A 57,048-nucleotide genomic window follows, 5' to 3' on the forward strand; every position below is an offset into this window, starting at 1 on the left:
CTCCCCCTCCTTGCAGACAGGAAAAAAGACGTCAGGCTGACCGCCGCCGATGCGCTCGGCAAACTGCGTGATCCCCGGGCGATCTCCGCCCTCTCCGCCGCTATCGAGGGCGAGGAGGAGCCCGAAGTCCGGACGGCGATCCGCCGTGCACTCCGCGAGATAACCGGCGAGGCGATGGTTCTTTGACCGGAGGAAACGGGCGGGAGAGGCTCTTTCGCTACTACCCGGAAGATTTCGGTGCGCTCCCCGTGAAGGTCGTCCACATGGACCTCACCTTCGACGTCTACGACGGCCACACCCGGGTCGTCTCCGCCCTCACCGCCGAGACCCTTGCGTCGCCGCTTGCATCCCTCCCCCTGAACGCCCGGGACCTGGATATCCTCAACGTATCCGCCGACGGCTACACCGTCGCCCATACCTACGACCGCGGCGCCGCGATCCTCACCGTCACCTTTGATCCCCCCGTCCCGCCCCGGACCCGGTTCACCCTCAACACCGGGACGGTCTGCCGTCCGAGCAGTCACGTCCTCGAAGGGCTCTACTACGACGGGTCGTGCCCCGGAGGAGCGCCCACTCAGATCACCCAGTGCCAGCAGTGGGGGTTCCAGCGCCTGGTCCCCTGCCTCGACGACATGACCGCGAAATGCACCTACACGACGACGATCATCGCCGATGACGAGTATACGAATACCATCTCAAACGGCGACCCGGCGGGGCCGCGGCTTCCCGGCGCTCCCGGCCGCTCCGTCCAGCGGTACGAGAACGTCAAAACCCCGATGGCCCCCTACCTCTTCTTCCTCGGGGTGGGGTGCTACGACACCTGCCGGCGGGAGTTCGAGTATCCCGACGGGCGGACGTTCACCCTCGAACTCCTCGCAAAACCCGGTTCCGACCCGGGTGCGGCCGGGCGTGCGCTTGATATCCTTGCAGACGCGGTGATGTGGGTGCACCTCTTCACCGGCCCCGCACAGTACCGCGACAGAGAAACCCGGAACGAGATCTGGCGCCGGGTGCGGGTCCGGGACGAAGCGAAACGCTCCGGGGACCGGGCAGCCCTCGAAAGATCCCGGGAGGCTCTCTCCCGGCTAATCGCGACCGTAACGCCGGGATATGCCTACACGGGCGCGGTCTACCGGGAGATCGCCATGCAGAACTCGGACTTCGGCGGGATGGAGAACGTCGGGAACACGACCATCGCTGCAAACCGGATCATGCCCGGTTCGGACGTGACCGACCCGGCCTTCGAGTACATGGTCCGGGTGAAGGTCCACGAGTACTACCACAATGAGAACGGCTCCGAGGTGACGGGGAGGAGCCCGTTCGAGATCTGGTTGAACGAGGCGGTGACGGTCCATATCGAGAACCAGTATCACGCCTTCCTCTTCGGCGAAGCCTACTCACGCCTCCAGACCGTGCTCGACCTCCTTGAACCCGAAGCCGGAACGCTCGTCCTCGACCGTGGTGCAGGCTCGATGCCGATCGAGCCGGACGGCTTCAACGATCCAAACGACCTCATCACGGGCGTCACCTACGTGAAAGCTCCCGAGTTCGTCAGGATGATCGAGACGCTGATGGGAAAGGAGACGTTTGCGGAAGGGCTCGGCCTCTACCACGACCGGTTCCGGCATGCGAACGCTTCCCGCGACGACTGGATACGCTGCATGGAAGAAGTCTCGGGACAGGACTTTTCGGGGATGGCGGCGGCCTGGCTGAAGGAGACGGAGTACCCCGTCCTCACCGTGACCCCTGCCTACGATCCCGCAGCCCGGCGGTTCGTCCTCGCCTATCGCCAGAGCCGTTCGCCGGGCGGCCGGACCTGGGAATTCCCGTTCCGGTTTGCACTCGCCGATGCCGACGGCCGGGACCTTGCGGACCGGACCGTCCGGATCGCGGATGAGACGGGGGAGATCCGCCTCGACGATGTCGACAGCCCGGCGTTCCTCTCGCTCAACCGCGGCTACTCCTTCTACGGCAGAGTGGCGTACCGGCCCCCGGAAGACGAACTCTACCTTCAGGTGCAGAGAGACGCCGACCTTATCGGCCGGTTCACCGCGTTTTGTGCGCTCGCCGACCGGGAGATGGTCCGCCTCCTCGAAGACCCGGATGCCGTGGTTTCCGGCCGGTTTACCGACCTCTGCCTCGGTCTCCTCGCCGACGACCGCCTCATGGAAGAAGCGGGCGGCCAATTCCTGACCATCTTCCCGTCGGTCGAAGACGAACGGTTCAGCCACCACTACCGGGCGCTTCACGACGCCAAAAGGAAGATCCTCGCCGCCATAGCCGCACGCGGCCGGGACACCCTCCTTCGCGTCTACCGGCGGGCGGCGGCGGGTGTGCCCGGCGGGTCGGACACCCTGGAGGAAGAAGCCCGGGCAATCCGGCGGCGGCAGAGGAAGAACGTCAGTCTCGCGATCCTCGCCACCCTGGACACCCCCGAAGTCCACCGGCTGATAGCCCGGCAGTTCCGGGACCGGGAGGCGACGGCTGCAACCGACCGGCTCGTCGCGTTTCGGCTGCTCCTCGAGAGCAGCGCACCCGAGCGGCTGGAGACCCTCGCGGCGTTCTCCACCGAATCGGCCAGAAACCCGGTCGCATGGGAGTCGTTCCTCTCCGCGGTCGCCGGGAGCGACTGCGACGACCTGGTCGCCGTCCTCCGCGGGATCGAGCCCTCCCCCGCCTTCTCGATCGAGCAGGCCGACCAGCAGCGGGCGCTCTACGGGCGGTTCGCGCTGAACAGGAAACGGTCGCTTGAGACCGAAGAAGGACGGGCTTACCTTTCCGGGGTGCTCCGGCGGCTCGCCCCGGTCAACGAGTACAGCACCGTCCGGGCCCTGGATGCATTCGCGTTCATCGACGGAATGGAGCCCCGCTATCGGGTGCCGGTCGTCGCGGTGCTCGCGGACCTCCTCTCCTCCTTCGACCCGGGAGCATACCCGTCGGTCTACAACAACGCCCGCCGTTTCCTCCTCAGGGCCCCGGAGGCCGTCCGGGCCTATGAGGCGGAGTACGGGGAGATCCCGGCGCTCCGGGGATTCAGACCCTGAATCATCCGTATTCGAGGTGCAGCCCGACCCCCGTCTCGCGGACATCGGCGACCCGGGCAAGCGCAATCTTCGCCGCAAGGCCGGTGCAGTGACAGGGGTGGAGGGCCGCCGGCCGCACTTCCGAGAAGTAGTCAAGGATTCCCTGCATCTGCTCCGGCGGTGCGTTAAGGAGGTGGAACCCGCCGATGATGTCGGCGATCCGGTCGTCACCGCAGACCTCGCGCGCTTGCTCGACGATCGAGCAGATGCCAGAGTGAGAACAGCCGGTTATGATAACAAGCCCCTCCGGCGTCTTGCAGGCGAGCGCCGTATCGTCGGCGACGGTGTCGTTACGGATACCGTCGGGCGTGTAGATGTAGCCCTTCGGCGGGACCTGCTCGAACTCGAACCGCCGCTCGATCTCGCCGAGGAAGACCAGGTCTTCGGTCAGCCAGAGGGGAGCCTGAGTGAGGAGGACCTTGCCGTGCCGAAAGAGTTCCTCGACCGAGAGGTGGCACCCGACCTCTCCCGCACCGTCGAGGCTCCGGGTGAGGAACGCATCGGGATGGGCAAAGAACGTAGGCTCGACACGCGCGTGCCCTTCGCGGATCGCCTCGGTATGGAGCCTGAGCAGCGCATCGAGACCCCAGGTGTGGTCGAGATGGCCGTGGGAGAGGACGATCTCATCGACACGGAGGAGATCGATCCCCATCTTCAGAGCGTTGGTGACAAGGATGCCCGAGTAGCCGGTATCAAAGAGGACGCGCGTTGTGCCGTCCTCGATGTAGATCGAGAGCCCGGGTTCTGCGAGGAAGTAGTGACCGGTGAGGGTGGTGTTATCCACGAGGACCGTCAGTCTCATGCGTACCACTCCGCAAGAGGGGGCCGGGCCCGGGAGACGGCCGGTATCGTCGCCGTCCCCCGGGCGACGGAGAGGAAGGGCCTCCGGAACGCAGTTCCGACCGTGATCGGGTCCATGCAGATACTGGGATCGTCGTAGTTAAGAAAGTTTCCCGACGGCGAGCCGCTTCACCCGCTCCCTGAGTGCCCGGTTCATTCCGGACAACCGCGCCCAAACGCCGTCATCGTTCAGAAAAAAATGTCTTCGGTATACCAACCAGATTCTCCTTATCCGTATCCGATGACCTTACCCCAGGCATTGTTGATCTTCTTTAGGGCTGATTTCAGGTCATTGGATAGTGCAGACCGCCGAAGGGCGATGGTACCCGAATACGGATACTTCAGGAGACCTTCAGCGCGCCCGGTGACGTGGTAATGATAATACCTGGTGAGGTAGAGTTCTGCATATCCGAGGATACTCTTCATCCGACGCGCAGAGGTAAGGGCCACAATGCGGCGATCATAGATGCATTCGGCGTGAGCATCGAAGAGGCGCAGAGAGAGATCGTAATCCTCCAGGATTGATATATCCCGGTGACCGCCCGCCCTGATGTACACATCTTTTTTTACTGCAAAATTGGACCCTATAAGCCAGTAGAAACCAAATGGATGGAGCAGAAGGTAGTATTGCCGCCATCCCCGTATGAGGCACGAACGAAAAGTCGGGTCATAAAATCTGACCGGCCCCGTGCAGACATCGTATCCGCCGACCGTAAGTACTTCCTGTATCGTCTCCAGCCAGGCAGGGGGATGGCGCGTATCTGCGTCCGTGAACACCAGGATATCACCGTTCGCCGCTTCAGCCCCGTCTCCGCGGGCACCGCCGATCCCGGCTCGCTTCTGGGAGATAACCCGGTCGGCAACAGGTTTAGCGTACTCACGGGTGCGGTCCGACGATCCCCCGTCGACAACGATGATCTCATAGGTCCCTCGCGGAATGCTCTGGGCTACAAGCGACTCCAGACAGTCGAGAATGGTCGCCTCTTCATTGAGTGCAGGAACGATTACCGATATCATAGCGATCAACGGGTGCGAGACAGGTGGTTGTTCATGAGCGTACGGTAGCCCCTTCCAGCGGCCGGAATCAGTAATGTTCGGCAGCCGTAGATCGGATAACCGATGAGGAAGGTAACCATGACGGCAGTTGCGCCAACGTCGATCGCAAACCACCATGAGATCAACTCAAACGCCACAACGGAGAGTACGGCGGTAATGCCGAGGAGGAAAACTCCGTTTCTCAGGCCGATGCCGACAATAGTGGTGCGGGTAGTCCCCAGGTCGTCATGATAGTCCAGAATTTCGTGGATAATCAGCGCTTCGCAACAGAGTAAGGTGCAGACAAGGGCCGATGCTATGGGGAGGGAGAGAAATTCGGCGATTGCGCCTCCTGCAAGGGTATATCCCGCGAGAAACGGCAGTCCGCCGAACATCACGCCGTGGCAGACGATATCCGCTGCAAACCGATCCTTGAACCTGATAGGTGGTGCCGAATAGAGCGTCAGGGCAATCAGACAGAGAAGGATGAAGATGAATCCGGTGCCCGATATGGTGAGGGAGGCAAGAAGCGGTATTCCTACGAGTGCCGCGCACATGCCGACGACCTCTCTCTTCGATATCGATCCGTCGGCAAACGGATTTTTCCCCTGCTTTGTCTTCCCTGGATGGCGTTTGTCAATCTCTGCATCGTACAGATTATTGATCACGAATCCATATGCGGTGACGCAGAAGAAGAGGGCAAAAACCGCGATGAGGCCGGATGAGAGGCCTGCGGCGATGAAAGCCCCGGCAAGCGGAAAGAGCGGATAAAACTTGACCCAGTCTCCTATGCGGAGCATTCTCCTGTATCCCTGTAGTTTGTCCATAGCCGTATGTCTCCTCGTGTAAACGATTACGATCGGGTAGTACGCCGGGTATCCTGCTCTGTCAATCCCGGAAAACCGGTTGACGCCGGCGGATGACCGTGGAGCCGCTCTCGATTGCGATTCTATGTTCCCTGCCGGACCCTGCAGTCTCCCTCCTTCTGCGCCATTCCGGACCACATTGAGGCAACCGCCTGTTCAATAGTCTCTTCGACGCCGCTCTGCAATCTGCCGAAGAGATACAGGTGAATGAGCATGAAGTTCGGGCACCAGAAGTTCGCCAGAAACACCTCTCTGTTGATTCCTGTCAGTATTCCCCGGGAGATACCTCTCTGGTAGAGTTCATCGAGGGCAGAGAGATGGAAGGATATCTTCTCTTTTGCCTTGTTTGTGATATTCGGGGAGGAGGCGAACCGTTCGAAGAAGAGGGCCTGTTTCGGATGTTCAAACATCCAGTGAAGCACCTGTCGTTTGACATTTTTGATCTGTTCTTCCACAGGGGTTCCCGGACGAATAGCCTCGTCCACCACATCGGCGAGTGCCCGGTGGATGGAGGAGTAGAGTGCATCGATCAGATCTTCTTTCGTCCGGAAGTACCGGAAGAGGGTTCCTGCCGAGACTCCGGCACGGTCCGAGATCTGCTGGGTCGGTGTTGCATGAAATCCCTGGATCGAGAAGAGATCGATCGCTGCCTCCATCAACGCCTTCCGTTTTTCTTCCGATACGGGCCGGCTCATACGGTTGTCTCCGTCTCCCCGATATTTCAGGGAACCCAATACTATCTTCACTTCCCCACTTAAATAAGTGACTACTCAGTCAATTGACGCCGCAATCTCCAGCCGAAAAAAATGTACTGCAATATGGGTTCCATAAGGAAACCGTGAGCGATGAGGGCCGCGTTATCCCCGGAGACCATCAACCTCATGGGCGGCACCCGCCCGGGGATGTCGCGGTTACGACGGTCTCCCGGAGGCGGCTCGCTCTGCTCGCTCCTTGAGTGCCTGATTCATGAGCAGAAAACCCTGACCGGTCGCCCGGAAGCTGCCGGTGAGGTCGAAGACGGGCACCAGCAGCCCGGTGAAGACTTCGGCCTGGATGAACCGGGACCCGTCACCCTCCCGGACAATGGTGAACCGGTGTTCGCCGTCAAAAAGCCCCGCGATCAGGACCCGGCCGATCCATCGGAGTTCTCGGTCTTTTGCGACCCGCAGCACCGTCGGCCGAAACCGCATGCTCCCCCGTTCCGGAGGCCGGATCTCGACCGAGAGGCGCGTTCCCACCCAGGGTTTCCCCTCAATCGACCGGATGAACGGGTTCCACGCGGGGTAAGAGGCAAAGTCGGTCAGTACACGCCAGACGACCGCGGGCGGTGCGGCAATGACGGTCTCGGCCCGAACTTCCCGGACCAGGACCCTGGAGGGGGCGGTCATGCTCTCTCCTGATCCCCGGGAGAAAGAAAAGCCTTTCCTCCCCGGGATCAACCAGAAACAGGGAGTGCTCCGGGAGGCGCCGTAACACACCGTCTAGCGGCGGATCGCCCCGCCGCGGACGGCGGGCGCCCGGGCCCCGAGACTGAATTCAGCGAGAACTCGTCGGCAGGTGCAGTGGCCGCCGAGATGGCAGACGGCGGCCCGCGTCACCTTGAACCGGACCGGGAAGTCGATCCCGGGGATCATCTCCGGGAGGTCGCCGAACCCCACCGTGATATGCGGAGAGTAGCGCTCGTACGCGGCGGTCTTCGGGAACCGAAGGAAGCAGTCAACAGATAGTGCAGACACCTCCTCTGCAAACATCGGAGGCCCGGCCGGAGGCGCCGAACGGGACGTTACGGTGTTCATCACGGTCTTATGAAAGAGCTGGAGGACTTCCGTCCGGAGGATGTGAAACGTGGAGACCGTCTTCCCCGTCTTCGTCCGGTGTTTTGCGACCGTATCGGCGGCCAGGGCCATGGGGGAGCATTGCCGGGTAATCCGACCGATCTTCGCGGTTATCTCCGGGAGGTCCTCCCGCCTCGCCGGGAACATCGCGACCGAGATGTGCGGGAGAGAGTTCTCCCGGTCGAGGCGTATGCCCCCGCCGGGGTTGCCGGCGAGCAGGGTCCGGTTGGCGCCGATCGCCATATCCATGACCGGTCCCGGCGGCAGGAGAACGACATCGAGGGCGACTGTATCGGGAAGTTCATGCATAAGGGGCCGATCTGGCGGCAGGGGTAAAAAAGGGTTTCCTCCGGAGACCGACACCCCGGTGCCGACTTTTCACTCACCACTTTATACCGAAGACCGGCTCTTCCTCGACCAGGTTCGTGATCCGTCGGACACTCGCCTCCATCGGGATGTCTTCCCCGCTGCAGAGTTCCTGCTTGAGTTGCTCCAGTCCTACCGCCACCGAATCGTCCTTCGACCGAACACCGCTTACCGTCACCCGGAACGTCAGCGTCACCAGCCATTGGGTCGTCTCCATCTCTTCTCCCCCTCGTAACGTGGCCGGGTATACCGCCGGGGAACATAAAGACAGCTCACGACCGGAAGGCTGTTCCAGGTCGCCTCCGGATAACCGTGCGGTCCCCTCCCGCCGGGAGCGGCTATGCAACAGCAAAAAAACGCAATAGACGGATTGGTGAGAACGGAGAGGCAGCAGCACGACGCTATGAAACCCAGGTTATAAGACGTATAGAGCGTTGCACCTTGAATGGAGGCATGGTGCCGACTCGTCCGGTCAACCGATCCTGCTGACCCCCCATATCTCAATGACAATATACTATATCTGTAATAAAAAATGGTTTCGGCCATACCGTCCCATCGTGCCGCCCGGGTTCGAGGTTTGATCGGGCACAATGGATAAATATAAGCATCGGGATTCTTGAGTTCCAGAGGGTCTGGTCCGGGAGAGAAACGAGATGGTCTCAAAGTCCGGGGCTTGCGTCCGGGGGGGCATGGTAAAGAGGCGGGCAGGCGGTGTTGTCGCAAGCGCACTCATTGTCGTCCTGGTGCTCGTCCCGGCAATAGCAACTGCACAGGCCCCAACGGTGTTCGTCTCCAACTACACCGTCACCCCCGCCGTCCTGATACCCGGAGACGAAGGGACGATCACGGTGGTCCTGTCGAGTACCGTTCCTGCCGCCGCGGGGTCGCCGGTCGATATCCGGGTGGACCCCGGGACCGGTGAGACGAACAGATCGCCGGAGACGCCGGAAAACGCCTACATCGAGAACGCGCTCCTCGTGAGTGAAGGGATCGATGTCCTGACCGGGAGCTTCCAGGATATCGGCGAGATCGGTCCCGGCCAGTCTTTTCCGCTCACCTTCCGGATACGCGCCCCGGGAGAGGAGGGGATCTACTTCCCCGAGGTCTGGGTCCGGGTGCGGGATGGAGCCGGCGTGCGCTACCCGATACCGGTGAACGTCAACTCGGCGTACGCCCTGGCCAAAAAGCCCGCGCTCAGGGTGGAGAGGACCGTCCCGGAATCCGTCGATCCCGGTTCCCCCTTCAACGTCACGCTCACGCTTCATAACGACGGCCGGGCGAGCGCACGAGACGTCGCCGTCAACATCAACGTAACCTCCGGGGCGATCACCCCGAAAAACTCGGAGAACTACTACATCCCCGAACTTGAAGCAGGGGGAGCGGCGGTGCTGAACCTGACCTTCGATACCGACACCAACGCCCCGCTCGGACTTACGCCGATCCCGGTCATCGTCGACTACCGGAGTGCCGACATGGCGGCGTTCCGGCAGGCGGCGACGATAGGTGTCCCCATCGTCGGCCGCGCCGAGATAGGTCTCGCCTCCATCAGGACCGAACCCTCCCGGATCGTCGCCGGAGATCCGGTAGACCTGACGATCCGGCTGGAGAACACGGGGACGGCGGACGCAGAGTCGGTCCGGGCAACCGTCGAGAACCTCTCGCTCCCGGGTTCAAAAGAGGCGTTCCTCGGGACGATTGAACCCGGAAACGACGGTCCCGCTGTCTTCACCCTGCAGACCGATGAAGCGGGGGTATTCGACTACACCCTCATTGTTCAGTATACCGACGACTACGGGGCGCACACAATCCGCCAGGCCCTGCAGGTTGTTGTTGCAGAATCAAACCCCTTTTCGGTGATCGCTGTCGCGGCAGCCGCCCTCATTGCCGTCGTTGCAGTCACGGTCCTCTGGTACCGTAGGCGAAAGGAGGAATGACCGCTGTGTTTGCAGGCCTCAAGGTTTCTGCATTCCTGGCGTGGAAAACCATAGAGCGCGGGAACACGGGGACCCTCGCCCTCACCATCATGATCATAGCCCTCATCTTCGTGAACCTGATTTTCCTTCCCTCCATCATCTCCGGGGTCGTCGAGACCTTCAACACCCAGTCGATCGACTTCGATCTCGGCAACATCGTTGTCGAACCCCGGGAGGGCAGTCAATACATCGGCGGCGTGACCGGTCTCCAGAAGAAGATCGAGCGGGTCCCGGGGATCATCGGCACGTCGCCCCGGATAGCCGTCGGAGTAACCCTCTTCTACCGGGGCAGCAACACCGCAAGCACGCTCTACGGCATAACCCCGGAAGACGAGCGGTCGACGACGAGGATCGCCGACTTCATGACCGAGGGGGAGTTTCTCGCAAACGGGGATACCGACGCCATCGTCATGGGTGCGATCCTCGCGGGAAGGGAGGGGGAAGAGGGCGGAGGTCTCCCATCGCTTGAAGGAGTGATGGTCGGGGACTCGGTGGAGGTGGCCTACCCGAACGACGAGACGCGGACCTACCGGGTGAAGGGGATCTTCGAAACGCAATCTTTTGGCGTCGACACGGCGGCCTTCGTTACCGGGGACGAGGCGAGCGAGGTGCTCGGGCTTCATGACCAGGCGTCCGTGATCCTGGTGAAGACCGAAGTGGACGGCAGAGAGGAGGGCTACAAGAGGGAACTCCTCTCCTACGGCATCCAGGAGGAGGTATGGACGTTCCGGGAGAAGACCGGGGGGGTTCTCGACCAGGCGATCCAGAGTTTCAACATCATCAACACCATCTCGACACTTGTCAGTCTGATCATCGCCGTCGTGGTGGTCTTCATCGTGATCTTCATCAACACCGTGAACCGGCGGCGGCAGATCGGGATCTTGAAGGCGATCGGCATCGACCAGCAGATCATCATCAATTCCTATGTCCTCCAGGTGCTCTTCATCACCGCTGTCGGGGCTCTGGCCGGGATCGTTCTCGCCGCCGGCATGACGGCCTATCTGACCGCATACCCGCTCGTCTTCCCCGGCGGTCCGGTCTACCCGGTCGTGGAAACCTCGGCCGTCCTCCGGAGCATAGCAAGCCTCTTTGCGGTCTCGGTGCTGGCCGGCTATATCCCTGCCTGGCAGGTCGCCCGGGAAGACATCCTTTCCGCAATCAGGGGGTAAAAAAGGTGATCGTCGCAGAGGACCTCACCCGGGTCTACACTATGGGGAGAGTGAAGGTCCGCGCCCTCGGAGGAGTCTCGCTCACAGTCGCCAGAGGAGAGTTCGTCGGGATTATGGGGGCGAGCGGCAGCGGCAAGTCGACGCTCCTCCACATCCTCGGACTCCTCGACCGCCCCGACTCCGGCAGCGTCACCATCGACGGGACCGACGTCCTCGCCCTCTCCGATCACCGGCGGACCCTGTTCCGGCTGAACCGGCTCGGCTACGTCTTCCAGGACTACGCCCTCATCGGCGAACTCACGGCACTCGAGAACGTTTACCTGACGTCGCTTGTCCGGGGGGACCAGAAAGAGGAGTATCTCGGGAAGAGCACCGAGATCCTTCGCCGGGTCGGTCTCGGCGACCGGATAAACCACCGGCAGAGCGAACTCTCGGGCGGGGAGCAGCAGCGAGTGGCGATAGCCCGGGCGCTCGTGAACAACCCGAGCATCCTGCTCGCCGACGAGCCCTGTGCGAACCTTGACAGCCAGACGTCGAAGAGCATTCTTGACCTCTTTGCCCGGTTAAACGAGGAACTGGACCAGACGATCGTGATGGTCTCGCACGAGGACTGGCATAAGGAGTACTTCTGTCGGGTCGTCACCCTGCGGGACGGGCTGATCGAAGAGGTGACGGAGTGCAGGAGGGCCTGAGGTGCGCCACGACGCCGGAACAGTCAACAATCCGGTACTACGGCAGATGCATCTTTTGAGGATTATAGGAATGCTTTTATCGTAATTACACGACCTTATCATATGGTTCAGGAAAAGAACATCTACGGCATCCTGATTGCAGGATTCCTGGCAATCTGCATGCTCATGGCCGGCTGCACATCGCAGCCGACGGAACCGGGGAACACGACCGCAACACCCACGCCGTCAACGACCGCGACAACAGCGGCAACGACCGCAACACCCACACCGGCGACAACCACGGCAACAGCAACTTCGACCGCGACACCCACGCCCGCTCCGGCGGAGTACGCCTTTAATGAGACGAACAACAACGAGACCGTCACTCTCCCGGCCGGAAGCGCTGTCACCATCAGCCTCGCCGAGAACCCGACGACCGGATATGCGTGGAACGTTACCTCGTCGCGCGGTCTCTCGTACGTGAACGATACGTACAACGCACCGGAGACCGAACTCGTGGGCGCCGGCGGCGTGCATGTATGGGAGTACATCGCGTCCGAAGCGGGTTCCGCTGAGTTCTCCGCGGTCTATAAGCGGCCCTGGGAGAACGAGACCGGAAACGAGACCACTTTCTCGATGGCATTCACCATCGAGTAATCTCGCAACCCTCTTTTTCTCTCATCCCTTCAGCACGCCGGGTTTTCGTCACCCGAGGAACTTTCGTCGATGCGCCGCCTGCAGGACGAGCGAGGTCAACGTCCCGGTCTCGTTCGCGCGAAGCGCCCGGGCGATTGCGGTCGTGACCCTGGTATGCTCCTCGTCCGGCCCGACGTCCACCAGGTCGGCAACCCGGGCCGCAAGTTCCGGGGGGACGAAACCGGTCTCTGCGTTGAGGAAACGGGAAGCAGCCCGCAGGTCTTCATCGAAGTTGACGTAGGTCTTCCTGATGAACGCGAGATCCGCGTCGTCCAGAGCATCCAGACCGAGGACCTCGGGAGGAAGGCCGATGGAGTAGAGGGCGGCGGTGAACTTGATTGCCCTCGGCAGGGTGATCCCGCCGGTGCTCCGCGCGTACCCGAAGAGACCGATATGCAATTTTCGTTTCCGCCGCTCGGGAACATACCGGGCAACCCGGTTGATCAGGGAGGCGAGCGGTCCGAGCCGGCGCTCGTATGCCAGCGTATACCGCTCTATCAGGTCCAGCGCCGCCTCTTCGTCGACCGGCCGGGGCTTTTCGGGGTTTCGCTCCTCGAGTCTCCTGACCGCGTTCCGGGCCTCTTCGAGTGGATAATCATACTTGAACGCCGACTGAACGGTAAATGTGTGGACGCTCGGATACTCGGCGATAACCCGGTCGACGGTCAGGGGAGAGAGGCCGCCCCTGAAGGGAGCCGAACCGACACCGATTATCGGGTATATCCGGGTTTCCGTCTCTTCCGAGACCTCCCAGAGATGCCGGAGCGCGATCTTGTTCAGGAGAACCGCACTGACGAGCCCGTAGTTCATCGCCGGGTCGGACCGGGCAAGAAAGACACGCTGGTCGGCGATATCCTTGTCTTCGAGGTAGCGCCGAACCACGTTGTGCGCGTCCAGCATGTGGTCCATCTCCTCAAAGAGCGGGATCACGTTGATCCGATCCGGTCGGAACCTCCCGATCCAGTCTGCGATGGTCATGTTCCCTTCTCCGAGGCGTCTCTCCTGTTTTCCGACGACGATATCCGTATAATAACGGTAGATATTATCGATGGCGACGTGAGACGCCGTCATCGGCAGAATCACCTCAAATATCGGGGGACACTCGTCCCCATAGAAGAGGCAGGCCGTATCAAACGACCGCGGGATGCTTTCCAGTGTTTCGAGGAGAATTTTTGCCTCGGCCGTCTCCACTTCGGGGTTCGGGACCCGCATCGTCAGGAAGATGTCTCGTCCGAGTTTCTTCTCCCGGAAGAACGTATCATACCGGGTCAGCAATTTCCTGACTACAAAGTTGTCGACCTCTTTTCCTTCACAGTCCCACATCTGCTCGCTGCATCCCAGGTGGGAATAAGCGTAGTACGCCTCCTGGACTTCGTCTTCTCCGCCAAGGTCCGGACTCTCGGCGAAGAATGGCAGGTTGACGTTGTCAGGATGCTGGGTGCTCATGCACTGCGGTATCCGTATCATCTCTTCATCTTCCCTTGGGCGATTCCTTCCCTCATAATCATTTTGGAGTCCAAAGTCGATAGCCCCGCGGACAGATGTCCGCATACCTCGTTTGAGGGGTCCACTCCCGGAACGCCGGGAGAAATATGGCTGAAGTTGCGGGCCATATACGTCCGCAGGCTGCCGTCAACCCGCCGGCATTTCGGTGTCGGATCGTTCCAGGTCAGGTTCGGTCGGATGTGACATGGGGCCCTCCCGGGGAGGGGTAGTTGACGTCCCCCTGTCAACCCCATCTCATTCTACGGTTGACAAGAAAGGTCTTCCGGAACGCCTCTCTCCCTCCCGGGAACCCCGTGCGCCCCGTTCGGAGGTCATCACGGCACCCCGCCGCGAGATATCCGCTCTCCATTCGCATCGATGATGCGGTCGGGGATGGGGGACGGGATCGACCACGGCCCTCCGGCAATTCCGGCAGGCTCAACCGGAGAAAGACCCCGTTACCCGGGGCGTTTCAACACGTATATATATTCCGGGAACAAGGGTGAACGTATGATGTATGAGGGAACAGTACCCAGGCATCTCCTCATTATCCTGACGCTCCTTGTTCTGGCGCTCGTCGCCCCGGCAGCCGCACAGGGTGCGGTAACCCGGGCGGTACAGCCCGGTGAGACGATTGAGGTGGGAACCGAACCGCTTATCCTTGATCTCGTCAACCTCCGCAACCAGGATACGTTCAACCCCGTCACGGAGCTCAGGCACTACCAGAGTGATGACACCACAAAGAAGATTGTACGGGTCGTCGGCGTGCCGAACGACGGTTACTTTACGATCAACGCCCATACGCTCGGGGGAAAATACGGGCGTTATTTCGCGTTCAGCAGCAAAGACGGCTTAATTCAGCAGCACAGCATCAAATTCGCCCCCGCACCGACGGTTACGGCCACGGAGTCGGAGACCACCGCTACGGTCACCACCACAAAGACACCGGCTGAGACGACACCGGAGACGACAACAGCGGCTCCGACAGCGACGCGGGCATCACTCCCGGGATTGATCGCGATCGTCGCGATCGGCATCTGCGGACTGTTCGTGGCGGTGCTGAGACGATAGATCGGCCCGGATCGCGCCCTGATTTCGTGACGGCGCCGTATTGAACACGAACCCACTGATGCCGTGACTGTTTTATAGCGGTTGGACGTTCCTCACTACAGGCACGTCCACTCCGCCTCGATTTTTCCGGAAGGGCACGTGATAAGCAGCAACGAAGAGACTTCCCGGCCTTCGGCTCGATCATATGCCCGACGCCACGGAGGGCCGCCGGCGATCGCCGGTTGCCGGAGAACCGGACGGGATCGTCTGGAACGACGCCCGGAACGGGACCCGGGACATCCATGCCGGCACCCCCGACAAAACGGCCCCCTCCGCACCGGAAGGACCCGCCGGGACTTTTGCCCCATCCACCCCGGGGCCCGTCACGACGCCGATAATCCTGCGGTCAAAGCCGGACCCGATGATGAAACCCTCCAGAAGGACTTCCGCCGGAACCGGAGGCCCCGGCAAGCGCATCCGCTCGCGCGGGAAAACCAAAAAAAGAGGGTATATCGGGATTTATTACGCCAGGTAGTCGTCCGGCCGCGGGATCTGCTCCTTCAATCCCTTGCGCCGCCGGATGCTCTTGACCACTTCGCCTACGATACCGGCGGGAACCAGCTCGAACCCGGCAAATTCCGTGCTCCACATCGCACGTCCTTCAGTAGCGGATCGGACGTCTCCGGCAAACCCGAAGAGTTCGGCGACCGGTGCCTTGCCGATGATGGTCATCGTGTCGCCTTCGCTCTGCATATCGAAGACCTGGCCGCGCCGGCCCTGGATCTGCGAAGTTGCCGCACCCATCTGCTCGCTCGGGACCGTGATCTGGATCTTCTGGATTGGCTCAAGGAGCGAGTCGCCGCCCAGCAGCAGGCCCGCCTTGACGGCGCTCCTGACCGCCGGAATGACCTGGGCAGGACCGCGGTGGATGGCGTCCTCGTGAAGTTTCACGTCCACCAGCCGAATCTTCAGGTTCTGGACCTGCTCATCGGCGAGCGGGCCGCCGCGGAGCGCTTCACGCCAGCCGTCGAGGATCAGTTCCATCGTCTCGTTGAGGTACTGAATACCCTTCGTCATGTCGATGAACATGTTGGTGCCCTCGATTGCCTTGACGTTCTTGGCCTCTTCTTTGTCCATACCGGCGGCAACGAGGATATCACGCCGCTCGACCGCCTGCTGGTTCATCGTGACCTCGCCGTCCAGGATAAGCTTCACGATCGCCGGGTCCATCGGCTCGAGTTCGAGGTAAAACCGGTTGTGGCGGTTCGGCGACTTTCCTTCGACCGGGCCAGCCCGACCCGTGATCGTCTCGCGGTAGACGACGATCGGCGGGGAGGTGAGGATATCGACGCCTTTGTCGCGCCTGATGCGGCCGGTGATGATCTCGAGGTGAAGCTCGCCCATGCCGCTGATCAGGTGCTCGCCGGTCTCCTCGTTGATCGAGACCCGCACCGTCGGGTCTTCCTTCGCGACCTGGCGGAGGACCTCGACGAGCTTCGGAAGATCCTTCATGCTCTTCGCCTCGACGGCGACGGTCATGACCGGCTCGGAGTAGTGCTGCAGCGACTCGAAAGGCGTCATCTCAAGGAGCGTCGTAACGGTCGAACCGACGATGGCGTCTTTCAAACCCGTCACAGCGGCAATGTTGCCGGCGGCAAGTTCTTCCACCTCGACCCGCTCGGCACCCATAAAGATGCTGACCTGAGCAAGACGGTTTGCACGCTTTGCCGCACCTATAATATAGCATTCGGTACCCCGGCGGAGCGTCCCCGAGAAGAGACGGCCGGTGGCGACCTCGCCTGCATGCGGGTCGAACGAGATATCGGTGACCATCAGGCAGATGGGCCCGTTCGGGTCGCAACCGAGCATCGCTTTCCCCTCGGGCGAGGTGTAGTCGCCGTGCCAGATGATATGAATACGCCGCTCCTGGGCCTGAATCGGATTTGGCAGGTGCTTGACCACCATGTCGAGGAGCACGGCGTGCAGGGGGCTGTGCTTCGCCAGCCACTTCATGTCGCCGGCGTTGCACTTCTCATAGACGTCCTTGAACGAGACCCCGCTCTTCTTCATGTAGGGAACGGAGACGGCCCAGTTGTAGAGCGCGGAACCAAAAGCAACGGTGCCCTTTGCGGCATCCAGCTTCCAGCCTGCGTTGTACATCTTCTCGTTCATGCCCTTGATCAACTTGTTGACCTTGTCGATCACCTTCGCAAGGCGGATCTGCATCTCCTGCTCGTTCACCTTCAACTCGTTGACCAGCCGGTCAACCTTGTTGATGAAGAGAACCGGGCGGACACCCTCCTTCAAGGCCTGCCGGAGCACCGTCTCCGTCTGAGGCATGGTACCCTCGACCGCGTCCACAACAACGACGGCACCGTCCACCGCACGCATGGCGCGCGTCACGTCGCCGCCGAAGTCCACGTGGCCGGGGGTATCGATCATGTTGATCAGGTACTCCTCACCGCCGTACTCGTGGACCATCGAGACGTTGCTCGCGTCGATGGTGATGCCGCGGGCCTGTTCTTCCTCGTCGGAGTCCATGAAGAGTTGTTTGCCGGCGAGTTCCTCGCTGATCATGCCTGCCCCTGCAAGCAGGTTGTCTGAGAGCGTTGTCTTTCCGTGATCAATGTGGGCGACGATACCGATGTTCCGGATGTGCTCCGGCTTGTCCATCAGTTCCGTCACCCGCTCTACCATCTTCTTTCGTCGGGTCATAGAGTACACCAAAAAAAATAATCCGGGATTTTTAGCGGGCAGCCTTTGCGATACGTTCTCTTTCTTCTTTCTTCGAAACGGCGTAGGAACGGGCGTCGCCGTTTGCGGCTGCGATCAGCTCTTCGGCAAGCGCCTCGCTCACGCTCTTCTTCTTTTTGTGGCTCGCCTGCTGGACGCCGTCGGTGATGAACCGCAGGGCGGTATCGACACGCCGCTGGGGCGCGGTGTCGACCGACTTGGGGACATTGATGCCGCCGTACTTCAGCCGGACGGTCTCCTCGCGGGGCCCGGCGTTCGCAACTGCATCCACCAGCACCTGGACCGGGTTCTTCTTGGTCTTCTTATTGACGATCTCGAAAGCATCCCGGACGATGCGGATGGCAAGTTCCTTCTTGCCGGTGTTCTTCTCGGTCTGCATCAGTTTGTTGATCAGGCGCTCGACGATCAGCATGTTGCTCTTGTTGAACTGCTGACCGACAAGCTTGCCGCAGGAGTGCGGCACGATCATCGTATGCAGGTTCACGTAACGGGCAAGGCTCGGGTCCTGGATCTCCACCTCGCTCATATCCCAGCGGTTAAAGAGGAGCTGCCGAGTCTGCATTTCGGTGTCGGTTCCTGCTTCTGCTGCTTCTGCCATTGCTCACTTACCTCCGCGGCTTCTCCTTCCTTCCGATGACCATTTCATTCAGACTGACATTGTTCACTTTGGTCACGACGAACCGGACACCGGGGATATCACCCATCGACCGGCCCAGCCTGCCGCCGATCCCCTCGATCTCGACCTCATCGTGCTCGTCGATGAAGTTGATGGCACCGTCGCCGACGGCGAATGCGGTCACCTGACGACCGTTCTTGATCAACTGCACGCGGACGCACTTGCGGATAGCGGAGTTCGGCTGCTTCGCCTCGACACCCACCTTCTCAAGAACGATCCCGCGGCCCTGCGGAGCCCCTTCAAGGGGATCAGATTTCACGTCGAGCCCGAGCTGGCGCCGTGCGTAGACGGTGTCGTGCCACCGGTTCGCCTTTGCGTCGCGCTTCAGTTTTCGGGCTGCAAATTTTCCATTTCCCATCGAATACCCTCGTACCGGTTGAATTTGTAGATAGGAGCAACTCCTGGTGTGCTATAAAGCAACGCGCGTTACGGATTTATATATTGTGGAACCCGTTTGCACGCCGATCTTTCGCCGTAGATATTTGATCGGGAGCTGATATAATATTATATCCTGGCAGGCAACCTTCATTGATGATAATCCGGATATACAAGGAGGTTTTTTTCGAGGCAACCCATCGCCTGATCCACTATCAGGGGAAGTGTTTCCGGCTGCACGGCCACCAGTGGCGCGTAGAAGTCTGGATAGAAGGGACGGCCGATGAGCGCACCGGGATCGTCCTTGACTACAACTGTATCAAAGAAGTCGTCGGGCGGTTCGACCACCAGGTGATCTTAAACAAAGACGACCCGATGGCGGCGAGCATCGAAGCGTTCCACCCGGTCGTCACCACCCCCGGCGACCCGACGAGCGAGCTCCTCGCCGGCCTCATCGCAGAGATGATCGACGCCGAAGCCGCACGGCAGGGGCGCGATGCCCGCGTAGCAAAGATCCGGGTCTGGGAGTCGACGACCTGTTACGCAGAGCGCACCTATGCTCGTCAGTGAAATTTTCCGGAGCCTTCAGGGGGAGGGACCAAACCAGGGACGGCCCTGTACGTTCATCCGGCTCTCCGGGTGCAACCTCCGGTGCGCCTGGTGCGACACCGCCTATGCCAGGGAAGACGGAGAAGAGATGAGCGTCGGGGAGGTCCTCGACCGGGTATGGCTGCTGAACGGAAAACGCATCTGCATCACCGGCGGAGAGCCCCTCCTGCAGAAGGAGGAGGTCCTCGAACTCCTCCGGAAGTTCGGTCTTCACGGGTATGCCGTCGAGATCGAGACAAACGGCACCCTGGATTTCAGGGACCTGCAGCCCTACGCCGCCGTCTGTATGGATGTCAAGTGCCCCTCATCGGGGGAGAGGAGCGATCTCGCGCTCCTCCCCTTCATCACTCCCCGCGACTGCGTCAAGTTTGTGGTGGCGGACGAGGACGATCTTCTCTATGCACGGGCGGTGACGGCACAATGTGAAATCCGGGGCGAGATCATCATCTCGCCGGTGGAAGGGGCCGACTATCGCGCCGTCGCGGACTACATCGTCAAAGAGAATCTTCCGGTGAGGTTTCAAATGCAACTCCACAAGATCCTGGGGATGAAATGATGAAAGCGGTCTGTCTTCTCTCGGGCGGCATGGACTCCTCCACGCTCGCCTACGTCGCAAAGGATATGGGTTACGATATCATCGCTCTCCACTTTACCTACGGTCAGAGGACCGAGGCAAAGGAGCGCGAGTGCGCCCGGACCATTGCCCGGGCGCTTGATGCACAGGAATTCGTCGAGATCAGCCTCGAGCATTTCAAAAAGATCGGGGCATCGAGCCTGACGGATGCCGCAATTCCGGTCGAGAAGTATTCCGGCGAAGAGGAAGGGATACCCAGCACCTACGTTCCTTTCCGAAACGGGAACCTGCTTGCCATCGCAACCAGCCTCGCGGAGGCCCGGCGTGCGGCGGCGGTCTTCATCGGCGTCCAGACCGGAGACTATCCCGGGTACCCCGACTGCCGGCCGGAGTTCATCGAGGCGTTCCAGCGGGTGGTCGACCTTGGTACGGCGGCAGACCCACGGATCACCCTGATGACGCCCTTTGTCCGGATGACGAAGACGGAGATCATCCAAAGAGGCATGGCGCTCGGTGTCCCCTACGAGCATACCTGGTCCTGTTACCAGAACAACGACCGTGCATGCGGGGTCTGCTCGTCCTGCCACTACAGGAGGGAAGCGTTCCGCGACCTCGGGTTGGAGGACCCGATCGAATACGAGAGGTAACTATGGAGATCTACCGCGGAAAACGACTCTCCGTCGAGAAGAGGGAAGTAACCCTCCCGAACGGGGAGATGATGGAGCGGGTGATCGTTCACCCCGGCGGAGCGGTTGCCATCCTTCCGGTTGAGGGAGACGATTGCTATCTCATCAGGCAGTACCGGTTCGCCATCGACGACTACATCCTTGAGGCTCCTGCAGGCACCATCGAAGAGGGCGAGAAGCCGCACGAGACCGCATACCGGGAACTGATCGAGGAGACCGGGATGAAGGCGTCGTCGTTCGTCCCGAAAGGCTGCATTTACTCCTCCCCGGGATATACCGACGAACGGATCTGGCTTTACCTGGCGCAGGACCTCTCCCCCTGCTCGGACTTTCGGATGGACGAGGACGAGGTGATCGAAGTCGTCCGCGTCCCGATCAAAGACCTCGACGCCATGATCGCGGACGGAAGAATTGCCGATGCAAAAACAATCTCTCTCATCTGCCGGTGCCTCCGGTAACGCGCCGGCGGACATCGGCGAATGTGCGCATATTTAATGCCATCTCCAGAGAAACATATAGTACTTCGACCAGTGAACAGTTTCCCCCAGGCTTGGTGAACTCCAATGGAAGAGACGCAAGGAATTGACACCGCGCGAAAGCGCTATGAATTTAAAAAGACGCTTGAGAGGCTTGCGGAGAAGGAGGGGAGCGGTACCGAGCTGATCACACTGTATATACCTCCGGATAAGCAGATCTACGACGTGACCGCCCAGCTCCGCGACGAGTTCGGGCAGTGCTCGAATATCAAGAGTAAACAGACCCGGACAAACGTCCAGAGCGCCATATCCTCCATCCTCTCCCGCCTCAAATACTATAAGCGCCCGCCGGAGAACGGCATAGCCATCTTCTGCGGCACCATCAATATCGGCGGCGACCGCACCGACCTCGATTGCGAGATCCTCGAGCCGCCCGAGCCGCTCGGCACCTACATGTACCGATGCAGCTCTTCGTTTGAACTCGAACCGCTGCAGCAGATGCTCGGCGAGAAGGAGATCTACGGCCTGATCGTCATCGACCGGCGTGAGGCTTACATCGGCTTCCTTCGCGGCAACCGGATTGAACCGGTTAACGGCGTCACCTCGACGGTCCCCGGCAAACAGCGAAAGGGCGGGCAGTCGAGCGTCCGGTTCCAGCGGCTGCGGCTGATCGCCATCAATGAGTTCTACAAGAAGGTCGGCGACCGGGCGAGCGATATCTTTCTCGCCGAGAAGGATTTCTTCGAGAAGTTTAAAGGCGTGCTGATCGGCGGCCCGACCCCGACGAAGGAGGAGTTCGAGGCGGGCGGCTACCTCCACCACGAACTCCAGAAGCGGATCATCGGGCTCTTCGACGTTTCTTACACGAACGAGTCCGGGCTTGCCGAACTCGTCGAGAGTGCGTCGGATGCCTTGAAGGGCCTCGACGTCATCAAGGAGAAGAACGTGATGAACCGGTTCCTTCAGGAACTGGTAAAGGACAACGGAGCAGCCGCTTATGGGGAGGAGAGCGTCCGAAAGAATCTGGAACTCGGCGCCGTCGACATGCTCCTCCTCTCCGACAAGCTCAGGAGAGCCCGGCTGAAACTCGCCTGTCCGAACAGCGACTACACCGAGGAGCGGACAGTCAGCCTCGAGCCGGGAAAACATATCAAGGACCTCGACCTCGGCACCTGCCCGAACGACGGTGCATCGCTCTACGTGGCGGAAGAGACCGATATCATCGACGAACTGACCGCTGCCGCCGACCAGAGCAGCACGGCGGTCAGGATCATATCAGACGATTTTGAAGAGGGTTCAATGCTCTACAACGCGTTCGGCGGGATCGCAGCGATCCTGCGTTACAGGACCGGATACTGATGTTTCAGGAAAAATACCACCAGATTGAGCGCATGCTCCGGGCATGCACCGGTGAGGAGGACGTCCTCCTCACAACCGGGGGAGATCACGCCGATCTCGCCTCGACCGTAGCGTTTAAACTGGCAAAGAGCGAGAAGCGCCCACCCCGGGAGATTGCCGCCGAGATCGCCGAAAGGATCTCGGCAGACCCCGAACTCGGCGATATCCGGGTCGAAGCGACGGGCCCCTACATCAACTTCGTGTTCGGGCCGTCGCTCCTCGCGGAAGCGGTCAGGGAGGCGCTCGAGCCCGACTACGGGAACCATCCCCGCCGCCCGGAAAGGGTGGTGCTCGAGCACACGAGTGCGAACCCGAACGGCCCCCTCCATGTCGGCCACATCAGGAACACCGTCATTGGAGACTCCCTTGCCCGGGCGTTCCGGAAGGCAGGGTATCCGCTTGAGGTGCAGTATTACTTAAACGACATGGGCCGCCAGATCGCCATCGTCTCGTGGGGGTTCGACCACCTCGGTCTTGCCCGCGAGGACGGCGAGAAGGGAGACCACTACGTCGCCCGGGTCTACATCGCAGCGAACCGCGAGATCGAGAAGAACCCCGCTATCACGGAAGAGATCGATCACCTCATGCAGAAGGTGGAGCGCGGCGACGCGGAGACCGTCAGGAAGTTCCGGGCGGCCGTCTCCCTCTGTGCGGAGGGGATCAAGACAACCCTCGCCGCTTTAGGCGCCCGCCACGACCGGTTCGTCTGGGAGAGCGACTTCGTCCGGATCGGCGACGTGGACCGGATCTTCGAGCGGGTCCGCCGCCTGCCGCAGGCCCACGAGGACGAGACGCTCTGGGTCGACCTCTCGGGAGAGGGTTTCGAGAAGAAGTACATCCTCCGGCGGAGCGACGGCACGTCGGTCTACAGCACGCGGGACCTCGCCTACCATACCTGGAAAGGGCACAACTACGACCGGGTGATCGACGTCCTCGGGGCGGACCACAAATTGATCGGCGCCCAGCTCCAGGCCACCCTCACCCTCCTCGGCGAAAAAGCGCCCGAGATCGTCTTCTTCGAGTTCGTCTCCCTCCCCGAGGGCTCCATGAGCACCCGGGCGGGAAAGTTCGTCTCGGCGGACGACCTCCTCGATGAGGTGACCGCAAAGGCATTCGACGAGGTGACCGTCCGCCGCCCGGAGCTCCCCGAAGACGAACGGCGCTCAATCGCGAGATCGGTCGCCGTCGCCGCCATCCGCTACGATATCGTGAAGGTCTCTCCCGAGAAGAGCACGGTCTTTAACTGGAAGGAAGCGCTGGATTTCGAGCGCCAGAGCGGCCCCTACATCCAGTACGCCCACGCCCGCGCCTGCAGTATCCTGGAGAAGGCCGGGGAGTTCACGCGGGCGTACCGCTACGAGACCGAACATGAGGTTGCGCTCGCCCGGCACCTCGCGAAGTTCCCGGCCGTCGTCGACGAGACCGTGGAGGAACTCCGTCCGCACCTGCTCGCCGCATACGCCCGCGAGCTCGCGGACCTCTTCAACGCCTTCTATCACTACGACCCGGTGTTGAAGAGCGGGGGCGAGACCCGGAACAGCCGCCTTGCGCTTGTGGACGCGGTCAGGAACACATTGCAGGAGTCTCTTCTGACCCTTGGGATCGATGCACTCAGAAACATGTAAGGCCCTCCGAAAGCAGGGCTACCAGTTCGTCAGCTCTGCCTCGTCGGCGGCCGTCAAGCCCTGCATGTGGAACAAGCGGGCGCTCAAGGGCGGGGAGATGTGCTACAAGGCGCAGTTCTACGGCATCGAGAGTCACCGTTGCGTCCAGATGACGCCGACCCTCCGGTGCAACCAGCACTGCCTCTTCTGCTGGCGGTCGTTCGAGCACGAGGTGACGCAGGAGGAGGAGTGCCCGCCGGACGTGATCATCGGAAGCCTCAAGCGCCTCCAGAAGAAGGCGCTCTCGGGCTACAAGGTCTCCCCTTACGTCACGCCGGAGCGGTTCGCGGAGGCCCTCGACCCGACGATGGTCGCGATATCGCTCTCGGGGGAGCCGACCTGCTACTCCCGTCTCCCGGAGTTGATCGACGGCCTCAACGCCGGGGGGTATACAACGTTTCTCGTCTCGAACGGGACCAACCCCGACGTCCTCGCCCGGTGCCGACCCTACCAGGTCTACGTCTCCCTGGACGCTCCCGACCGGGAGACCTACCTCCGCCTCTGCCGACCGAGGGAAGACTACTGGGACCGGGTGCAGGAGAGCCTCACCGGACTTTCCGGCCGCAGGTCCGCCATCCGCACCACGGTGGTGCGCGGCTACAACGATCTCTCGCCCGAGAAGTACGCGGCGGCCTATCAGGACTCCGGGGCCCGGTTCGTGGAGGTAAAGGGTTATATGTATCTGGGATACAGTAGAAATCGACTGGAAAAGGACCAGATGCCCGAACACCGTGAGGTGCGGGCGTTCGCGGAGAGCATCGTGGAGCATTGCGACTATGTCGTCAGGGACGAGAGCCCGGTGAGTCGGGTGGTCTGTCTGGAGCGGAACGTATGAAATTTGACGTGGAAGAGTTCAAGAAAAAGGCGAGAGAGGATTTCGAGCATGCCTGGCATGAAGGCCCGTCGGTACTGACCCCGCCGGGGGTTTCGGGCCGCTACCCCCGGTTGAAGTACACCCGGGCCACCCCGCACCCGATCTTTGAGATCGTGCAGCGGCTCCGGGAGACCTACCTCTCGATGGGGTTCGACGAGGCGATGAACCCTCTGATAGTTGAGGAGTCCGATATTTACCGGCAGTTCGGCCCTGAAGCGATGGCCGTCCTCGACCGGGTCTTCTACCTCGGCGGCCTGCCCCGTCCGAACGTCGGGATAGCAAAGAAGCAGATAGAGGAGATCGAGGCGATCCTCGGGCGGGCGGTCTCGCCCGCGACCGAGGAGAATCTCCGCGTGACCCTCCACGGCTACAAGAAGGGAACGATCGACGGCGACGACCTGGCGCACGAACTCGCGGGCGTCCTCGAGGCCGACGACGCGACCGTGGTGCACATCCTTGACGCGGTCTTCCCAGAATTCCGGGCGCTCGCTCCCGAGTCGTCGCGCAACACCCTCCGGAGCCACATGACGAGCGGCTGGTTCCTGACGCTCTCTTCCCTCTGGGAGAGACGCCACCTCCCGATCCGGCTCTTCTCGGTGGACCGCTGTTTCCGGCGGGAGCAGGAAGAGGGCCCCACCCGCCTGATGGCCTATCACTCGGCCTCCTGCGTCGTCGCGGGGGAGGACGTCACCCTCGAAGAGGGAAAGGCCGTCAGCGAGGCCCTCCTCTCGGCGTTCGGGTTTACCGAGTTCCGGTTCCAGCCCGACGAAAAACGGTCGAAGTACTACATGCCGGACACCCAGACGGAGGTCTACGCCCGGCACCCGGTCCTCGGCTGGGTTGAGGTCGCCACATTCGGCATCTACTCGCCTTCGGCGCTTGCGGAGTACGGGATCGGCGTGCCGGTGATGAACCTCGGCCTCGGCGTGGAGCGGCTCGCGATGATCGCCTACCAGTCCAACGACATCCGTGAGCTCACCTACCCGCAGTTCTTCCCGCAGGAGATCACCGACCGCGAGATTGCAGGCGCCGTCCACCTCCGCGAAGAGCCGGCATCCGCGACCGGAAAGCGTATGGCGGAGGCGATCCGGGCCACGGCCGCCGAACACGCCGCCGCGCCGGGACCGTGCGCATTCACCGCGTGGAAAGGCGAGGTCGCAGGGAGAACGGTGGAGGTCGTCGTCGAGGAGCCCGAGTCCAACACAAAACTGTGCGGACCCGCCTATGCGAACGAGGTCTTCGTGCACAACGGTTCGGTGCTCGGGGTGCCGGATATCGAGAAGTGGGCGCTCGTCCGGCGGGAAGGGGTCTCCACCGGCATCACCTACCTCGATGCCGCGGCAAACCTCGCCGCCGCCCGGATCGAGGAGGCGGCGCGGTGCGGGGAGGAAACCCGCGTCCAGGTAAAGATGGCGAAACTCCCCTCGGATATCAACCTGCGTATCGAAGAGTATGCAATGCGCTACGTCACCGACCACAACCGGAAGGTGGACCTCCGTGGGCCGGTCTTCCTGACGGTCCGGTCCGTCATCCCGGAGCCGCAGATCTAATAAAGCCCTTTCCTCGCCTCGGTTTCTCTTTTTTTCCGGCCGTCACCTCTCGATCGCACTCGATGCACCTCCGGAGCAGGGGCACCACGTCCCGCTGGGCGACCAGGTTAAAGCGGGCCCTGCTCGGGGCGAGCCCGACCTTGATCGAGTAGGCCCCGGGCGGCATCACCGCAAAGAGGTCCTCGTCGGTCCGGTCGTCCCCGACGGCAAGGACGAAGTCCCAGGCACGTCGAGAAACCCAGGTTAACGCCGCCCTCCCTTTGTTGACGACGTTGTTCTTGATCTCGATGACCTTGCTCCCCTCCATGACGCCGACGTCGAGGTTCGACGTCAGGTGCAGCAGGTCGTCCTTGAGATCTTTTGCCCGCTGGGCCCCGAGTATCGGCTCGGTTCGGCGGTAATGCCAGACGAGGGAGTAATCTTTCTCCTCGATGAAGGCGCCGGGTGTGCGGTCGGTGTAGAGTTCGAGGAGCGGCGTGATCTCCCCTTTCCATTCGTCCGAGAGCGCTTCTGGCATCCGCCACTCCCCGGAACGCTCCTTTATCCAGACGCCGTGCTCGGCGATGATCCCGATATCCATCTCCCCGAACCAGGCGTCCAGCGTATACCGGTCCCTGCCGCTGATCACCACCACCTCGTTGCCCGGTATACGGGCAAGGGACGCGAGCACCGCCAGCGTGGCTTCGCCCGGGACCGCCTTCTGCGGTTTTGCGGCGAACGGCACCAGCGTGCCGTCGTAGTCGAGAAGGAGCAGCCGGTTCTTGCCGGAGGCATAGTCTGCAACCAGTTCGTCCCTGATGGCGGGAGTGACGACCTGCTCGGAGCGTTCGACCTGGACCGCCCGGGCATCGCCCAGGCGGGTGAGGAAGTCGCTGACCCAGTGCTCGATGTCGTAGCGCATCAATCTTTTCTGCATGGTCCGGTTCCGCTCGATCTGTTCTTTCTCCGGCATGGCAAGCGCCGTCTCGATAGCCTCGAGCACCGCGTCCCGGTCGTTGGGGTTGACAATGATCGATTCGCCAAGTTCTTCGGCCGCCCCCGCCATCTCGGAGAGGATGAGCACCCCGGTGCCGTCGGTCCGGGTGGCGACGTACTCCTTCGCCATCAGGTTCATGCCGTCGCGGAGCGGCGTCACCAGGGCGACGTCGGCGGCGCTGTAGAACGCCACCAGCGTCTCGAACGGGAGGAAGTTGTAGAAGTAGCGGACCGGGACCCAGTCGGTCGTCCCGTATTTTCCGTTGATGCGACCGACGAGTTCGTCGATCCGCTTCTTTAACGCCCGGTAACTGTTGACGCTGGTCCGGGACGGGACCGCTACGAGAACGAGGGAGACTTTTCCCTGATACTCCGGCTTTTTTGCAAGGAGCGCGTCGAAAGCCTCGAGCCGAAGCGGGATTCCCTTTGTGTAGTCCAGGCGGTCGAATGAGAGGATGATCTTGCGTTTTCCGTACTTCTGCCGGATCCGGGCGATCTCTTTCTGGACCGGGGTACTGCCCGCAGCGTCGGCGAACCGGTGGTAATCGATGCCCATCGGGAAGAGGTCGGTCCGCACCACCCGTGTGCCGGTCCGGACCTCCCCGAAGGTATGCTCGTACCCGAGGAGCCGCCGGACACTGGAGAGGAAGTGGCGGACGTAGCCGTAGGTATGAAAGCCGATGAGGTCAGCGCCGAGGAGACCGGAGAGGATCTCCTCTCTCCAGGGCAGGTTCCGGAATACCTCGTACGACGGGAAGGGGATGTGGTGGAAATAGCCGATCTCTGCATCGGGCAGGCGCTCCCGGAGCATCTGGGGCAGGAGCATCAGGTGATAGTCGTGAACCCAGATGATGTCGCCGGGCTGGACCACTTCCATCACGGCGTCGCAGAACTTCTCGTTCACCCGCTGATAAACGTGCCATGTCTTCGGGTTGTAGTCCACGAAGTGGTTGAAGTAGTGGAGGAGCGGCCAGAGGGTGTTGTTGCAGAATCCGTCGTAGTAGTGCTTGATGTCGTACGGCGTGAGAAAGACCGGGTGGCACTGCTCCCGATTTAAGGCATCGACAATCTGTTCTTTCTCCTCTTCCTGCTTCCTCTGGGGGTTTATGCCGGGCCAGCCGATCCAGAGGCTCTCGTAGGACTTGTAAAATGAGCCGACCCCGGTGGCAAGACCGCCGACGCTCCGTTGCAGGTGGAGGTCGCCGTTCTTTTTTGAGACGCCGACCGGAAGTCTGTTCGATACTATCAGTAACCTGTTCATGGTTCGACCCTTGTGTGATCGGGAAAATGATCAGCACCACAAAGAATCTCAACTAAAATTAATTTTTTGGAGAAATCTCAAAGAAATGCGAATATCGCGCCTCCGACGAGCCCTTCATCTCCCCGGCTCCCCGCCGCCTGCCAGCGTCTCGCACTCCGCAGAGATCGTATCACGGCGGTGCGGACGGGGCATCTTCGGCAACGGTTGCCAGACGGACAGGGAATATTCCTGGCACCGGGGCGGATCGGAGATCCACGGCCGGATCGCCGCACCCGTATCCTCCCGGTAGGGAAGTCGACCGGGGTTTCCCGAAAGGAAGGTCAACGCGTACCTACGCAAGATTTAGATATCTGAACGTTATATATTTCTAACATAGTGTTAGAAATATCAAACACGATGTGATGACAATGCGGTTGAAACAGTCCGTACTTCTGGTCTTCGGCATCCTGCTCGTTCTTGCAGGCATCGCCCTTCAGTCTACCGGCATCGCCGTCGAAAGCACCGCTGTGGTCGCGCTCGTCTCGGCGGGTGTCGTTATGGTAATCGTGGCGGTTATCACCGGCTTTAGCAGACAGGGCGAAGTCCTCTCCGACGAAAGGACGAAGAGAATCGGCGCTTACGGCGCCGCCTACTCCTGGGCGCTCACGTCGGTACTGATACTGGCCTTTTTATGGCTGGACTTCCTCGGTCTGGCGTCGTTTGATCTTCAGGGAACGCTCCTGGTCTTGCTGTTTACCATGCTCCTCTCGGCCAGAATATTCCAGTGGTACCTCTTCCGGCAGGGGGACGGGGCATGAGACCGGCGGTGCAGGCCGCCGAATGGCACCTGCTCCGGAAGGGGGACGCCGGGTGAAGACCAGAATCCGGGAACTCCGGGCGAAGACGGGGCTCACCCAGGAGGAACTGGCGCGGCAGGTCGGGGTCCGGCGGGAGACGATCGTCTTCCTCGAGAAGGGGAAATACAACCCCTCCCTGAAGCTCGCTTACAAAGTGGCCCGGACGCTCGGCTCCACCATCGAAGAAGTCTTCACGTTCGAGGAGGAAGACCTGGCGTGACCGGATACACCGGTTGACAGGGCGTGATGGATGAACGGGAGGAGCGTGCCTTGAAAACACAATACAGAAGAATCGCAAAAAAAAGATATTGGGGGCAATATCTAGGGTTGGAATGAAAAGTTAAAAATGTTATTATTTTTATCAGACCAAAAATATTGGCTGGATTGTTTATTTAAACACATATCGGCTGTGTATCGGGTGAGTGCTTATTATCTCGGTTAAAATATAATTCACACAGATGCATCGAACGTTCGGGATGGGCGCGGCACCGGGGAACTATTCCTCCGTTCTTTGAACGGTTTGTCTCGATTCTTTCTATCTTTTCACCCCGGTTCCCGTCGGGGAGCCGTCGTCCCCTCTCAGGAGGCCGAAGAGCCGTGCGAGCGAGATGAGGTCCTGCCGGTTATGCTCCACCACCGGAACGAGCGGACCGGGGTTCCCGGTCCTCCGGTAGATATTGTAGAACTCCGGCACCATCCAGCCAGGAACATCGTTCTCCCGGGCTACGCCGAGAACCCCGGCCTCGAGCGCACAGAGCCGGCAGGTCCCGAGCGAAGCCCGCCAGCGCCGGCGTGCAGGGTAGAGGATATCGAAGTGAGGCGCGGAAAGGTCTGCCGGGATGCCGTAGCGGGTGAGCCGGTCGCGGAGATAGGGGAGGTCGAACGCCCTGCCGTTGAAGGTGACGTAGACCGTTCCCTCCGCTTCCAGGTCCGGAAGGACAGCGGTGAGTGCCTCCTCCTCCTCTTCGACGGACCGGAGCAGGTACTGGCGGACGACGATCGACCCGCCGTGAACCCGGGCAAGGCCGATGAGGATGATCGGCCGGGACGCGAGCCCCAGCGTCTCGATGTCGAGGAAGAGAAACTCCTCGGCGGCATAATACCGGCTGATATCGAGGAGGAGGGGGTCGCTTCGTCGGTGGTGCCGCCGCTCGATCCAGGTTGCAAGACCGCGGGTGTCCTCCCGCGCCACCGCCGTAAGGAGCCGTTCGGCCTCCGGGCGGTAGAGGGGGTGCCGGACAAGGTCGGCAACCGTCCGGTAGCCCATCCGCCGCAGTCTTTGCCCGGTCGCCTCGCCGATACCGCGGACCAGGGTGAGGTCGGCGAGGACGGCCGAAGCCGCCCGGTCGGGGCTTCTGCCGTCGAGGTCCACGGCACTCCGGGATTCAAGGACGTAGCACGTCCCGGAGGAGCAGGAGACTTCCCGGCCGCAGAAGACATCCTCGACCGTCCGGCCCCGATACTCTCTGACGAGGTCGCTTGAGGATACGGTGCCCTCCCCCACGGCTCGCCACGGTCTTCCTGCCTGCCTGAACGGGTACGTCATTCTCCCGACAGAGGATTAGGCGCTTCTGGCATTCAAAAGTAACCGCCGCGTGGTGAAAGTGAACGGGGTCGGTCTCTCTCCCGCCTGCCGGGCACCGCATAAATACTCCCGCAAACAAAAGAGGAGGTATGCAGATCGGAGCAGTCCTGATCGACATCGACGGCGTCCTCTACGTCGGCGACCGGCCGGTCGCTGGAGCGGACCGGGCGCTCCGGGAACTCGACCGGCGAGGAATACCCTATCGGTTCGTCTCGAACACCACCCGCCGGTCCCGCCGTTCGATTGCCCGCCGCCTGGAGGCGCTCGGCTACGCCATCCCGGAGCCGTGGATCATCACCGCCCCGGTCGCCGCAGCCGCGCACCTGCGGGAGGGAGGACGCACCCGGTGCTACCTTCTCACCACCCCCGATGCGCGGACCGACTTTGAGGAAGCGGGCCTCCTCGCCGTCGATGAGGAAGCCGACGTGGTCGTGGTCGCCGATGCGGCCGACGACTTCACCTACGAGACGCTGAACCGGGCGTTCCGTCTCCTCCTCGCCGGAGCGGACCTCGTCGCGCTTGAGAAGGACCGGTACTGGATGGGGTCGGACGGACTGATGCTCTCGGCCGGTCCGTTCGTGGCTGCACTCGAATACGCCGCCGGAAAGAAGGCAGAGGTGATCGGGAAGCCTTCCCCGGCGTTCTTCCTCCGGGCGCTCCGGGATATCGGGGCGCGCCCCGGGGAGGCGGCGATGGTCGGCGACGACATCGTCACCGATATCGGCGGCGCCCGGGCTTGCGGAATGAAGGGGGTCCTGGTCAGGACCGGGAAGTACCGGGAAGAAGCGGTCCGCCGATCTGGCGTGACGCCCGACCTCGTCATCGACTCTCTGGCAGACCTCCCCGATTACCTCTGATACCATGTGGAAACGAATCTTCGTCGTGCTCGTCCTCGTCGCCGCGACCCTCGGGGCCGGGTGCCTGGGCGGCTTCCTGAACCCGCCGGCCGTCCCGCCGGCGATTGTGTCGGTCGAAGGAGCGGCCCTCGATCCGGTGCCGGTCTACACCTTCGCCTTCGAGGACGGAGAGGAGACGATCCGGATCGATCCCGACCCGGGGGTCTATGCCGGTGCCAAGAACGCGGACCGGCGTCTCTACCTCTATGAAGACCTTTCAAAAGAGGAATGGGTCCCCATCTACTACCGGGCGTTCGTCAACGACTCCCACCAGGAACCCTTCTACACGGACCTGCTCGCGGCCTTTCGCGAGATCCGGACCCGGGAGGGGCTCGACGACGACCGTTACCTGGAACTGATCGCCGCGTTCGTCCAGTCCATCCCCTACAGGACCGACACCTCGATCGTCGAGCCGAAGTTTCCCATCGAGACCTACGTCGACGGAGAGGGGGACTGCGACGACAAAAGTCTCCTCCTCGCGGGCCTCCTGGCCCGGGAGGGCTACGGTGTCGCGCTCTTCTACTTCGAAGACGAAGCCCACATGGCCGTCGGCGTCAGGAGCGCCGGGTCTCTCTACCGCAACACCACCTACGCCTACATCGAGACCACGAACACAAGTTACGTCGGCCTCCCGCCCGAGACGCTCGCGAACGGGACGGTCCTGTCCACCGACCCCCTCGTGATCCCGGTCGGCGACGGGCCCCGGTCCTACACGGGGTGCGACCAGGTCCTGACGATCGAACGCGCCCTCACCGCATCGTGCGACCGGGTCGAGGAACTCGCACCGGAACTAGAAGCACGCGCCCGGGAACTTGAGGCAGAGGAAGAGGCTCTCGAGTCCCTCGGCGCACGGTTGAAGACTCTCGCCCGGGCCGGCGAGAACCGGGAGTATAACCGCCTCGTCCCGGAGTATAACCGGCAGGTCCGGGACTACAACAACGCGGCAGGGTCCTACAACGCCCTGCTCGAAGAATCAAGGGCTGCCGTAGACCTCCACAACTACCTCGTCACCCATGCCCACGACCGGCCGGGGTCATACCTTCATGCCCGGGCATACCTCGCAGAGTGAGCGTGAGGAGATAGCGGCACTCCGTAAAGGCCCTCCGGTCACAAAGAGGTGCGGTTTGCCGGGGCAATGGTGCTGGTATACGCCACTTTACGCATCTGGTTTCTTCGAACAACATTCGGATACCGGGCGGCCCGCTCGGCAATGTAAGCAAACGTGGTAGCTGTCGATCTCTCCATATATGAACCGGGGCGGGATCACTACTTAACCGTAGGCCGTGTGCAGGGTGAAAGTGAAAGATTGGAGTTCCCGGTGAACCCGGGCGTGAGTTCTGCATCAAGACGGCTGGATGATTCGCCCGCAGAACCGATATCCATCTTCGCCTTCCCTGCCGGCTGAAACGGCAGTTGCTCTGTTGGCAAGTGTTAATGTATCCCCTGACAAATACATGGAACGGAGTGCCGTATGCTGGATATCAGTGATTTGCACGTGAGCGTGGATAACACCGAAGTGCTCCACGACATCAACCTCCACATCGGACCGGGAGAGACCCACATCCTGATGGGCCCGAACGGCTCGGGAAAGAGCACGCTGCTCAAATCAATCATGGGGTTCGACGCTTATACGATCACATCGGGGTCCATCACGTTTAAAGGAAAAGACCTCACCGATATGCCGATCAACGAGCGGGCCCATCTCGGGATCGGCATGATGTTTCAGCAACCTCCTGCGGTATCCGGGCTGAAACTCGGGAAATTGCTCGCCGCCACATCCCACAGGGGAGAGGACGCGATAGAGGCGCTCGCACAGTCGGTCAACATGGAGCACTTTCTCTCCCGGGACGTCAACGTCGGGTTCTCCGGCGGCGAACTCAAGCGGAGCGAGGTCCTGCAGCTGAAGGTCCAGCAGCCCGATTTCCTCATGCTGGACGAGCCGGAGAGCGGCGTCGACCTTGAGAACATGAGCCTGATGGGAAAGGAGATCGCAGGCCTGCTTGAAAAAGACGTTCGGATCGTCAACAGGCGGAAGAGCGGGCTGATCATCACCCATACCGGCTACATCCTCGATTACCTCAATGCCGACCAGGGTCATGTCATGATAAACGGCCAGATCCGGTGCCACGGCAACCCCCGCGAGATTCTGCGCGTGGTCAAAGAGAAGGGATACGGAGAGTGCCTGCGTTGCAAACAGATATAACCGATATGAAGCAGATCCCGGAGAAAGACCGGGAACGCCTCGCCCTGACCGGCCTTGAAGTCGAGATGCACAACCGGTGCGGAAGTTTCTTCCAGATCGACCAGAACGTGATCCAGACCACCTGCGGGGCCGAAGACGTCGAGATGCTCCCCATCAAGGCCGCCCTTGAGAAGTACGACTGGTTGAAGGACCACTACTGGAAAGCCGTCCCGAAAGACAAGGACAAGTATACCCAATATGTAGCGAAGCAGGAGCCGCAGGGCCTCGTCGTCATCGCTCAGCCAGGCGCGAAGGTTGCCATGCCCATTCAGGCCTGCCTCTTCCTCCGCGAAGAGCCGGTGCAGCACGTGCACAATATCTTCATCGCAAAAGAGGGTGCGGAGATCCACATCATCTCCGGCTGCGCCAGCTCATGGCAGAAGAAACAGGGCGCGCACATCGGGGTGACCGAGATCTACGTCGGCAAAGGCGCCAGAGTCACGTCCACGATGATCCACAACTGGAACCCGGGAATCAGCGTCTTTCCGCGGAGCGCCACCATCGTTGAGGAGGACGGGACCTTTCTCTCGAACTACATCTGCATGCAGCCGGTCCGCCAGGTCAATATGTACCCGACGGCGCACCTTATCGGAAAGAACGCCGTGGCCCGTTTCTCAAGCATCGCCGTCGCAACGCCCGGGTCGCTCCTCGACCTCGGCTCCCGGGCCATCCTCGGTGCCGAGCATACAAGCGCCGAACTCATTACCCGGGCCATCACCACCGGCGGCACCGTCATCTCCCGGGGCCATATCCGCGGCGAACGGGATAACACGCGGGGTCACATCGAGTGTAAAGGCCTGATCTTAAAAGACGGTGTCATCCACGCCATTCCCGAGATCGAAGGAACGCTGACCGGCACCGAGCTCTCCCACGAGGCCGCGGTCGGCAAGATCGCCCGCCACGAGATCGAGTACCTTATGGCGAGAGGGCTCTCCGAGGAGGAGGCCACCGCAACCATTATACGCGGGTTCCTGGATGTAAAGATCAGCGGCCTGCCTGCAGTCCTGCAGGCGCATATCGATGCCGTGATCGATAAGGCGGAATCCGGGTTCTAGTCGGGAGAAGAGATGACGGAGAGCGACCCCTGCCAGAGGGAGCGCGAGGAGATGGTGGAGTTCCAGGTCCGGGCCCGGGGGGTCAGGGACCAGAGAGTGCTTGCTGCGATGCGACGCGTTCCGCGCCACCTCTTCGTGCCGAAGGGCTTGGAGCGTGCGGCCTATGAGGACCGGCCGCTCCCCATCGGGAAGGATCAAACCATCTCCCAGCCCTACATCGTCGCCGTCATGACCGAACAACTTGAACTTACGCCGCACGACCGGGTGCTCGAAGTCGGGACCGGCAGCGGCTACCAGGCTGCACTCCTCGCCGACCTCGCCGGCACGGTCATCTCCGTCGAACGCCTGCAGGACCTCGCCGACAGCGCACGGGAGAACCTCGCCCGGGCCGGGATCGCCGGTGTCCGGGTGATCGTCGGCGACGGCACGAAGGGGTATCCCCCGGAGGCCCCGTACGATGCCATCGTCGTCACGGCGGCTTCGCCTGACGTTCCGCAGCCCCTGATCGATCAGCTCGCGGAAGGCGGACGGCTGGTCGCCCCCATCGGAGCGCGGGACTGCCAGAGCCTGATCAAACTCGTGAAGCGGGGGGGCAGGGTGGAGGAGATCCCGCTCGGCGGCGTCTGTTTCGTGCCGTTGATCGGGCAGTTCGGATGGCGGGAGGAGGGCTCTCTGTGAAAATTTACGACATCACCCGGGACCTCTCCGAGGACGTCGTCGTCTACCCGGGGGACATCCGTCCCCGGTTCCGTGAGATCGATAACGGACAGTACCGCGTGACCGAGATGGCCCTCGGGAGCCACACCGGGACGCACATCGACGCCCCGTCCCACTACGTGAGGGGGGGCCGGACGGTCGACCGGGTTCCGCCCGGAGTGCTGATGGGCCCCGCCCGGGTGCTCGACTGCAGCGATGTAGACGGGGCCGTCGATGCAGAGCGCTTCGCCGACTGCCTCTCCGGCACCCGGACGCTCCTCCTGAAGACCTGGTTTTCGGGACGGCAGCGGTTCGAGCCCGGGTACCCCGCACTCTCCCTTGAGGCGGCGGGTCTCATCGCCGACGCCGGGATTACCTGCCTCGGGACCGATACACCGTCGATCGAGGCATACGACGGGGACGGCTCGGTCCATCGCCGGTTGCTTGAGAGCGACATGGTCATCCTCGAACTGCTCGACCTTGCAGCCGTGCCGGAAGGCGATTATTACCTGGTAGCGTTGCCGTTGCGCCTTAAAGGCGCGGATGGGTCGCCCGTGCGGGCGGTCCTCTACGAACGAGACGCGGAGGATCAACCATGAGTCTTTTACACGATGCAATCGGAAAAATCGAGAAGATCCTGGAGAACAGCGGGTGCGAACACGGGATCGTGGCCCTCGCGGTGAACCACGACGCGGATACCTGCCAGTATCCGAAAGGGGTCTGCATGGAGGGGCATTTCGGCGGGCGAATCGGACAGTTCGTCACGAGCGCTCCTGTCCGGGCCAACACCCGGATATCTTTCATGTTCGGTGCACCGCTCGTAAATCAGGAGCAGCGCGGAGCGGCGAGCGCGATCATCAACGCCGTCTCGGCGTTCCTCTGCCTGACACGGAAACTCCGTCCCTGCACCCCCGACTGCTACGGCCCCTGCCTTGCGGAACTCTCCCGTGAAATTGCCGGGAAGCGCGTCTATCTTGTCGGCCCGATGCCGGTGCTCGAACGGGCTCTCGAACACCAGAGGGTCGACTCGCCGGAAACGGCCGAGCTCTTTCTCATCGCCGGAGACGGCATGACGACGGACGCAGGGGTGGCCTGCCTCGACGAATACCGGGGAAAGAAACGGATGATCTTTCTCGGCCCGTCGACCGCCGGAGTCAGCGGTCTGATAAACCTCGAACACTGGTGTCCCTACGGACGATGAATACCTTTTTTAGGAAAAAAAGGATTACAACAACTATGCTTTTCGGCTCTTCCGGAATTCGACGGGAGTTCGGTCCCGACCTCGTCGATCTCGCGCTTCGTGTAGGAGCAGCCACCGCAGACGGCGCGCCACGCGTTGTCGTGGGCAGGGATACCCGCACAACGAGCGAACTGCTGGAACATGCCGTCGTTGCCGGGATGCTCTCGGCCGGCGCAACCGTCTATTCCTGCGGCATCGCACCCACCCCGACGGTCGCGCATGCGACCGGAAACGTGGACGCAGGCTGCATGATCACCGCCTCGCATAACCCCGAGTCCTACAACGGCGTGAAACTGCTTAACCCCGACGGGTCGTCGTTCACCCTCCGGCAGCAGACGGAGATCGAGGAAGCAATCGGAGGGTCGCACGGGAAGACCTGGGCGGAGCAGGGACGCACCTCTCACATCGATGCGGTGGACGCGCATCGGGAGGCAATCCTCGACCGGGTCAGCCTCTCGCGGCCCGTCACGGCCGTGCTTGACTGCGGCAACGGCGCGGGCAGCGTCATCACCCCCGATCTCCTTGCCGGAGCCGGAGCAACCGTCGTCGGGCTGAACTGCAACGTCATGGGCCGGTTCGCCCGGCCGTCGGAACCGCTCGAAGCAAACCTCCCCTACATCGGTGAGATCGTCCGAAAGCGGGGTGCCGCGTGCGCGGTGATCCACGACGGCGACGCCGACCGGATGATGGCGTTCGACGAGCGGGGCCGGTATATCGACGGAGACCACCTCCTCATGCTCTTTGCAAGTTACCTCGACCGGAAGCATGTGGTCACCACCGTCGACGCCTCGATGGCTATCGAAGAGGTCGCAGAGGTCCGCCGCACCCCCGTCGGGGACAGTTTCGTCTCCGAAGAACTCCTCTCCTGGGGAGATTTCGGCGGGGAGGCGTCGGGGAGCTGGATCTTCCCCGAGTACTCCTACTGCCCCGACGGGATCTACGCTGCGGCCCTGCTCTGCGAGATCGCGTCGGAGTGGTCGATCGCCGGGGAACTGGACCGGATGCCCCGGTATACCCTCCTCCGGGAGTCTTACCGCATCGGAACGCCGCGGGAAGTCGTGACGGCAATGGGTGCCGACGAGCCGACGCACGGCATCCGGGTCGAGGATGAAGACGGCTGGTATCTGGTCCGCGCAAGCGGCACCGAACCGAAAGTCCGGATCACGGCCGAGGGAAAGACGCCCAAAAAAGCAAAAGAAATGCTCGATATGGGGCGTGCCGCCCTTGAACGGGCAAAATGTAGTCAGGAGTAAAAAGTCTATGCAATGTGTCGTACTTGCTGCGGGGGAGGGAAAACGGATGCGTCCCCTGACCGCCCGGCGTCCGAAGGTGATGCTTCCCATAGCCAACCGCCCGATGATGGAACACCTCGTCCTCGCGGCCCGGGATGCAGGGATCACCGACTTCATCTTCGTCGTCGGTTACTGTGAGCGTGAGATCCGGAACCACTTCGGGGACGGCAGCGACTTTGGCGTGAAGATCGCCTACGTGACCCAGCGCCACCAGCTCGGCACCGCGGATGCCCTGCGGGCGACGGCAGGGCTGGTCGGCGACCGGTTCCTCCTCTTAAACGGCGATATGGTCCTCAAACGGGACGATATCAGGGAACTCTGCAGGAAGGACGCCCCGTGCGTCGGGATCCACGGGACCGACCACCCGCAGGACTACGGCGTGGTGACCGTGGAGGGGGACCGCATCACGGGTCTGGAGGAGAAATCGGAGCATCCGAAGAGCAGCCTGATCAACGCGGGCGCCTACCTCTTCAACCCCGACGTCTTCGACCTTCTCTCCGGGATCACGGTCTCCGGCCGGGGGGAGTTCGAACTGACCGACGCCCTCGACTCCTACATCCGGGAGGGGACGCTTTCTGCATGCCCGCTGAACTACTGGCTCGATGTCGGGCAGCCGTGGGACCTCCTCGACGCAAACGAGGCCCTCATCGCGTCGATGGACCACGAACGGCGCGGCACCGTCGAGGACGGATGCACCGTCCCGGAGACGGTCGGCATCGGGAGGGGGACCGTTATCCGGGCCGGGACCTATATCGAGGGCCCCTGCGTCATCGGCGAGAACTGCATCATCGGCCCCCACGCCTATATCCGGGGATCGACCGCCATCGGCGATGACTGCCATATCGGGCACGCAACCGAGGTCAAGAACTCCATCATCATGCCGGGCACCAAAGTCCCGCACTTCAACTACATCGGCGACAGCGTCGTCGGGAGCGGGTGCAACTTCGGGGCCGGCACCAAGGTTGCAAACCTCAGGCACGACAACGGAACGGTGAAGGTTTGCGGGAAGACCACCGGAAGGCGGAAGTTCGGCGCCATCATCGGGGACAACGTCCTCTTCGGCATCAACTGTTCGGTCAACGTCGGGACCCTCATCGGCAGCAACGCGAGAATCGCTCCGCACTCCCTCGTAGAGGGGTGCATTGAAGAAGGATCAATCATCAGGTGAGACGATGCAGGCAGTCATTTTAGCAGCGGGAGAGGGGAGCCGTCTCCGTCCGCTCACCCGGAGCAAGCCAAAAGCCCTGCTCCCGGTTGCAAACCGGCCGATCATCGAGTATGTCATCGACGCCCTCCTTGAGAACGGCATCCGTGATATCGTGGTTGTGGTCGGGTATCGGAAAGAAGAAGTCATCCGACACCTCAACCGGCTCGAGGCCCCGATCCAGGTCGTCGTGCAGGAGCGGCAGATCGGGACCGCGGACGCTCTCCGGGCTGCCGAATCAGAGATCACGGACGATTTCCTCGTTCTTCCCGGTGACAACTACATCAACGCAGAGTCGATAGCCCGGATCAGGAAGGAGCGAAACGCCATGCTCGTGGCCGAGCACCCGAACCCGTCGAACTTCGGGGTCGTGGTGATCCGGAACGGCATCGTCCGCGAGATCATCGAGAAGCCCGAGGACGCCCCGACGTTCACGGTCTCGACGGGGGTCTACTCGTTTTCACCCGATGTCTTCTCCTACCTCACGACGACCGAGATCCCCGATGCTCTCTCCGCTATGATTGCGGCGGGACGGCGGATACGGGCGATCCCGGCAGACGACTGGCAGGATGCCATCTATCCCTGGGACCTCTTGAAGATGAACAGCCGGATGCTCAGGGAGATCACGCCTGAGATCCGCGGGACGGTCGACGCATCCGTCATCCGCCGGGGCACCGTGCGCATCGGGGCCGGGACGACCATCGGCCCGAACACCGTGATCTGCGGCCCCGTCGCCATCGGGAGCAACTGCAATATCGGCCCGAGCTGTGTGATCATGCCCGATGTGAGCATCGGCGACGGGGCGGTGCTTGAACCGTTCACCTACGTCGCCGACTCGCTCCTCATGGACGACGTCACGATCGGGTCCCACTCGAGGATTGTCTCGGCGGTTTTCGGCCGGGGGTGCCTCCTTGCCGACCATGCCACCACTCACCCGGCGGCTAATTTCATCGAAATCGGGAGCCGGGTCCTGAAAACGAAATTCGGCGCGGTCCTCGGGGAGGGAGTCCAGGCGGCACCTTTCACAACATTTAAGAACTGTATTGCAGGTAATAATGTCACCATTGAGGAGGGGAAGACCGTGACAGGTCTCATCGAGGATGGTACCCGGGTGATGTAGATGTGCGGGATTGTCGGCTACGTCGGCAGGCGGGACGCAACCCCTGTCCTGATCCAGGGGCTGAAGCGGCTTGAGTACCGGGGCTATGACTCGTTCGGGATCGCGACGGTCGGGAGTGCGATCGAGGTCTATAAGAAGGCAGGCCGTATCTCGGCCGGCGAGGGGGGGGTGGTCGGCCTTCACGGGTGCACCGGGATCGGGCATACCCGCTGGGCCACGCACGGCGAACCAAACGATATCAACGCCCACCCGCATACAGACTGCAGGGGGAGGATCGCCGTGGTCCACAACGGGGTCATCGAGAACTACCGCGAACTGAAGCGGCACCTCCTGGAGCGCGGCCACATCTTCCGTTCGGAGACCGATACGGAGGTGATCGCCCATCTCATCGAGGAGCACTACGACGGGGACCTCCTCGCGGCAGTCAACGCAACCCTTCCTCTCCTCAAAGGCTCGTATGCCGTCCTCGCGATCGCGAAGGATACCCAGAGAATCGTCGCTGCACGCGACGCAAGCCCGCTCGTCCTCGGCATCGGCGATGCCGAGGTCTTTGCCGCCTCGGATATGACGCCGCTCCTCGAGTACACGGAGCGCGTGATCTTCCTTGAAGACGGCGACGTTGCCGACATCACGCCCGAACATCTTGATTTCTACCATGGGGGCCTGAAGACGGAGCGCCCGGTCGAACTGATCAACTGGTGCGTCGAGGACACCCGGAAGGGCGGGTTTCCTCATTACATGTTAAAGGAGATCTACGAGCAGCCCCAGTCCTTCTATGAGACCAGCAGGGCGGGCATCGACGAGGCGGTGCGGCGGATGATCCTGGAGGCTGACGAGATCACTCTGGTTGCATGCGGGACGTCGTATCATACCGCTCTGGTCTTCAAGTACCTGGCCGAATCGCTCTGCAACATACCGGTGCGGGTCGAGATGGGATCGGAGTTCAAGTACTTCATCCCGCCCCTCCACGGCCTCGTGATCGCGGTCTCGCAATCGGGGGAGACCGCTGATACGATCGCCGCCTTAAAGATGGCAAAAGCCCGCAACTGCCCCACTCTTGCCATCACCAACATGCAGGGGAGCACGGTCACCCGGGTTGCCGATAAGACCCTGCTCATGCGGGCCGGCCCTGAGATCGGCGTTGCCGCGACGAAGTCTTACACGGCCCAGCTTGCGGCGCTGATGCAGATCGTCAATCTGCGATGCGAGGGGGCGTTCGACGACGTCCTCTCGCACGCGCACCTGGCCATCGGAGAGGTCCTCCTTTTAGATCTCAAGGAGGCGGTCGCCCTCTGTTCAAAGGCCGAGCATGTTTTTTTTGTGGGAAGAGGGCCGTTTTACCCGGTCTCGATGGAGGGCGCCCTGAAGATGAAGGAGATCAGTTACGTCCACGCCGAGGGGTATGCGGCGGGGGAACTCAAACACGGGCCGTTTGCCCTGCTCACGGCGGAGACGCCGGTGGTCGCCATCTGCACCCCCGGGCCGACCTACGACGTGATGACCTCGAACATCAAGGAGATGAAGGCCCGCAAAGCACCGATCATCGCTCTCGGCGCTGCCGGCGACACGGAGCTTGCCGAGATCGTGGACATCTTCATCCCTCTCCCGAACACACACTTTCTCGTGCAGGTGCTGACTGCATCGGTCGTCCTCCAGCTGCTTGCCTACCATACCGCATGCACCCTGCAGCGGGACGTCGACAAACCGCGAAATCTGGCAAAGAGCGTGACGGTTGAATGATTGAGTATGGACGTAACGCCCTCGGCGAGGGGGCGGTGATATTTGAGCCGGTGACCGTCGGGTTTCCCTCCCGCGAGAGGATGGGGGAGGGTAGTTACCCGGGCGCCACTATCGGGAAGAACGCGATTCTCCGCTCGGGAACTATCATCTACTGCGACGTGACGATCGGCGACGCTTTCCAGACCGGCCATAACGTACTGATCCGTGAAAAGACCGCTATCGGCGACCGCGTGGCGGTCGGGACGGCGGCGGTGATCGAGGGGGACTGCACGATCGGCGACGACGTCCGTCTCCAGAGCCTGGTTTACGTCCCCACCGGCGCCCGGATCGGCGACCGGGTCTTCGTCGGTCCGAACGCCGTGCTGACGAACGACCGCTACCCTCCGGGGCCTCGCGAATCCCTCCGGGGCCCGGTGATCGGGGATGGCGCCGTCATCGGCGCGAACGCGACGATCCTTCCCGGCGTCGTCGTCGGCGAGGGAGCGTTCGTCGCCGCCGGCGCGGTGGTGACGAAGGACGTCCCGCCGGGGATGCTCGCGGTGGGGGCACCGGCACGGTTCCGTGTGCTCCCGGCGGAGGCGAGGCGGGGCCGATGAAGATCCCCATCGCCCGGCCGCTCGTCGGGGAGGAGGAGGTCGGGGCCGTCTCCCGCGTGCTGCGGTCGGGGATGCTGGCCCAGGGGTCGGTCGTCACGGAGTTCGAGTCTCGTTTCGCGGACTACTGCGGCGCGGCGTATGCCGTCGGTGTCAACTCCGGAACGGCGGCGCTCCATGCGGCCCTCCTTGCCGCGGGCGTCGGACCGGGGGACTCGGTCGTCGTCCCGGCGTTCACGTTTTTTGCAACGGCGTCAAGCGTCTCGATGTGCGGGGCGACGCCGCTCTTTGCCGATGTCGATCCCCGGACGTTCAACATCGACCCGGACTCGGTCAGGGCCCTCATCAGGCCGGATACCCGGGCGGTTATCGGAGTCCATCTCTTCGGGCAGCCGTTCGACGTCGACGCCGTCCGCGCCCTCTGCGACGACCATGGCCTTGTCCTCATCGAGGACGCGGCCCAGGCGCACGGCGCGGAGTACCGCGGGAAGCGGGTCGGGAGCCTTGCCGACCTCGCCTGCTTCTCGTTCTACCCGACGAAGAACATGACCACTGGAGAAGGGGGCATGGTCACGACCGACGACGACGCCCTTGCAGCACGGGTCAGACTCCTCAGCAACCACGGGCAGAGTGAGAAATACCTTCACTCCGCCATCGGCTACAACTACCGGATGACGAACATCGCTGCCGCCATCGGCCTCGTACAGCTCGACCGGCTCGAGGGGTTCAACGAACGCCGGATAGAGAACGCTCGTTACCTCGACCGCAACCTCGCGGGAACGGGGCTCGTCACGCCCTACGCGGCGCCGGGCGTCCGGCACGTCTATCATCAGTACGTGGTGAGGCTCCCGGCCGGCTACCTGCTTGCGAGGGACGCGTTCATGAGCGCTCTCGCGGAGGCGGGGATCGGGACCGCCGTTCACTACCCCATCCCGGTCAACCGGCAGCCGGTCTACCAGAGCGGGAGCACCTCCTCCTGCCCGGTGGCGGACGACCTCGCGGCGTCGGTCGTGAGCCTGCCCGTCCACCCGTCGGTGACGGGTGAAGAACTGGCGTACATCTGCGACACGGTCCGGGGGCTGCAGTGAACCGGTGAACCCGGCAACGCCGGAACCTCCGTTCGAACCGACAGAATCATCACGCGTATCTCGGACGACGATATAAAAAGGCTAAAGCGGGTCCCCGGTAAACTTCACATCTATGCGCTACATCGTCACCGGCGGGGCCGGGTTCATCGGCTCGAACCTGGCAGATGTCCTGGCACGCGACCATGACGTCGTCATCATCGACAACCTCGCCACCGGGCGGCGGGAGAACATCGAGCACCTCCTCGGTCATCCCCGGGTGACCTTCGTCGAGGGGAGCATCACCGACTTCGACCTTCTTCTGGAGACCTTCCCGGGTGCTGACGGCATCTTCCACCAGGCGGCCATCCCGTCCGTGCCCCGGTCGGTCAAGGACCCGCTCGCCTCGAACGAGGCGAACGTGACCGGCACCGTGAACGTTCTTGTGGCGGCGAAGGACTGCGGGGTGCCCGCCGTCGTTGCCGCTTCCTCCTCATCGGTCTACGGCGACACCCCGGTCCTCCCCAAGCACGAAGGCATGGTCCCGAACCCCCTCTCCCCGTATGCAGTCTCAAAACTCGCGGACGAGTGCTACGGGAAGGTCTTTACCGACCTCTACGGCATCCGGACGGTCTTCCTCCGCTACTTCAACGTCTTCGGCCCCCGACAGGACCCCAAATCCGAGTACGCGGCGGTGATCCCGAAGTTCGTCACCCGTCTCCTTGCCGGCGAGCCCCCGGTCATCTACGGCGACGGGGAGCAGACCCGCGACTTCACCTTCGTCGTCGACGTGGTGCAGGCGAACATCAAAGCGATGGAGAGCGACGCCCGGGGAGTCTTCAACATCGCCGGCGGCCGCCGGATCAGTTTGAACCAGCTCGTGTCCATTCTCTCGGAGATCACCGGCGCGCAGTGCGACCCGATCTACGAGGCGCCGCGCGCGGGCGACATCCGTGACTCGCTTGCCGACATCGCGCGCGCACAGGATGCCTTCGGCTACGACCCGCAGTACCCGGTCGAGGAGGGCCTCCGACAGGCGGTGGCCTGGTTCCGGGAACGGGCGTAACGAGCGCTTACCGCAGGAAACTGTTTCACCTGTTTTGCGCACCGGATCGCCGCGATGTGTCTCACCCTCGCCTCTCCCGCGCCGCCGGACAGGGCCGGCCGATCGGCACCCGAACATGCCGTTTGCTGCCAAATTCATTCCGATTGGTCCGGTTCCCCTTAATATCGCATTCGAATGCCCAATTCTCTCTCGCCCCCTCCAGGACCCCTGTGAGAAGTCATAGGTTTCAAGTGCAAGACCGGGGAATATTCTATACAACTAAAATCCTCGGGAGACCGTCAGTATGGTTCAGGGATCACTGCAGAATACAACCGTCTGCGTTGTCGGCCTCGGATACGTCGGCTACCCCCTTGCCGATGCGTTCTCGCGGCATCTCAAAACGATCGGCTACGACCTCGACGCGAAGAAAATCGCCCGGATCAACGCCGAGCCCGGAAACAAAGTCATCGCCACTGCGGACCCGGCCATGATCCGCGAGGCCGACGTCGTGATCATTGCGGTCCCGACGCCGGTGACGAAGGCGAAAGACCCCGACATCTCCTACGTGGTCTCGGCTGCCGAGACCGTCGGCCGTCACCTCAAGGACGGCGTCATCGTCGTCCTCGAGTCGACCGTCTACCCCGGCCTCACCGAGGAGGTCATGGTGCCGACCCTCGAGCGAGTCTCCGGCAGGGTTTGCGGGAAGGACTTCTTCGTCGGCTACTCGCCCGAGCGGATCAATCCGGGCGACGCCGAACACACACTGGAGCGGATCACGAAGATTGTCGCCGGCATGGACAAAGAGACAACCGAGCGCCTCGCCGCACTCTACGGCCTCGTAACGAACGTCTATATCGCCCGCGACATCCGGACCGCCGAGGCGGCGAAGGTGATCGAGAACGTTCAGCGGGACTTGAACATCGCCCTGATGAACGAACTCTCGCTCATCTTCCGGAAGATGGGGATCGACACAAAGGCGGTGCTCGAGGCCGCCGGGACCAAGTGGAACTTCCACAACTATCGTCCCGGCCTCGTCGGCGGCCACTGCATCCCGGTCGACCCCTACTACCTGGTCTACAAGGCCGAAGAACTCGGCTATCACCCGCAGGTGATCCTCGCCGGCCGTGCGATCAACGACGCCATGCCCAAGCACGTCGCTGAGATGGCGATCAAGGAGTTGAACCGGGCCGGCAAGGTGATCCGGGACTCAAAGGTCCTCATTCTCGGCCTGACCTACAAGGAGAACGTCCCCGATACGAGGGAGAGCCCGGCCGGAGAGATGGTCCATGAGCTCAAGGAGTTCGATATCGATGTCTACGGCTACGACCCGCTCCTCCGCCCCGTAGAGATCGAGCGGTTCGGGGCAAAGCCGGTCGCTTCGCTTCAGGGGCTCGACGGCCCGGTGGACTGTATCATCATCAACTCGCCGCACAGTGTCTTTGCGGCGCTGACGCTTGATGCGGTGCTTTCGATCTGCAACGGAAAGCCGATCGTCGTGGACGTGACGGGGATGCTCCGGAGGAACGACGGGGTCCGGGAAGGGTGCGTGTATTGTACTCTTTAAATACCTTTGCCTGAATAAAGAAGAAAAGATATTATTTGCAGTTGAAATCGGGCAATGGAATGGGGGTACTATTCCCTATCTCTGCCCCAAAACGATAAATATCAACCGGTTAGAGTAATCTCATGCTTCTCTGGATCGGCCTTGGGCTCATCGTGGCTGCTATCATCCCCTATATTATATTCTTCATCGGGATCAGCGTTGGAAAGAGACCCGGAGAGCCGCCGGCACTCAAGGAGTATCCGTCGATAAGCATCATCATATCGGCCTATAACGAAGAGGCCGTAATCCAGAAGCGGGTCGATAACATCCTCGCATCCTCATACCCGGTGGATCGGTACGAGGTAATCTTTGTGGACGACTGCTCCTCCGACAACACCCGGGCGCTTTCCGAGGAAGCCTTCCAGAGGGCGGGCATCACTCACCGTATCATTGCAAATACGGAGCGTATGGGAACGAATCGGTCCTATAACAAAGCGATGCAGGTAGCACGTTTTCCAATCATCGTAACCACGGATGCGGACGTCTTCTTCGAGCGCGAAGCTCTCGCGCGCCTCATCTCCCGGCTCGTCAGCGACGATCGCATCGCCGCAGTCTGCGGGGACCTCCACCCCCTCCCGGACGACGGGTCCCATCCGGCACAGATGGAGAGCGCCTACAGGAATTACTACGGGCGGATGTGCACCTGGGAGAGCGCCGTCGACTCCACCTACACCTTCAACGGCGCACTCGTCGCGTTCAAGCGCGACCTGGTGACCAGGATCGACGACAAACGCGGAGCAGACGATGCAAATACAGCCTTCGAAGCGATTCGGCGCGGATTCCGGACGGCTTACGAACCCTCTGCTCTGGTATACGAGGACATCCCTCGTGACTTCCACAAGCAATACCGGCAGAAGATCCGGCGAGCGACGCGTCTGATCGAGGCGACAACCGCAAACCTCGATCTTTTAAGGCATGCCCGCCCGTTCTCCCGATTCTTCTATCCGTTGCGGATCTACATGTATCTCGTAACGCCGGCCCTCTTCTTCGCCGGCAGCGCTCTCTTCATCGCAGGACTCGCTCTTGCATTCCCCATCCTCGCTCTCGGACTGATCTGTCTCATCGCCCTGGTCGGTTACTTCTGGAGGAGCAGTACGCTCATCTCTTTCGCCACGAACCAGGTCTATCTCGCAAAAGGGCTGCTCAACCTCGGGAAAGATATGCGGGTCTGGGAGAGTACGTCAACCAAGGCGGGGACCGGGTAATCAACCCGTTTTTTCTCAACTGGAGATCATGATCCGGCCGATTTTGCCGGAGACACGATCCGGGGCGACGAACCGGGCCCTGCAAGAGAACTATATCTTCCTGTAGAATAGACTCTTCTACCCATGTGCGGCATCGCCGGGCAACTGCAACTTTCGGGAGGGACGGCGGATCGAGATCTGATCCGGCGAATGTCCGACCTTCTTCAGCACCGCGGGCCCGACGGGGACGGGATCTACGTCGACGGGATGGTGGGGCTCGCTCACCGCCGCCTGGCGATCATCGACCTCTCCGGGGAGGGGCGTCAGCCGATGCAGAACGAGGACGGGACGCTCTGGCTGGTCTTCAATGGGGAGATCTACAACTACAGGGAGCTCATGGGGGAGTTGATCTCGTACGGGCACCGGTTCCAGTCCAGGACCGACAGCGAGGTGATCCTCCACGCATACGAGGAGTGGGGAACAGGGTGTTTATCCAGGTTCAACGGAATGTGGGCGTTCGCCCTCTGGGACGGGCGGCGACGCGAACTCTTCTGCGCCCGGGACCGCCTGGGGATAAAACCGTTCTATTACGCTGAAACACGCGATTCGTTCCTCTTTGCCTCCGAGATCAAGGCGCTCCGTGCGCACCCCGATGTCGGCAGGCGCCCCGACGAGGAGATGGTCTCTGCATTCCTCGCATGGGGCCTCGCGGATCACACCGACCGGACGATGTTTGAGGGCGTGCGCCAGCTGCTTCCGGCGCACTACATGATCGTCGGCGAGGATGGGATTGCAGAGCGCGCAGCCTTCTGGGAGGTTTCGTTCAATCCCGCACTGAATTCGGAACCCGGTTCTGACGGACGCCTTGCCACCGCGTTCCGGGAGCTCCTTGAAGATGCGGTGGACCTTCACCTCCGGAGCGACGTACCGGTCGGAACATGCCTCTCCGGCGGCCTGGATTCTTCCACCCTGGTGGCGCTCATCGACCGCGCGCTCCGCCGTGGGACTCCCGGGGTCGAACCCCCGCATCAGGATACGTTCTCAGCCTGCTTCCAGGATAAGCGGTTCGACGAGAGCGCCTATATCGATATCGCCGTGAAGGGTTCTGGTGTCAGGTCGCATCGGGTCTACCCCGGTACCGATACCATCTGGGCCGACCTTGAACACCTGCTCTACATCAACGACGAACCGTTTGCCGCCCTGACGTTATACTCCCAGTACTGCGTCATGCGGCTTGCCCGGGAGGAGGTGAAGGTGGTGCTGGACGGGCAGGGAGCGGACGAACTCCTTGCAGGCTACATCGCCTATCAGTACTGCCATATCAGGGGGCTGATCCGGGAGTTCCAGATTCTTCAGGCCGCGCGCGAGACCCTCGGAACGCTCCGGCACCACGGCGATTTCCTCTCGTACGCGGTAGGGCAATTCTTCGCGAGGAAGGAGCGCCGGGGCCTGATCCGGTCGGAAGGCCCCGGTTTTCCCCGCTACCGCGGCACCCTGAACGAAGCCCTGGAAACCGACCTGATGCGGGCGAACCTGCCCTACCTGCTCCACTGGGAAGACCGGACAAGTATGGCCTTCTCCATCGAAGCACGGGTGCCGTACCTGGATTACCGGGTCGTGGAGTTCCTGGCTTCATTGCCCGCCGACCAGAAGATCAGGGGCGGTGTGACAAAGTTCATCCTCAGGAAGGCGACCGGGGGGCTTATACCCGAGGCGATCCGGTGCAGGATGGACAAGAAAGGGTTCGCCACCCCGGAAGAGGTCTGGATGCAGGGAGATATGAGCGGACGGGTCCTTGAGATCATGTCGTCGGAGACGTTCCGGAGCCGTCCCTACTGGGATGCCGATGCTGTAGCAGAAAATTACAGAGACTTTCTTGAGGGGAAGGCGCCCTACTCGTCCGAGATCTGGCGGATGGTCTGCTGCGAGCTCTGGCTGCGGCGGTTTATCGATCCGGCGTGAACATACCCCTCCCGAAGAAGAGAGGGTCAGCGCGCGATCAGATCTGGCCCAGGCGGATGTACTGCTTCAATCCGTAACTTGCGAAACTGTAGGTATACCGTATCGCCCGGATTATGCCGGACGGACCTCTCCGGTAGAGTTTCATCCCGACGAGCATATTGCGGAAGTAATGGAAGACGAGTTTCACGTTCCTTACAAAAAGTGCGCGCGACGATATGTTCAGGCCCTGAAGGTCGCTCGATGCGTCCCTCCCGATCGCGTCGAAGCGTTCCTTCTTCTCTTGCGGGTAATCTTCGAAGTACCCGCGATGATGATAGATCACCTCCGGGATGAACTTGATCTTTCCGTCGACCACCGCTTTCTCATGTATCGCGCCGTAATACCGTAACCGGTCCTTCTTTGCAAGCCTGACATGGATCTCCGGGTGCCCGGACGGCGTTTCGAGGACCGTGCCGTCCGGGAGGACGTCATACCGCAAAAAAGAATATGCATCATACTCTTTTGAGGACGTCAGAGCCCGGAGCATCTGTAAGAACTTCGGTTCCAGGATCTCATCAGGAGCGAGGACGAACACCCATTCATTCTGCGCCCGCTCGATCCCATAATTTCGTTCGATGGCAAAACTTCCAGAAAACTCCCTCTGGATGACCACAGCACCAAACGCTTCGGCGATTTCGACGGTCTTATCCTCACTCTGCCCGTCGACGATGACAATTTCATCAAAGTACGGGGAGATCATCTCTAACGATCTGGCCAGATCAGACTCCTCATTTTTCGTAATCAAACAGACTGAGATTCCCATCCCATCACCAATCATATCATTTTTTGCCAGAAGACTTTCCATAGAGATTTTGCACAGCCATGGCAATCTGAAGCCATGAAAACTGTCCTACTGCTTTTTTACGAGCCAAATTCCCCATTTTATTCTGAATGACATCATCGGTCAGAACCCGCACCAGTGCGTCGGCAAGCCCGGAGGTATTTCTCGGCTCCACGAGGAGTCCGGTCACGCCGTCGTCGATGAGATACGGTATGCCCCCGACATTTGTCCCCACCAGGGGCTTGCCGCACGCCATTGCTTCGAGTCCTGCAATGCTGGTCGCCTCCTTGAGGGAAGGCAGAACCACGACGTCCGCCGCCGTATACCAGGAGGGCATCTCGGCATTAGGAACCGATCCGATAAAATAAATCATATCCTGCACCCTGAGTTCGCGGACTTTCTCCCGGAGCAGGGTCAACTGGTCGGGGTACGACCCTCCGACAACGAAGAATCTGGTATCCGGACACTGTTGAAGGATCGCCGGAACCGCTTCGATCAGGTATCTGACGCCGTTCTTCGGTTCGAGACGGCGGGGACAGAGCACGATCTTAGTCTCCGGCGCGAGAGCGTACTGCTGCCGAAGGTTTTTGGGCGGAACATTCGGTGAAAATTTCTCTGTATCAACCCCGTTTGAGATAAACGTGATCTTATCCGCCGGGATTCCCAGTGATCGGACAGCTTCGGCAAGTTCGTCGCTCGGGGTGATGATCCGATCCATGCGCGCGTAGACCCATCGGTACAGCCACAGCAATTTCCCCTGATCAAGACGGTCCAGGAACCCGGAAGTATGCTCGGTTGCAACTCCGAGGACCCCCGATTGCAACCTCGAGACGAATCCGTCGGGGAAGACGTAGTGGGAGTGCAGAAGGTCTATCTTTTTTACTTTTTTAATACGTCTCACGGTGAAGTATTCGAAGATGGCAAAGAGTGGGTATAGAGCCACGGTGTTCCGGGGCAGGTAGATCCTGACGAGATGAAGACCGTCGATCGTCTCTTCCCTCGGAGCGGATAACGTGTCCCGGAATGTAACTATCGTGACGTCGTTTCCAAGGCTCCGGAGCGCTCTGGCAAGCTCGTAGACGTGTGCTGCGATACCCCCGACGTTCGGGGGGAAATCCACTGAAAGCATGCAGATCTTGAGCACCATCCGATCCCCTAACTACATGTACGTCAGGCGCATGTTATGCTTTCCCATCTTGATGACCGCGGGATAGCAAGCCCCTGGACAAAAATGAGATGTGGCAGCAGTGCTATATAGGACGCCGGACCAATGATTGACCTATCACTCCGTCATGCAGGTGAGCCATGAGCGTTGCAATAATCCTCGGGACCCGGCCCGAGATCATCAAGATGTCCCCGATCATTCGGGAGTATGAACGGAGGGGAGACGGCTACTTCATCCTCCACACCGGCCAGCACTACTCCTACTCGATGGACAGGATCTTCTTTGAGCAACTGCATCTTCCGGATGCCCGGCACAACCTCAACGTGGGGTCGGGCCTGCAGGGGGAACAGACAGGAAAGATGCTCAGAGAGATAGAACGGGTCCTGATCGACGAAAAACCGCGTGCGGTCCTTGTGCAGGGGGATACTAACACGGTGCTCGCGGGAGCGCTTGCCGCAGTAAAACTCCATATTCCGGTGGGGCACGTCGAGGCCGGCCTGCGGAGCAACGACCGGAGGATGCCCGAGGAGATCAACCGGGTCCTGACGGATCATGTTTCGGACTACCTTTTTGCGCCGACCGCGGAGTCGCAACGGAACCTGAGGCGCGAAGGGGTGCCGGAAGAGAAGATCTTCGTTTGCGGGAACACGGTTGTAGACGCGGTCTTCCAGAACCTCGCGATCGCCGAACAGGCGGTGGACCCCCTTGCCGAACTCGGAGTCCGACCGGGCGGCTACTTCCTGGTAACAGCCCATCGCCAGGAGAACGTCGACGACGCGAGGAAACTAGGCGATATTCTTGAGGGCCTGGAGCGCGTCGCGGCCGAGTACGCGATGCCCGTGATCTACCCCATTCACCCCCGGACAAGGAAGATGATGGAGCTGTTCGGGTTACGGACCGGATCTGTCCGTTGCATCGAGCCTCTGGATTACCTCTCCTTCCTCCAGTTGGAGAAGCATGCAAGGCTGATCCTGACGGATTCGGGAGGGGTGCAGGAGGAGGCGTGCATCCTCCGCGTGCCCTGTGTGACGCTACGGGAGAACACGGAGCGGCCGGAGACGGTAGTTGCGGGAGCAAACATTCTGGTGGGAACCGACCCGGGAACGATCGTGGATGGTGTGCGGACGATGATGGAGAGGGAGCGAGTCTGGCAGAACCCCTACGGTGACGGGACGACAGGAGAAAAAATTGTAGAGATCGTCGACGGGTGTGGGCAATCCTCGAAATGAGGATAGCGTACACTTTAATCCCAATTTAACCTTAGAACCCTCTTTTCCTTTAAAGAATCGTTGCATACTTCAATCATTTTCAATATATCTAACCCGACATATCCGTTTGAGATATTTTGTTCAGATTTCGCCGTGACACAATTTAAAAAGGAATGTAATTCATCCCTAAGAGTGTTATTTGGGATAATCTCTAGATTATATGAACTGTTGTTATTCTCTACAACTTCAATTGTCTGCGAGGTACAGTTTACCAGAGCAGATCTCTTTGAGCCAACAATAACGAGAGAGCGAGTTTTCGGAGGGGTTAGCCAGCTCAACTCAATGTTGATAATCATCTCATCAAGATTACAATTAATAAATACTGCCTCAGCCCCTTTTAGTTTACTTCTTCTATATGCATTCCCAGTACAAGATACTTCATCAGGATTCTTTCTGAAGATATAATGTATGATATCAAAAGGATGAGGAGCTAAATCAAAAATTACATCCCGATCTTCAAACAGTGGTTCTATATTCGTCCACTTCAATTTCATTATTCGGATGTCCCCAAATTCATAATGCTCGATCATATCTCTTATTTTCGCAATCGCATTGTTGAATCTAAAAATATGGCCCACAGAAAGAACCACATGGTTATCCTTTGCAATATCGATCAACTGACGACCTTCGTCAATTGTCATCGCCAACGGTTTTTCAACTAGAACGTTTTTGTGAGATTCCAAAAACTCTTTTGCTAAAGGATAGTGACTGGCATTAGGTGTACAAATACTTACTGCCTTAATGCCATCATCAGTAAGCAAATCCCTATAATTTTTGGTAGTGGATACACCATATTTTTTGGAACAAAATTCCAAATTTTTGTCGAGCAGATCAGCCACATATACGTCGTTTCCAAGTGCCACATACTCCTCAACATGTTTTCTGCCCCAGTAGCCACCTCCAATCACTGCAACTTTCGATGAAACCACATTAAACACCGAAATAATAATGGTTAAACATTTATTTATAGTGTGGTTTTGCAGGAACTCCCACAACGATTTGGCCGTCATCTACGTCTTTAGTAACGACTGATCCGGCTCCAATCATTGCACCATGCCCTATAATTACCGGCCCAATTATGGTTGAGTTCGCCCCAATAGATGCCCCACTTTTCACAACTGTCTGTACTAACTTCCAATCTCCTTCTTGTTTCAATTCACCGCTTTCATTGGTAGCCCTTGGAAATTTATCATTTGTGAAAACAACGCCAGGGCCGATAAAGACATTGTTTTCTATGGTCACCCCACTAGGGATGAAAGTGAATGCCCTGATCTTACAGTTATCTCCAATTTTCACATCGCCCTCAATATATACAAAAGAATCAATTTTACAGTTATTACCAATGTCACACCCATAGAGGTTAACTAAATCCTTAATTGTGGTTCCCTCACCAAAAGTAACATTCTTTATGATGGAATATCGACTTTCGACATCATGCATCAATCAATCATCTCCGCTATGCATTCACAGACGTACTCCACATCGTCGTCTGGGATCCCAGGATATAGGGGTAGAGATAAGACTTCTTTGCTAAATGCTTCAGAAATGGGATAATCACCCTCTTTGTAACCGTATAAATCCCTATAGATAGGCTGAAGATGAATAGGAATAGGATAGTGAACACCGGTTTCAATACCGCACTTGTTTAAATGTTCACTGACTTTATCCCTATTTTTCAATTTTATTGCAAAGATGTGATGCACCGAACCCACACTTTCATCCAACAAATGCTCTTTTGGAATGAGGGAACGATAGAGTGAAACAGTATTCTTTCTTTTTTCATTCCAGTCGTCAAGATATCTCAATTGAATCAATCCTATCGCTGCATTTATGGTATTTAATCGAGCAGTATATCCAACAACAGAGTGCTTATATTTATCAATTCTACCACAATCACGCAAGATTCTAACTTTCTCCGCAAGATCTTCATCATTTGTTGTGACCATTCCCCCATCCCCACCGACGGTCATATTTTTTATAGAGTAAAATGAAAAACAGCCAGCATCTCCTATACTTCCCACCTTTTTCCCGCCGTATTCAGCACCGTGCGCTTGGCAAGCATCTTCAATGACAAAAATATCGTTTTCTTTTAGTTGATGATAGATTTGCTCCAGGTTACATGGATTTCCATATAGATGGACAGGCACTATTCCCTTCACGTCCCTTATTTTAGGACCAAATAAAGTGGGATCGATGTTACCCGTGTTTCCCTCTACATCTGAGAAAACAGGTCTACCGCCAGCCTGAATAATAGAGTTCGCAGTTGCTATGAATGACATAGGAGTTGTTAGTATCGGCTCATTTTTTTTCACACCCCTCGCAATAAGCGATGAAGTTAGTGCAAAAGTTCCAGAATTTACAGAAACTGCATATTTTGTACCGATATATCGGGCGAATTCCTCCTCAAACTTGAACACACTTTCACCCATTACCAGTTTTTCATTTTCAAGGGCCAAAACAGCAGCATTTTTCATTTCATCGGAAATTATTGGACGTGACAGTGGGATTTTAACCATAAATAACATTTCTCACCACCCGGGGTTATAACTTGCGATTGAGTAGTATTCTATCGATTAACATCCTATATGCGCACAGTGATGCCATGTCCTGTTCACAGCAGATCTGCGTTTCAACCACAAAACAGGGAAGAATGAGGCGATCCTGACCGAGACGGAGACTCCGTTCGTCCTCCCCCAGCGTCGCAACAGCCGCAGTATGCGGCGTAGATCCATCTCACAGACCTTCATCTACCACAAACGGCTCATTCATGCCGGAAAGCGCGAAGTCGACGGTCTAACGTCCTACCTCTACAAGGATGCCGATCTGGCGATGGAAGAGCAGAAGACACGCTACCACTTGGCTGGGAGGGGCGATCAACCGTGAGCCATCGATCCAGGTGGGCAAACTCTCTCTCCAGAACGCCGCGGCGGTCTTCGGTCACGTCTTTGTCGGGTTCCTCTGTCTCCATCTCTACTGCCGGATCCTCAACCAGATCAAACAGGCAGGGCTGTCGGCACACCTCGCGCCACAGGGACTCCTCCTGAAACTCTCAAAGATATATACTGTAGTTTACGAGGAGGAGAAACGGATGACCGAGGCGCTAAAGCAGATGGGAGCTTGTCACGAAACTCAAACTCGATCTATTCCCTAAGTGTGGAGAGGTTGAAGATTCTAATGCGTGAGACGGAACAACAATAACCGCCCGTGAAGACGGGGATATGACCTCACGCGAAGAGTGAGTTGTACCGAAATATTGTGTCGATTTCGCAGTATTGCACTATGTTTGCGTGTTAAAATTGGCGAACTACTGGACTAGTGGACTATTTCATCTTAATTTGCGGGTATAGTCTCTTGAGTTTCACCCTTGCCTCTGCCGTCGTAAACTGCCAATCTACCTCTTTTTGCCGGGTATTCCTGTCCGTTTCCCAGTGTTTTGTCTCGACCCGAAGGGTTTCGCGGTCCCCGATTCTGCGGTTCAGGCATTGTCGCGTGAGTGC

The 57,048-nt window shown here is 60.3% G+C and carries 55 protein-coding genes; 37 read left to right on the top strand and 18 right to left on the bottom strand.

All coding sequences use genetic code 11. The features are described from left to right. Together BP737_RS01280 and BP737_RS01285 are read left to right on the top strand one after the other, a co-directional pair. Window positions 1-186 (top strand): HEAT repeat domain-containing protein (locus BP737_RS01280; protein ID WP_342685822.1); only part of this gene is annotated, 186 nt, incomplete at its 5' end. Beyond that, complete coding sequence (locus tag BP737_RS01285) at window positions 183-3,044, top strand: M1 family metallopeptidase (protein ID WP_292408410.1); 2,862 nt, start codon at window positions 183-185, stop codon at window positions 3,042-3,044. The genes BP737_RS01280 and BP737_RS01285, both read left to right, overlap by 4 nt. Window position 3,045: 1 nt before the next feature. On the opposite strand, the gene BP737_RS01290 is transcribed toward BP737_RS01285, so the two are convergent. The 7 genes from BP737_RS01290 to BP737_RS01320 all read right to left on the bottom strand — a co-directional run bounded on the left by BP737_RS01290 (window position 3,046) and on the right by BP737_RS01320 (window position 8,242). Continuing rightward, on the bottom strand, window positions 3,046-3,885 hold the full coding sequence (locus BP737_RS01290) for an MBL fold metallo-hydrolase (RefSeq protein ID WP_292393837.1): 840 nt from the start codon (window positions 3,883-3,885) through the stop codon (window positions 3,046-3,048). A 266-nt stretch (window positions 3,886-4,151) separates the two neighbouring features. Beyond that, a complete protein-coding gene (locus BP737_RS01295; RefSeq protein ID WP_292393937.1) occupies window positions 4,152-4,940 on the bottom strand; it encodes a glycosyltransferase in 789 nt (262 codons plus the stop codon). Between the two features lie 5 nt (window positions 4,941-4,945). Further along, the gene (locus tag BP737_RS01300) at window positions 4,946-5,758 is read right to left on the bottom strand and encodes a UbiA prenyltransferase family protein (protein WP_292393835.1); all 813 of its coding nucleotides are present in this window, start codon (window positions 5,756-5,758) and stop codon (window positions 4,946-4,948) included. A 149-nt stretch (window positions 5,759-5,907) separates the two neighbouring features. Then, the gene (locus tag BP737_RS01305) at window positions 5,908-6,519 is read right to left on the bottom strand and encodes a TetR/AcrR family transcriptional regulator (RefSeq protein WP_292393831.1); all 612 of its coding nucleotides are present in this window, start codon (window positions 6,517-6,519) and stop codon (window positions 5,908-5,910) included. A gap of 216 nt (window positions 6,520-6,735) precedes the next feature. After that, window positions 6,736-7,212: an SRPBCC domain-containing protein gene (locus BP737_RS01310; RefSeq protein ID WP_292393830.1), complete on the bottom strand. Its 477-nt coding sequence runs from the start codon at window positions 7,210-7,212 to the stop codon at window positions 6,736-6,738. Between the two features lie 93 nt (window positions 7,213-7,305). Continuing rightward, window positions 7,306-7,968, bottom strand: coding sequence for a hypothetical protein (locus BP737_RS01315; protein ID WP_292393829.1), 663 nt, complete (start codon window positions 7,966-7,968; stop codon window positions 7,306-7,308). Between the two features lie 73 nt (window positions 7,969-8,041). After that, complete coding sequence (locus BP737_RS01320) at window positions 8,042-8,242, bottom strand: hypothetical protein (RefSeq protein WP_292393828.1); 201 nt, start codon at window positions 8,240-8,242, stop codon at window positions 8,042-8,044. Window positions 8,243-8,678: 436 nt separating this feature from the next. On the opposite strand from BP737_RS01320, the gene BP737_RS01325 reads away from it, so the two are divergent. The 4 genes from BP737_RS01325 to BP737_RS01340 all read left to right on the top strand — a co-directional run bounded on the left by BP737_RS01325 (window position 8,679) and on the right by BP737_RS01340 (window position 12,495). Continuing rightward, window positions 8,679-9,959, top strand: coding sequence for a COG1361 S-layer family protein (locus BP737_RS01325; protein ID WP_342685823.1), 1,281 nt, complete (start codon window positions 8,679-8,681; stop codon window positions 9,957-9,959). Next, window positions 9,956-11,167, top strand: a complete 1,212-nt coding sequence (locus tag BP737_RS01330; RefSeq protein ID WP_292393825.1) for an ABC transporter permease — start codon at window positions 9,956-9,958, stop codon at window positions 11,165-11,167. Before BP737_RS01325 ends, BP737_RS01330 begins: the two co-directional genes overlap by 4 nt. A gap of 5 nt (window positions 11,168-11,172) precedes the next feature. Further along, window positions 11,173-11,859 carry an ABC transporter ATP-binding protein gene (locus tag BP737_RS01335; RefSeq protein WP_292393823.1) on the top strand — a complete coding sequence of 229 codons (687 nt, stop codon included), beginning with the start codon at window positions 11,173-11,175 and terminating at the stop codon, window positions 11,857-11,859. A gap of 102 nt (window positions 11,860-11,961) precedes the next feature. Further along, a complete protein-coding gene (locus tag BP737_RS01340) occupies window positions 11,962-12,495 on the top strand; it encodes a protease inhibitor I42 family protein (RefSeq protein ID WP_292393820.1) in 534 nt (177 codons plus the stop codon). A 48-nt stretch (window positions 12,496-12,543) separates the two neighbouring features. Here BP737_RS01340 and ppcA read toward each other — a convergent pair whose 3' ends face one another. Continuing rightward, the gene (gene ppcA, locus BP737_RS01345; protein ID WP_292408403.1) at window positions 12,544-14,001 is read right to left on the bottom strand and encodes a phosphoenolpyruvate carboxylase; all 1,458 of its coding nucleotides are present in this window, start codon (window positions 13,999-14,001) and stop codon (window positions 12,544-12,546) included. A 531-nt stretch (window positions 14,002-14,532) separates the two neighbouring features. Between ppcA and BP737_RS01350 the strand changes: the two genes are divergently transcribed. Continuing rightward, window positions 14,533-15,090, top strand: a complete 558-nt coding sequence (locus BP737_RS01350) for a hypothetical protein (protein WP_342685824.1) — start codon at window positions 14,533-14,535, stop codon at window positions 15,088-15,090. Window positions 15,091-15,591: 501 nt separating this feature from the next. Here BP737_RS01350 and BP737_RS01355 read toward each other — a convergent pair. From BP737_RS01355 to BP737_RS01365, 3 genes are read right to left on the bottom strand one after another with little or no spacing between them, the layout of a single operon-like run. Beyond that, window positions 15,592-17,784 (bottom strand): elongation factor EF-2, encoded by a 2,193-nt coding sequence (locus BP737_RS01355; RefSeq protein ID WP_292393814.1) that lies wholly within the window; start codon window positions 17,782-17,784, stop codon window positions 15,592-15,594. A 31-nt stretch (window positions 17,785-17,815) separates the two neighbouring features. Beyond that, a complete protein-coding gene (locus BP737_RS01360) occupies window positions 17,816-18,421 on the bottom strand; it encodes a 30S ribosomal protein S7 (protein ID WP_292393812.1) in 606 nt (201 codons plus the stop codon). A gap of 7 nt (window positions 18,422-18,428) precedes the next feature. Further along, window positions 18,429-18,857: a 30S ribosomal protein S12 gene (locus tag BP737_RS01365; protein WP_292393810.1), complete on the bottom strand. Its 429-nt coding sequence runs from the start codon at window positions 18,855-18,857 to the stop codon at window positions 18,429-18,431. Window positions 18,858-19,030: 173 nt separating this feature from the next. On the opposite strand from BP737_RS01365, the gene BP737_RS01370 reads away from it, so the two are divergent. From BP737_RS01370 to sepS, 8 genes are all read left to right on the top strand, one after another. Continuing rightward, complete coding sequence (locus BP737_RS01370; protein WP_292393808.1) at window positions 19,031-19,444, top strand: 6-pyruvoyl trahydropterin synthase family protein; 414 nt, start codon at window positions 19,031-19,033, stop codon at window positions 19,442-19,444. After that, window positions 19,431-20,039, top strand: a complete 609-nt coding sequence (locus BP737_RS01375; RefSeq protein WP_292393804.1) for a 7-carboxy-7-deazaguanine synthase QueE — start codon at window positions 19,431-19,433, stop codon at window positions 20,037-20,039. The genes BP737_RS01370 and BP737_RS01375 overlap by 14 nt, the downstream gene beginning before the upstream one ends. Then, window positions 20,039-20,704: a 7-cyano-7-deazaguanine synthase QueC gene (gene queC / locus BP737_RS01380; RefSeq protein WP_292393934.1), complete on the top strand. Its 666-nt coding sequence runs from the start codon at window positions 20,039-20,041 to the stop codon at window positions 20,702-20,704. The genes BP737_RS01375 and queC overlap by 1 nt, the downstream gene beginning before the upstream one ends. A 2-nt stretch (window positions 20,705-20,706) precedes the next feature. Next, window positions 20,707-21,201, top strand: a complete 495-nt coding sequence (locus tag BP737_RS01385) for an NUDIX hydrolase (RefSeq protein ID WP_292393802.1) — start codon at window positions 20,707-20,709, stop codon at window positions 21,199-21,201. A 105-nt stretch (window positions 21,202-21,306) separates the two neighbouring features. Beyond that, window positions 21,307-22,578 carry a peptide chain release factor aRF-1 gene (prf1, locus tag BP737_RS01390; RefSeq protein WP_292408400.1) on the top strand — a complete coding sequence of 424 codons (1,272 nt, stop codon included), beginning with the start codon at window positions 21,307-21,309 and terminating at the stop codon, window positions 22,576-22,578. Continuing rightward, entirely contained in the window at window positions 22,578-24,242 is a 1,665-nt protein-coding gene (gene argS, locus BP737_RS01395; RefSeq protein ID WP_292393798.1) for an arginine--tRNA ligase, read from the top strand. The genes prf1 and argS overlap by 1 nt, the downstream gene beginning before the upstream one ends. Then, window positions 24,223-25,116 (top strand): 4-demethylwyosine synthase TYW1, encoded by an 894-nt coding sequence (gene twy1 / locus BP737_RS01400; RefSeq protein WP_342685825.1) that lies wholly within the window; start codon window positions 24,223-24,225, stop codon window positions 25,114-25,116. The genes argS and twy1 overlap by 20 nt, the downstream gene beginning before the upstream one ends. Next, window positions 25,113-26,705 (top strand): O-phosphoserine--tRNA ligase, encoded by a 1,593-nt coding sequence (gene sepS, locus BP737_RS01405; RefSeq protein WP_292408391.1) that lies wholly within the window; start codon window positions 25,113-25,115, stop codon window positions 26,703-26,705. The genes twy1 and sepS overlap by 4 nt, the downstream gene beginning before the upstream one ends. Here sepS and BP737_RS01410 read toward each other — a convergent pair. Further along, the gene (locus BP737_RS01410) at window positions 26,683-28,941 is read right to left on the bottom strand and encodes a bifunctional alpha,alpha-trehalose-phosphate synthase (UDP-forming)/trehalose-phosphatase (RefSeq protein ID WP_292408388.1); all 2,259 of its coding nucleotides are present in this window, start codon (window positions 28,939-28,941) and stop codon (window positions 26,683-26,685) included. The two genes, sepS and BP737_RS01410, sit on opposite strands and share 23 nt — an antisense overlap. Before the next feature lie 413 nt (window positions 28,942-29,354). On the opposite strand from BP737_RS01410, the gene BP737_RS01415 reads away from it, so the two are divergent. Continuing rightward, window positions 29,355-29,738 carry a hypothetical protein gene (locus tag BP737_RS01415; RefSeq protein ID WP_292408387.1) on the top strand — a complete coding sequence of 128 codons (384 nt, stop codon included), beginning with the start codon at window positions 29,355-29,357 and terminating at the stop codon, window positions 29,736-29,738. 52 nt (window positions 29,739-29,790) lie between these two features. Further along, window positions 29,791-29,997: a helix-turn-helix transcriptional regulator gene (locus BP737_RS01420; protein ID WP_292408384.1), complete on the top strand. Its 207-nt coding sequence runs from the start codon at window positions 29,791-29,793 to the stop codon at window positions 29,995-29,997. A gap of 315 nt (window positions 29,998-30,312) precedes the next feature. Here the strand turns inward: BP737_RS01420 and BP737_RS01425 are convergent, their stop codons facing one another. Next, window positions 30,313-31,323, bottom strand: coding sequence for a ribonuclease H-like domain-containing protein (locus tag BP737_RS01425; protein ID WP_292408381.1), 1,011 nt, complete (start codon window positions 31,321-31,323; stop codon window positions 30,313-30,315). A 128-nt stretch (window positions 31,324-31,451) separates the two neighbouring features. Between BP737_RS01425 and BP737_RS01430 the strand changes: the two genes are divergently transcribed. From BP737_RS01430 to asnB, 17 genes are all read left to right on the top strand, one after another. After that, window positions 31,452-32,219, top strand: a complete 768-nt coding sequence (locus tag BP737_RS01430) for a TIGR01458 family HAD-type hydrolase (RefSeq protein WP_292408379.1) — start codon at window positions 31,452-31,454, stop codon at window positions 32,217-32,219. Window positions 32,220-32,223: 4 nt separating this feature from the next. After that, window positions 32,224-33,327 (top strand): hypothetical protein, encoded by a 1,104-nt coding sequence (locus tag BP737_RS01435; protein ID WP_292408376.1) that lies wholly within the window; start codon window positions 32,224-32,226, stop codon window positions 33,325-33,327. Window positions 33,328-33,729: 402 nt separating this feature from the next. Beyond that, entirely contained in the window at window positions 33,730-34,461 is a 732-nt protein-coding gene (locus BP737_RS01440) for an ABC transporter ATP-binding protein (RefSeq protein ID WP_292408374.1), read from the top strand. 5 nt (window positions 34,462-34,466) lie between these two features. Further along, the gene (locus tag BP737_RS01445) at window positions 34,467-35,555 is read left to right on the top strand and encodes a SufB/SufD family protein (RefSeq protein WP_292408371.1); all 1,089 of its coding nucleotides are present in this window, start codon (window positions 34,467-34,469) and stop codon (window positions 35,553-35,555) included. 12 nt (window positions 35,556-35,567) lie between these two features. Next, on the top strand, window positions 35,568-36,233 hold the full coding sequence (locus BP737_RS01450; protein WP_292408368.1) for a protein-L-isoaspartate(D-aspartate) O-methyltransferase: 666 nt from the start codon (window positions 35,568-35,570) through the stop codon (window positions 36,231-36,233). Beyond that, a complete protein-coding gene (locus tag BP737_RS01455) occupies window positions 36,230-36,850 on the top strand; it encodes a cyclase family protein (RefSeq protein ID WP_292408363.1) in 621 nt (206 codons plus the stop codon). The genes BP737_RS01450 and BP737_RS01455 overlap by 4 nt, the downstream gene beginning before the upstream one ends. Next, complete coding sequence (locus BP737_RS01460; protein WP_292408360.1) at window positions 36,847-37,452, top strand: hypothetical protein; 606 nt, start codon at window positions 36,847-36,849, stop codon at window positions 37,450-37,452. Before BP737_RS01455 ends, BP737_RS01460 begins: the two co-directional genes overlap by 4 nt. Window positions 37,453-37,487: 35 nt before the next feature. Continuing rightward, on the top strand, window positions 37,488-38,744 hold the full coding sequence (locus tag BP737_RS01465) for a phosphopentomutase/phosphoglucosamine mutase (protein WP_292408358.1): 1,257 nt from the start codon (window positions 37,488-37,490) through the stop codon (window positions 38,742-38,744). Between the two features lie 7 nt (window positions 38,745-38,751). Beyond that, a complete protein-coding gene (gene glmU / locus BP737_RS01470; RefSeq protein ID WP_292408355.1) occupies window positions 38,752-39,951 on the top strand; it encodes a bifunctional sugar-1-phosphate nucleotidylyltransferase/acetyltransferase in 1,200 nt (399 codons plus the stop codon). Window positions 39,952-39,955: 4 nt separating this feature from the next. Next, complete coding sequence (gene glmU, locus BP737_RS01475; protein WP_292408352.1) at window positions 39,956-41,107, top strand: bifunctional sugar-1-phosphate nucleotidylyltransferase/acetyltransferase; 1,152 nt, start codon at window positions 39,956-39,958, stop codon at window positions 41,105-41,107. Further along, entirely contained in the window at window positions 41,108-42,847 is a 1,740-nt protein-coding gene (gene glmS / locus BP737_RS01480; RefSeq protein ID WP_292408348.1) for a glutamine--fructose-6-phosphate transaminase (isomerizing), read from the top strand. Then, window positions 42,844-43,443, top strand: a complete 600-nt coding sequence (locus BP737_RS01485; RefSeq protein WP_292408345.1) for an acyltransferase — start codon at window positions 42,844-42,846, stop codon at window positions 43,441-43,443. The genes glmS and BP737_RS01485 overlap by 4 nt, the downstream gene beginning before the upstream one ends. Next, on the top strand, window positions 43,440-44,528 hold the full coding sequence (locus BP737_RS01490) for a DegT/DnrJ/EryC1/StrS family aminotransferase (protein ID WP_292408342.1): 1,089 nt from the start codon (window positions 43,440-43,442) through the stop codon (window positions 44,526-44,528). Before BP737_RS01485 ends, BP737_RS01490 begins: the two co-directional genes overlap by 4 nt. A 112-nt stretch (window positions 44,529-44,640) precedes the next feature. After that, window positions 44,641-45,570, top strand: coding sequence for an SDR family oxidoreductase (locus BP737_RS01495; RefSeq protein ID WP_292408339.1), 930 nt, complete (start codon window positions 44,641-44,643; stop codon window positions 45,568-45,570). A gap of 283 nt (window positions 45,571-45,853) precedes the next feature. Next, window positions 45,854-47,113: a nucleotide sugar dehydrogenase gene (locus BP737_RS01500; protein WP_292408336.1), complete on the top strand. Its 1,260-nt coding sequence runs from the start codon at window positions 45,854-45,856 to the stop codon at window positions 47,111-47,113. 122 nt (window positions 47,114-47,235) lie between these two features. Next, window positions 47,236-48,357, top strand: a complete 1,122-nt coding sequence (locus tag BP737_RS01505; protein WP_292408333.1) for a glycosyltransferase — start codon at window positions 47,236-47,238, stop codon at window positions 48,355-48,357. Between the two features lie 123 nt (window positions 48,358-48,480). After that, window positions 48,481-50,298 carry an asparagine synthase (glutamine-hydrolyzing) gene (gene asnB, locus BP737_RS01510; RefSeq protein WP_292408330.1) on the top strand — a complete coding sequence of 606 codons (1,818 nt, stop codon included), beginning with the start codon at window positions 48,481-48,483 and terminating at the stop codon, window positions 50,296-50,298. Between the two features lie 37 nt (window positions 50,299-50,335). Here the strand turns inward: asnB and BP737_RS01515 are convergent, their stop codons facing one another. After that, on the bottom strand, window positions 50,336-51,142 hold the full coding sequence (locus BP737_RS01515; RefSeq protein ID WP_342685826.1) for a glycosyltransferase family 2 protein: 807 nt from the start codon (window positions 51,140-51,142) through the stop codon (window positions 50,336-50,338). Beyond that, a complete protein-coding gene (locus BP737_RS01520) occupies window positions 51,117-52,247 on the bottom strand; it encodes a glycosyltransferase family 4 protein (RefSeq protein WP_342685827.1) in 1,131 nt (376 codons plus the stop codon). The genes BP737_RS01515 and BP737_RS01520 overlap by 26 nt, the downstream gene beginning before the upstream one ends. 176 nt (window positions 52,248-52,423) lie before the next feature. Between BP737_RS01520 and wecB the strand changes: the two genes are divergently transcribed. Next, entirely contained in the window at window positions 52,424-53,512 is a 1,089-nt protein-coding gene (gene wecB / locus BP737_RS01525; protein WP_342685828.1) for a non-hydrolyzing UDP-N-acetylglucosamine 2-epimerase, read from the top strand. A gap of 14 nt (window positions 53,513-53,526) precedes the next feature. On the opposite strand, the gene BP737_RS01530 is transcribed toward wecB, so the two are convergent. From BP737_RS01530 to BP737_RS01540, 3 genes are read right to left on the bottom strand one after another with little or no spacing between them, the layout of a single operon-like run. Then, complete coding sequence (locus BP737_RS01530) at window positions 53,527-54,489, bottom strand: Gfo/Idh/MocA family oxidoreductase (RefSeq protein ID WP_342685829.1); 963 nt, start codon at window positions 54,487-54,489, stop codon at window positions 53,527-53,529. 22 nt (window positions 54,490-54,511) lie between these two features. Further along, window positions 54,512-54,991: an acyltransferase gene (locus BP737_RS01535; protein ID WP_342685830.1), complete on the bottom strand. Its 480-nt coding sequence runs from the start codon at window positions 54,989-54,991 to the stop codon at window positions 54,512-54,514. Then, complete coding sequence (locus BP737_RS01540) at window positions 54,991-56,067, bottom strand: DegT/DnrJ/EryC1/StrS family aminotransferase (RefSeq protein ID WP_342685831.1); 1,077 nt, start codon at window positions 56,065-56,067, stop codon at window positions 54,991-54,993. Before BP737_RS01540 ends, BP737_RS01535 begins: the two co-directional genes overlap by 1 nt. Before the next feature lie 199 nt (window positions 56,068-56,266). On the opposite strand from BP737_RS01540, the gene BP737_RS01545 reads away from it, so the two are divergent. Both BP737_RS01545 and BP737_RS01550 read left to right on the top strand, forming a co-directional pair. After that, entirely contained in the window at window positions 56,267-56,434 is a 168-nt protein-coding gene (locus tag BP737_RS01545; protein ID WP_342685832.1) for a hypothetical protein, read from the top strand. A 13-nt stretch (window positions 56,435-56,447) separates the two neighbouring features. Further along, window positions 56,448-56,702, top strand: a complete 255-nt coding sequence (locus tag BP737_RS01550; RefSeq protein ID WP_342685833.1) for a hypothetical protein — start codon at window positions 56,448-56,450, stop codon at window positions 56,700-56,702. Window positions 56,703-57,048: the final 346 nt, after the last annotated feature.

Origin of the sequence: Methanoculleus sp. UBA291 (assembly GCF_002499755.1) — an archaeon.
GTDB lineage: Archaea > Halobacteriota > Methanomicrobia > Methanomicrobiales > Methanoculleaceae > Methanoculleus > Methanoculleus palmolei.

Bases quoted from the DNA above. Each gene is read 5' to 3' on its own strand.
- BP737_RS01305 (WP_292393831.1), bottom strand. From the start codon at position 6,519: ATGAGCCGGCCCGTATCGGAAGAAAAACGGAAGGCGTTGATGGAGGCA.
- BP737_RS01450 (WP_292408368.1), top strand. From the start codon at position 35,568: ATGACGGAGAGCGACCCCTGCCAGAGGGAGCGCGAGGAGATGGTGGAG.
- BP737_RS01440 (WP_292408374.1), top strand. From the start codon at position 33,730: ATGCTGGATATCAGTGATTTGCACGTGAGCGTGGATAACACCGAAGTG.
- sepS (WP_292408391.1), top strand. From the start codon at position 25,113: ATGAAATTTGACGTGGAAGAGTTCAAGAAAAAGGCGAGAGAGGATTTC.
- wecB (WP_342685828.1), top strand. From the start codon at position 52,424: ATGAGCGTTGCAATAATCCTCGGGACCCGGCCCGAGATCATCAAGATG.
- queC (WP_292393934.1), top strand. From the start codon at position 20,039: ATGAAAGCGGTCTGTCTTCTCTCGGGCGGCATGGACTCCTCCACGCTC.
- BP737_RS01460 (WP_292408360.1), top strand. From the start codon at position 36,847: ATGAGTCTTTTACACGATGCAATCGGAAAAATCGAGAAGATCCTGGAG.
- BP737_RS01340 (WP_292393820.1), top strand. From the start codon at position 11,962: ATGGTTCAGGAAAAGAACATCTACGGCATCCTGATTGCAGGATTCCTG.
- BP737_RS01515 (WP_342685826.1), bottom strand. From the start codon at position 51,142: ATGGAAAGTCTTCTGGCAAAAAATGATATGATTGGTGATGGGATGGGA.
- BP737_RS01540 (WP_342685831.1), bottom strand. From the start codon at position 56,067: ATGGTTAAAATCCCACTGTCACGTCCAATAATTTCCGATGAAATGAAA.
- BP737_RS01375 (WP_292393804.1), top strand. From the start codon at position 19,431: ATGCTCGTCAGTGAAATTTTCCGGAGCCTTCAGGGGGAGGGACCAAAC.
- BP737_RS01485 (WP_292408345.1), top strand. From the start codon at position 42,844: ATGATTGAGTATGGACGTAACGCCCTCGGCGAGGGGGCGGTGATATTT.
- BP737_RS01520 (WP_342685827.1), bottom strand. From the start codon at position 52,247: ATGCTTTCAGTGGATTTCCCCCCGAACGTCGGGGGTATCGCAGCACAC.
- BP737_RS01300 (WP_292393835.1), bottom strand. From the start codon at position 5,758: ATGCTCCGCATAGGAGACTGGGTCAAGTTTTATCCGCTCTTTCCGCTT.
- glmU (WP_292408352.1), top strand. From the start codon at position 39,956: ATGCAGGCAGTCATTTTAGCAGCGGGAGAGGGGAGCCGTCTCCGTCCG.
- BP737_RS01370 (WP_292393808.1), top strand. From the start codon at position 19,031: ATGATAATCCGGATATACAAGGAGGTTTTTTTCGAGGCAACCCATCGC.
- BP737_RS01425 (WP_292408381.1), bottom strand. From the start codon at position 31,323: ATGACGTACCCGTTCAGGCAGGCAGGAAGACCGTGGCGAGCCGTGGGG.
- BP737_RS01385 (WP_292393802.1), top strand. From the start codon at position 20,707: ATGGAGATCTACCGCGGAAAACGACTCTCCGTCGAGAAGAGGGAAGTA.
- BP737_RS01490 (WP_292408342.1), top strand. From the start codon at position 43,440: ATGAAGATCCCCATCGCCCGGCCGCTCGTCGGGGAGGAGGAGGTCGGG.
- BP737_RS01495 (WP_292408339.1), top strand. From the start codon at position 44,641: ATGCGCTACATCGTCACCGGCGGGGCCGGGTTCATCGGCTCGAACCTG.
- BP737_RS01330 (WP_292393825.1), top strand. From the start codon at position 9,956: ATGACCGCTGTGTTTGCAGGCCTCAAGGTTTCTGCATTCCTGGCGTGG.
- BP737_RS01535 (WP_342685830.1), bottom strand. From the start codon at position 54,991: ATGCATGATGTCGAAAGTCGATATTCCATCATAAAGAATGTTACTTTT.
- BP737_RS01505 (WP_292408333.1), top strand. From the start codon at position 47,236: ATGCTTCTCTGGATCGGCCTTGGGCTCATCGTGGCTGCTATCATCCCC.
- BP737_RS01290 (WP_292393837.1), bottom strand. From the start codon at position 3,885: ATGAGACTGACGGTCCTCGTGGATAACACCACCCTCACCGGTCACTAC.
- BP737_RS01325 (WP_342685823.1), top strand. From the start codon at position 8,679: ATGGTCTCAAAGTCCGGGGCTTGCGTCCGGGGGGGCATGGTAAAGAGG.
- BP737_RS01500 (WP_292408336.1), top strand. From the start codon at position 45,854: ATGGTTCAGGGATCACTGCAGAATACAACCGTCTGCGTTGTCGGCCTC.
- argS (WP_292393798.1), top strand. From the start codon at position 22,578: ATGTTTCAGGAAAAATACCACCAGATTGAGCGCATGCTCCGGGCATGC.
- BP737_RS01350 (WP_342685824.1), top strand. From the start codon at position 14,533: ATGTATGAGGGAACAGTACCCAGGCATCTCCTCATTATCCTGACGCTC.
- BP737_RS01465 (WP_292408358.1), top strand. From the start codon at position 37,488: ATGCTTTTCGGCTCTTCCGGAATTCGACGGGAGTTCGGTCCCGACCTC.
- BP737_RS01360 (WP_292393812.1), bottom strand. From the start codon at position 18,421: ATGGCAGAAGCAGCAGAAGCAGGAACCGACACCGAAATGCAGACTCGG.
- BP737_RS01355 (WP_292393814.1), bottom strand. From the start codon at position 17,784: ATGACCCGACGAAAGAAGATGGTAGAGCGGGTGACGGAACTGATGGAC.
- BP737_RS01315 (WP_292393829.1), bottom strand. From the start codon at position 7,968: ATGCATGAACTTCCCGATACAGTCGCCCTCGATGTCGTTCTCCTGCCG.
- BP737_RS01545 (WP_342685832.1), top strand. From the start codon at position 56,267: ATGCGGCGTAGATCCATCTCACAGACCTTCATCTACCACAAACGGCTC.
- BP737_RS01435 (WP_292408376.1), top strand. From the start codon at position 32,224: ATGTGGAAACGAATCTTCGTCGTGCTCGTCCTCGTCGCCGCGACCCTC.
- BP737_RS01410 (WP_292408388.1), bottom strand. From the start codon at position 28,941: ATGAACAGGTTACTGATAGTATCGAACAGACTTCCGGTCGGCGTCTCA.
- twy1 (WP_342685825.1), top strand. From the start codon at position 24,223: ATGCACTCAGAAACATGTAAGGCCCTCCGAAAGCAGGGCTACCAGTTC.
- BP737_RS01320 (WP_292393828.1), bottom strand. From the start codon at position 8,242: ATGGAGACGACCCAATGGCTGGTGACGCTGACGTTCCGGGTGACGGTA.
- BP737_RS01310 (WP_292393830.1), bottom strand. From the start codon at position 7,212: ATGACCGCCCCCTCCAGGGTCCTGGTCCGGGAAGTTCGGGCCGAGACC.
- BP737_RS01430 (WP_292408379.1), top strand. From the start codon at position 31,452: ATGCAGATCGGAGCAGTCCTGATCGACATCGACGGCGTCCTCTACGTC.
- asnB (WP_292408330.1), top strand. From the start codon at position 48,481: ATGTGCGGCATCGCCGGGCAACTGCAACTTTCGGGAGGGACGGCGGAT.
- BP737_RS01295 (WP_292393937.1), bottom strand. From the start codon at position 4,940: ATGATATCGGTAATCGTTCCTGCACTCAATGAAGAGGCGACCATTCTC.
- ppcA (WP_292408403.1), bottom strand. From the start codon at position 14,001: ATGATACGGATACCGCAGTGCATGAGCACCCAGCATCCTGACAACGTC.
- glmU (WP_292408355.1), top strand. From the start codon at position 38,752: ATGCAATGTGTCGTACTTGCTGCGGGGGAGGGAAAACGGATGCGTCCC.
- BP737_RS01445 (WP_292408371.1), top strand. From the start codon at position 34,467: ATGAAGCAGATCCCGGAGAAAGACCGGGAACGCCTCGCCCTGACCGGC.
- prf1 (WP_292408400.1), top strand. From the start codon at position 21,307: ATGGAAGAGACGCAAGGAATTGACACCGCGCGAAAGCGCTATGAATTT.
- BP737_RS01365 (WP_292393810.1), bottom strand. From the start codon at position 18,857: ATGGGAAATGGAAAATTTGCAGCCCGAAAACTGAAGCGCGACGCAAAG.
- glmS (WP_292408348.1), top strand. From the start codon at position 41,108: ATGTGCGGGATTGTCGGCTACGTCGGCAGGCGGGACGCAACCCCTGTC.